Here is a 55,935-nt window from a genome sequence, read left to right as displayed (position 1 = left end):
GGTCCGGAACGGCTCTGCTCGACAGCTCCATGTGGTCTCCTCCCCGCGCGCGGCAGCCGACCCCATCAGCAGATCATGGCGGGGTGAACATCGGGCTGAACGCCCGGCGAAGGAAAGTTGACGCAAAGGAAGTGGCCCTATCGAGCGCTACCGCGCTCATTTGGTTACTCTAGTGCGAACGGTAGCCACAGCGGGTCCACCAACCTTCGAGGCCCGTTCCGGATCCGTCCCACAACCTGTGGCCGTGATGCGGACAGAGTGCCGGCGCCACCGCGTCAGAACTGCCCTAGCCCCTGCCTTCGGGCGGACACCGGGTCGGAGAACGACGCAGGCCGGGACGCCCAGGGTTACGCGACACAGAGGAGTGCGCGGTGACACCAGAGACCACAGAGCGCGAACGTCGGACGCCGGAACGCGGTGGCGAGCGGGCCGGACGGCCCGAGAAGCTCCGCAACATCGAGGTCTGGGCCCGCTCGGCCCCGATCCGTCTCGCGGGCTACGAGGAGGACCTCGCCGAGCCGCACATCCTGCCCGGCATCGACTGACCCGCGACGAACCCATCGGTCCGTGCCCCCTGCCGCCGGGGGCACGGACTTTCGTGCTGCCCGCCCGGCCCGCGAACGCCGTGCCCCGCCCGCGAGTTGGGGGTGCCGCAGGGATGCGATCCGGCCTTTTACGCCCTGTCGCCGGCGAGACCCCCGGGGCAGGATGACCGGATGTCCGAGACACCCGGTGACTCCACCGCCTTCCACGACCTGTCCGCCTTCCTCGCGACCCCGCGCGTCAACGGCCTCGCGCTCTCCCCCGACGGGCGGCGGCTCGTGGCAGCCGTGCAGAGCCTCAACGCCGAAGGCGACGCGTACGTATCCGGCCTCTGGGAGCTCGACCCCGCCGGCGCGCGCGAACCCCGCCGTCTGACCCGGTCCCGCAAGGGCGAGTCGGCGCCCGCGTTCGCCCCCGACGGCACCCTGTACTTCCTCTCCGGCCGGGCCGACAGCGACCCCGCCACGGCCGAGGAGACCGACGAGGGCTCGGCGGTGTGGGCGCTGCCGGAGAGCGGCGAGGCCGCACTGACGGCCCGTCACCCCGGTGGCATCGCGGGGTTCTGCCTCGCGAGGGACGCCGACACCCTCGCCTACACGGCGGGTCTGCTGCCCGGCGCGGCCGACGCCGCGGCGCACGCCAAGCTGCGCAAGGACCGGGCCGATGCCAAGGTCACCGCGATCCTGTACGAGTCGGGGCCCACCCGGTACTGGGACAGCGACCTCGGCCCGGACGAGCCGCACACCTTCGTGCGCCGCGCCCGGGAGGCGCACGGCTCGCCGGTCGACGCCGGCGGGCAGGGCAGCGTGAGCGAGGCCGAGACCGCGCTCTCGCCGGACGGCACCCGCGTCGCCCACACCCGCTTCCTCATCGGGCCGGTGCCGGACCGCAACCGCACCGTCGTCGTGATCGCCGACGCGGCCACCGGCGAACAGCTGCGCGTGATCGACCGGGACGGATTCCTCTACAGCGCCCCGCTGTTCACCTCCGACGGCACCGGCCTGATCTGCACCCGCCAGCTGATCGAGACCTACGAGACGCCGTACTCCTACACCCTCGTACGCGTCGACCTGGCGAGCGGGGCCGAGAGCGAGCTCGTGCCGGACTTCGAGAACTGGCCCATCGGCGTGGCGGTCTCGCCGCGTCCCGACGACGCGGCCGTCTGGTTCGCGGCCGACGAACTCGGCCACTCTCCCGTCTTCCGGCGCGACCCCGACGGCACGGTCACCCGGCTCACCGCCACCGGCACGTACACCTCGCTGCGCGTCGCGCCGGACGGGCGCACCCTGTACGCGCTGCGCAGCGGCGTCGACTCGCCGCCCACCCCGGTCCGGCTCGACGCGGCCGCGCCGGACCAGGAGCCCGTGGTGCTCAAGGCGCCAGGCGGGGCGGGCCGGCTGCCGGGGACGCTGACCGAGGTGCACACGGTGGCCGACGACGGATTCCCGCTGCGCTCCTGGCTGGTGCTGCCCGAGGGCGCGTCCGCCGAGCGGCCCGCGCCGCTGCTCGTCTTCCCGCACGGCGGACCCGAGACGTCCTGGAACGCCTGGACCTGGCGGTGGAACCCGTGGCCGTTCGCGGCCCGCGGTTACGCGGTCCTGCTGCCCGACCCCGCGCTCTCGGCCGGCTACGGGCCCCGGATGCACGAGCGCGGCTGGGGCCAGTGGGGCGGGCAGCCCTACCGGGACCTGATGGCGGCGACGGATGCCGTGGAGGCCCGCCCCGACATCGACGCGGCCCGCACCGGTCTCGCGGGCGCCTCGTACGGCGGCTACATGGCCAACCGCATCGCCACGCTGACCGACCGGTTCAAGGCGATCGTCTCGCACGCCTCGATCTGGGACCTGCGGTCGTTCCAGTCGGACTCGGACGCCTCCGACTACTTCCGGCGGATCTTCGGCGACCCGCTGACCCGGCCGGAGCGCTACGAGGCGAACTCGCCGGCCCTCACGGCCGACCGCATCCGCACGCCCATGCTGGTCGTCCACGGCGCCCGCGACTACCGGGTGCCGGTCGGGCAGGGCATGGCCCTCTTCCAGGACCTCCAGCGCTGCGAAGTCCCGGCGAAATTCCTGTACTTCCCCGACGAGAGCCACTGGGTCCTGGCCCCGAACCACGCCCGCCTCTGGTACGCGACCCTGCTCAACTTCCTCGACCACCACGTGCTGGGCGAGGAGTGGCAGCGGCCCGAACTGGTGTGAGGGCGCGCCGAGTTGGGCGTCAGGACACGTCCGGCACGAAGAGGCTGAGTTGGTACGACGTGGGGGACCGCAGCCGTCCGCACGCCATGTCCACGCGGATCATCGAGGGATCGGTCACCTCTCCCTCGGCGCACATGCGTCGCACCTGGGCGCGCAGCTCGGTCTCGTCCTGGGTCGAGAACACCGGCTTCCAGTGCCCGGCCTGAGGGGAGCGCGCCTGAGCGGCGCGCTCCCGCTGTCGTTTCCGCTTGCGTTGCCCCGGCACGCCCACAGGATGCCGGGGCGCCCCTCCCAGGACAAGGTGTGCGATCAGCGAGGTCGGTCACGATGGCGGGGGTCGCCCGTCTGCCCTCGTCCGTTTGCGCGCGGCGCGAGGCTGCGGCACACAATGAGGGGCAACTCGGGGCGTACAGCTGGGAGATCCACGTGCCCTCGACCCTGCGCAGAATCGCCGCTGCCGCCGCCGTACTGTCCGTCGGCGCCTTCGCCGCCGGATGCGGCGGCGGTGCCAGCGGCGCCGACAGCCGGCAGGACCTCAACCTCCAGCCGATCGCCGCCGCCGGACCCGACCCGTTCACCCAGTCCACGGCCGATTCGACGGCGACTCCCACCCCGGCGGCGCCGTCCGCCACCCGGAGCCCGGCGCCGGGCGTCCAGGTGACGCGCACCGTCTCGGGCGCAGCGCCCGGCCTGTACGGCGGCACCCAGTCGGTGGCCAGCTGCGACGTGGAGAAGCAGATCCGCTTCCTCGGCGGCGACCGGGCGAAGAACCGGGCCTTCGCGGACGCCGCCGGGATCGACCCCGCATCGGTCGCGCGCTTCCTGCGCGGTCTGACGCCCGTCGTGCTGCGCAACGACACCCGGGTGACCAACCACGGCTTCCGCGACGGCTCGGCCACCAGCTTCCAGTCGGTGCTCCAGGCCGGCACCGCCGTCCTGGTCGACGACCACGGCGCGCCGCGCGTGCGGTGCGCCTGCGGCAACCCGCTGAAGCCGCCCAACAGCCACCAGGGCGAGTGGAACGACAAGGGCAAGCCGTGGCCCGGCTACCACGCCGACCGGGTCGTCGTGGTGCGGCCCACCACGGTGGTCATCAACAACCTCATCATCGTCAACATCACCAACAACACCTGGATCGAGCGGAAGACCGGCGACGACGGCCGGCGGGACCGCGAGCGCCCGGACATCCAGATCGACCCGAACAAGCCGCCGGTCACCCTGCCGCCCACGCCTCCGGCGAGCCCCAGCACCTCGCCCCCCATCAGCTCGCCGCCGCCGAGCCCCGACTGCCCGACGCCGACGCCGACCGTGACGGTCACCGAGACGCCCTCGCCCGCCGCACCGGACTCCGCCCCGCCGGCCAGTCAGCCCGGCGCCGCGACCCCGAGCGGCTGCCCGACCGCCACCACGACGGTCACCGCCACGCCGAGTCCCTCGACGCCATCGCCGTCACCGAGCCCCTCGACGCCGTCGCCCCTGGTGCCCTCGACCCCGGAGTCGAGCCCGTCCGGCGACATGCCCTCGCTGCCGACGGACATCCCGACGGATCTGCCGAGCGGGGACTCCGGCATCGTCCCGCCGTCCCCGGAATCGGAGAACGTCTGAGGCACAGCCGTTCCGAGGTCACCGGCGGGCCGCCGGTGACCTCGGCGCACGACACGGGCTGTGACCCGGGGATGTGACGGAAAGACGGACCAAGAGGTGCATATAGGCTGCGTCCTTTGTGCCGTTGTCCTCGCCGTCGTCCTCCCTCAAGCAGCCAGGAGAGTCCTCCGTGACCGTCGCCATCGACCTGCCCGAGCCGTCCGCACCCCCCGCCGCCGAAGTCCACGCCGGCGTGACGGCCGACCCGGTCCACGACAGCGTCGTGCGCGACGCCCGCGAGTTCGGTGCCTACGCCCGCACCGGCGGCTGGGCGTTCGCCCTCAAGGTGGCGCGCAGCGTACGGCCCGGCGGGCAGGCGGCCGACGAGACGCCCAAGATCTCCGCGAAGGAGTTCAGCGAGCTGGCCGGCTGCTCGGCCGAGCGCGTCATGCGCTACTACAAGGCGTGGGACAAGGCCTCCGACGACGGGCTCGTCCCGCTCTTCGAGGCGCTCGCCCCCGGCGAGGACATCGAGCTGCCCGACGCGGACGTGTGGCTCACCTACTACTCCTCCCGGTCCAGCGCGACCTCCGAGCGCGGCACCGCCATCACCGCCGCCGCCGAGGCCGAGGGCATCCGGCCGACCAAGGCCCTTGAGGTCGCCGAGAACCCGACCGCCCTGCGCGCCGCGATCCTGGCCGACCCCGGCACCGCGCAGGCGGCCCGCTCCGCGCTCCTCGACCGGCTCAAGGACGACCCGGCGCTCCAGACCGAGCTGGCCCGCGACATCGCCCGCACCGACGAGCTGAAGAAGGCGGTGGCCTCCGAGACCAGGGCCGCCGACCGCATCGGCTACGTCCGCCAGATCGTGGAGAACGGCCAGATCAGGACGCCCGCGGGACAGACCGTCGAGGCGCCCGCCGAGCTGCGTGCCGAGGCCGAGCGCCACCTGTCCCTGCTCGACGAACTCGACGACTCGGAAGAGGCCGGCGAGTGGGCGACCGAGGCGTACGACACCGTCAAGGGCCTCGTCGTGCAGGCCGTGGAGGCCGACCCCGAGCTGCGCGTCCAGGAACGCCGCACGAAGTTCTACAGCAGCCTGCAGAAGGCGACCAAGGTGTTCGAGGAGCTCACGCTCGACGACGCCGACGACATCTACGAGGACGACATGGTCCAGCGCCTCGAAGCCCTCCAGAGCGCCATCGGCAGCTGCATCACCGCCCTGCGCAAGGCCTCCCCGGCCCACTGACCGCGCGGCCCCGCCCGCCCCCGCCCGCCCTCCGCCTCCCCGGCCCCTCCCTGATGCGCGCGCTCCTGGCTGCGCCTAGCGTGGCCCCATGGACGCGGGTGCAGGGGGCGGCGGGGCGGACGAACTGTGCCACTGCGGCGGGGCGGCCGGCGGCGAGGAGTGCCGTTTCCTTCACTCGTACGGCCGAGACCTGCGGATGGGCAGTTTCGACTGGGACCTCGGCGCCGGTCTGATGCACATGGACGAGCCCGCGCTCGACGTGTTCGACCTCAGGCCCGACGAATACGACAACCGGCCCGAGTCGCTGGCCGCCCGGGTGCCGCCCGCCGAGGCCCTCAGGCTGGACGCGCTGGTGTCGCAGGCGCTGAAGAACGGCAGCGTCAACTACGGCGTGTACTTCCGCATCCGCGTCCGGGACGGCGGGCTGCGCTGGACCCACACCCAGGGCTTCGTGCGGCGCGACGAGAACGGGCGCCCGCTGCGCATCATCGGCATCGTCCGCGACGCCACCCAGGAGCTCGCCGAGTCCACCGCCCGGATCGGTCTGGACGACGAACGGCGCCGCACGACCAGCGTCGTGGAGGCCACCACCGCCGCCCTCGCGCACGCCAGGACCGTCAAGGACGTCATCGACGTCATGCGGGACTCGCGGGGCCCCGAGTACCTGGGCGCCACCAGCCTGGTGATGGGCCTCCTGGAGGCGGGCCGCATCCATCTCATCGCCGAGGGCCCCGAGGGCAGCTTCGTGCCGGGCACCCGGTGGACCCGGGTGGACGAGCGGTACCCGATGAGCGAGGTCATCCGGACGCTCGCGCCGCGCTTCATCGAGTCGCCCCAGGACTTCGCGGAGTCCTACCCGGGCCTGTGGCCGAACATCAGCGGCCTCGGCATCACCTCCGCCGCCTATCTGCCGCTGATCGCCCAGGCCCGCCCGATCGGCGCGATCGGCCTGCTCTACAGCGACAAGCGGGGCTTCACCAGCGACGAGCGCAACCTCCTTGTGGCGCTGGGCAGTTCGATCGCCCAGTCCCTCCAGCGGGCCATGCTGTACGAGCAGGAGCACGACCTAGCCGAGGGGCTCCAGCAGGCCATGCTGCCGCGCCGCATCCCCGAGGTGCCCGGCGCCCGGCTCGCCGTCCGCTACCGCTCGGCGCGGTTCGGGCGGGACATCGGCGGCGACTGGTACGACGTGATCCCGCTGCCCGGCGGCCGGGTCGGCGTGGCCATCGGCGACGTACAGGGACACGACACGCACGCCGCCGCGGTGATGGGCCAGCTGCGCATCGTGCTGCGCGCGTACGCCGCCGAGGGGCACGCGCCGGCCACCGTCATCGCGCGGGCCTCGGTCTTCCTGCACGAGCTCGACACCGACCGGTTCGCGACCTGCACCTACGCGGAGGCCGACCTGAGCACCGGCGTGCTGCAGATCGTGCGGGCCGGCCACGTCGACCCGCTGGTCCGGCTCGCGGACGGCAGCTGCCGCAGGCTGCCGGTGGAAGGCGGTCTTCCGCTCGGTCTGTCGGCCGAGTTCGGGCGGCTCGAATATCCGGTGTCGACGGTTGAACTCGACCCGGGCCAGACCTTGTTGCTGTACACCGACGGGCTCGTCGAGCAGCCGGGCGCCGACCTCGACGACGGCATGCGGCTCCTGGCGTCCCTGGTCCGCTCGGGCCCCGAGGAGCTGGAGGCGCTGGCCGACCGTCTCTGTGACGTGGTCGACGAGCGGGGCGGCGACGACGACGTGGCGCTGCTGCTCCTGCGCCGCAGCGCCATGGAGGTGCCGGAGGGCGGCGGCAGGCTCCGCCAGCACGTGGCGCAGAACGACCCGGAGGCGCTGACCTCGGCCCGGCACATGATCCGCGCGGCGGTCCGGTCCTGGGGCGCCCGCGAGCGGTCCGACGAGATCGAGCTGGCCGCCGACGAGCTCATCACCAACGCCCTGATGCACACCGACGGCGGGGCGATCGTCACCATCCGGGCGCTGTCCGGCCCCGAACGCCGGCTGCGCGTCGAGGTGGAGGACCGCTCCAGCGCGCTGCCGCGCCGCCGCGAGGCCGGTGCGTCCGGCGTATCGGGGCGCGGGCTGATGCTGGTGGACCGGCTCGCGGATGTGTGGGGCGTGGAGTCGCGCGGCAGCGGCAAGTGCGTGTGGTGCGAGTTCACCGTGCCGGAACGCGGCGAGGGCTGAGGCCGGGCGGCCGGGGTGTCAGGGGCGGGCCGGGGCCGCGCGGACGGAGGCGCGAGGACCGGAACGGAACTGATCAATACTTGGCGGTAACTATCCGTAACGATTCATTACTTGACCGTAACCGTTCACGGGGGTTTGACTGCTCACTCTGAACGGGCGGCACCGTGGCCGCCCGACCGGCCTCCGACTGACACGAGGACCCCTTGAGCAGTGAGCTGCTGGCACCTCTTGATCTGGCGTTCTGGCACCTCGAATCGGCGGAGCACCCCATGCATCTGGGGGCACTCGCACACTTCGGCCCGCGCCCCGGCATGGGCGGCGGACAGGTCCTCGACCTCCTCGCGGAGCGGGCCGCGGCCATCCCGCGCCTGCGGATGCGCGTACGCGGCGTCTGGTTGCCCGTCGGCGGCGCGGCCTGGGTCGCCGACAAGGACTTCGACGTCCGCCGCCACGTCCGCCGGGTCCACCTGCCCGAGGGCGACTTCGGCACCGAAGCCGCCCGCGCGGCGGGGGAGTTGATGGAGCGCCCGCTCGCGCGCGGCCTGCCGCCCTGGCGGATGTACGTCCTGACCGGCGCCGAGGACGGGCCCTTCGCCGTCCTGGTGAAGCTGCACCACGCGCTCGCCGACGGCATGCGCGCGGTCGCCATCGGCGCCGGCATCCTCGACCAGCTCGCCACCCCGAGCGCCCGGCGCCGGCGCCCCGTGCCGCCCCGCTCCTGGCTGCCCGGCCCGCGCCAGGTCGCCGGCCTCGCCCGCGACCGGGTCGGCGAACTCACCCGGGCCGTGGGCATCGGCGCCTCCGTGATGCGGGCCAGCCGCCTCGAACTCGGCGCGGGCTCCGCACTGACCGCCGACTCCAGCGGCACCCGCCGCCTCGCCACCGCCGTGCTCGACCACGAGGACGTGCAGCGGGTACGCAGGGCCGAGGGCGGCACCGCCAACGACGTCCTGCTCGCCGTCGTCGCGGGCGGCCTGCGCCGCTGGCTCCTGGAACGCGGCTCGGGCATCCCCGGCGCCGAACCGCGCGCCCTGGTCCCCGTCTCCCGCCGCCGCCCCGGCGCCCCGCCCGGCGCCGGCAACAAGCTCTCCGCGTATCTGCTCGGCCTGCCCGTCGCCGAGCCCGACCCGCTGGCCCGGCTCGCCGCGGTCCGCGCCGCCATGGACCGCAACAAGGACGCCGGGCCCGGGCGCGGGGCCGGCGCGGTCGCCCTCCTCGCGGACCAACTGCCGCCGCTGGCGCACCGGTTCGGGGCGCCGCTCGCCGGGAACGCGGCCCGCATCCTCTTCGATCTGCTCGTCACCAGCGTGCCGCTGCCCCGCTCCGAGCTCTCGCTCGGCGGCTGCCCGCTGCGCGCGGTCTACCCGATGGCGCCGCTCGCCCGCGGCCAGTCCCTGGCGATCGCCCTGTCCCCGTACGGCGGCCGCGTCCACATCGGCCTGGTCGCCGACGGCAAGGCCGTCCCCGACCTCGACCTGCTCGCCGCATGCCTGCGGCGCGAGCTCGGGGAACTCCTCGGCGCGAGCACGGCTCGCTGAGCGCGCCCCGCCGGGGCACCCTGGACCCATGCCGGAACTGCCCGAAGTCGAGGCCCTGCGGGAATTCCTCTCCGACCACCTGGCCGGACAGGAGATCGAGGCCGCCGTGCCCGTCGCGATCAGCGTCCTGAAGACCTACGACCCGCCGTACACCGCCCTCGCCGGGCGCACCGTCACCGGTGTCGCCCGGCACGGCAAGTTCCTCGACCTCGACGCCGACGGCCTCCACCTGTGCGTCCACCTGGCCCGCGCGGGCTGGCTGCGCTGGTACGACACCCTGCCCACCACCCCGCCGAAGCCCGGCAAGGGCCCGCTCGCGCTGCGGGTCGCGCTGGCGGGCGGCGCGGGCTTCGACCTCACCGAGGCCGGCACCCGCAAGAGCCTCGCCGCCTACCTCGTCCACGACCCGTCCGAGGTCCCCGGCATCGCCCGGCTCGGCCCCGACCCGCTGGCCCCCGGCTTCGACCGCGACAACTTCGCGGCGCTGCTCAAGGGCGAGCGGCGCCAGCTCAAGGGCGCGCTGCGCGACCAGTCCCTCATCGCGGGCATCGGGAACGCCTACAGCGACGAGATCCTGCACGTCGCGCGCATGTCACCCTTCAAGGCCGTCGCCCACCTCACCGAGGACGAGACGACCACGCTGTACGAGGCGATGCGCACCACCCTGACGGAGGCGGTCGAGCGCTCGCACGGCCTCGCGGCGGGCCGCCTCAAGGCCGAAAAGAAGAGCGGGCTGCGCGTGCACGGCCGCACCGGGCAGCCCTGCCCGGTCTGCGGCGACACGGTCCGCGAGGTGTCCTTCGCGGACTCCTCCCTCCAGTACTGCGCCACCTGCCAGACCGGCGGCAAGATCCTCGCCGACCGCCGCCTGTCGAAGCTGCTCAAGTAACGCCGCCCGGGGGCGGGCGAAGCCCCGCTCACGCGGGCGACGCCGCCCGGCAGCGCGAAGCCGGGCCGCATCCGGGCCCCGCCTCACCGGGGCGTGATCGTCGCCAGCCGGGTGCCGTCCGCGACGCGTACCTCGAAGCGGGCGATGGCGTCCTGCGCGAGCGCCGCCGCCCCGCGCATCCGCACCGGCAGACCGCCCCGTTCCGCCCAGCTCGCCACCGTCTCCTTGCTGCCGTCCCGGCCCACCGCGACCAGGGTGCACGCGGCCGGCGCCGCGCCCGCGAGCCCGAGCTCCACGTCCGTGCCCCACTCCTTGGGCGCCGTCACCAGCGTCGCCGTCACTCCAGGCGCGTGCGAGGCCACCCTCCAGCCGGACGGCGCGGGTTCCAGGGCGATGCCGACCCCGCCGGCCACGAGGACCGCCGCCGCGGCCACCAGGGCGAGCCGGACCACGCGTCCGCGCAGGCGGCGCCGGGCCACCGCGCCCAGCATCCGGTGCAGCACCTCCGGCGACACCGGGCCGACGGGGACCGCGCCGTCCGCGACGTACGCGGCGAGCAGTGCCGTCACGCTGCCGAACTCGGCGAGCAGCGCGCCGCACCGGGCGCACCCGGCGAGGTGCTCCTCGAAGCGGAAGGCGTCGGCGGCACCGAGCACACCGAGGGCATAGGCCCCGGCGTCCTGGTGGATCTGCGGCGAACTCATGCCGTCAGGTACGCGGGAACCGCGCCGAACACTCAAGACACCCCGGCACGAGCCCGCCTAAACTCCGGCCCCATGCTGCGCGTACTGGCGGTCGACGACGAAGCCCCCGCCCTCGAAGAGCTCCTCTACCTGCTGCGCTCCGACCCCCGGATCCGCTCCGCCGAGGGCGCGACCGGCGCCACCGAGGCGCTGCGGCTCATCGGCGCGGCCCTCGAAGCCGCCGAGGACGGCGAACAGGGCGTCGACGTCGTCTTCCTCGACATCCACATGGCCGGGCTCACCGGGCTCGACATCGCCCGGCTCCTCGCCGGGTTCGCCCGCCCGCCCCTGATCGTCTTCGTCACCGCCCACGAGGGCTTCGCCGTCCAGGCCTTCGATCTGAAGGCGGTCGACTACGTCCTCAAACCGGTGCGCGGGGAACGCCTCGCCGAGGCGGTCCGCCGGGTCGCCGAACTCGTCGGCGACCGCACCGCCACGGTCCAGGAGCCCGACCAGATACCCGTCGAACTCGGCGGCGTCACGCGCTTCCTGGCCATCGCCGACATCGCGTACGCCGAGGCCCAGGGCGACTACGCGCGGCTGCACACCGCACGCGGCAGCCACCTCGTACGGATTCCGCTGTCCACCCTGGAGGAGCGCTGGCGCGGCCGGGGTTTCGTGCGGATCCACCGCAGCCACCTCGTCGCGCTCGACCGGATCGACGAACTCCGCCTGGAGGCGGGCAGCATGAGCGTGCGGGTCGGCGACGCCGAACTCCCCGTCAGCCGGCGCCACGCGCGCACGGTACGCGACCGCCTGCTGCGGCGCGCCCCCCGCTGACCTGCCCCTTCCCCGATGAGTGAGGGGCTGCGTACACTCCGCGCCATGTCCGCAGAGCAGGCGGCGCGACGCGAGAGGGTCACCGGGGAGCCGAGGAGGGTCCGCCCGCTGCCGCGCCACCGCGCCCAGTCCGAGATCGACGAGCAGACCGCGCTCGGCGGCGCCTACGTGCGCTCCCTGATGCGCGGTCAACTCCGGGCCGCGCTCACCGGGTTCGCGGTGCTCGCGCTCACGGTGGGGACGCTGCCGCTGGCCTTCCGCGCCCTGGACGACGACGCCGTCACGTGGTGCGTGCTCGGCTTCGCCGTCTACGGGCCGCTCGGCCTCATCGCCTGGTGGTACGTGCGCACCGCCGAACGCAACGAGGCCGACTTCGCCCGCCTGGTCGCCGACCGCCCGACGGACGGCCGCCCGACGCAGGGCCGTCGCGCCGAGTGAGCCAGACGTACGCCGTGGTGGCGGTGACCGCCGTCGTGCTCGCCACCGTCCTCGTCGGCGGCTTCGGCCTGCGCATCTCGCGCACCACCTCGGACTTCTACGTCGCCTCGCGCACGGTGGGCGCGGGGCTCAACGCGGCCGCCATCAGCGGCGAGTACCTCTCCGCCGCCTCCTTCCTCGGCATCGCGGGACTCGTCCTGGTGCAGGGTCCCGACATGCTCTGGTATCCGGTCGGCTACACCGCCGGCTATCTCCTGCTGCTCCTGTTCGTCGCGGCCCCGCTGCGCCGCTCGGGCGCGTACACGCTGCCCGACTTCGCCGAGGCCCGGCTCGAATCACCCGGTGTCCGCCGGCTGGTGAGCGTGTTCGTGGTGGGCGCCGGCTGGCTCTATCTGGTGCCCCAACTGCAGGGCGCGGGGCTGACGTTGAAGATCCTGACCGGGGCGCCGGACTGGCTCGGGCCGGTGCTCGTCGCGGCCGTCGTGGTCGTCGCGGTCGCGGCCGGAGGCATGCGCTCGATCACCTTCGTCCAGGCCTTCCAGTACTGGCTGAAGCTGACCGCGCTGCTCATCCCCGTGTTCTTCCTGGTCCTGGCCTGGCGCGGCGACGGCGCGCCGCGCCCCGTCTACGACGAGCAGGCCGCCCTGCGCCACCAGCAGACCGTCCGCATCGCCGACACCCTGACCCTGCGTCTGTCGGAACCCCTGCCCGTCCGCGCCACCGGCACCGTCGACGGCCGACCGCGCCACGGCGAGGCGCTGACCCTCCCGGCGGGCGAGCACCGCGTCGAGGCCGGCACCCGCCTGGCCCTGGCCGCCGCGACCCGCGTCCCCGGCACCGCCGCCCGCACCGAGCACCCGCTGTACGCCACCTACGGGCTGATCGTGGCGACCTTCCTCGGCACCATGGGCCTGCCCCATGTCGTGGTGCGCTTCTACACCAGTCCGGGCGGCCGAGAGGCCCGCCGTGCCACCGTCGTCGTGCTCGCCCTGATCGGCGCGTTCTATCTGCTGCCCCCCGTCTACGGGGCCCTCGGCCGCCTGTACGCCCCCGAGCTCGCCCTCACCGGCGACGCGGACGCGGCCGTGCTCCTGCTGCCCGAACGGCTCGTCGGCGGCTCCGGCGGCGATCTGCTGGGCGCGCTGGTCGCGGGCGGCGCGTTCGCGGCGTTCCTGTCGACGGCCTCCGGGCTCACCATGGCGGTCGCCGGAGTCCTCACGCAGGACGTGCTGCCCTCGCGCGGCGTACGCCACTTCCGCCTGGCGACACCGCTCGCCATCGTGGTGCCGCTGCTCGGCGCGCTGCTCGTCAGCGGGGTGCCGGTGGCCGACGCGGTCGGGATGGCGTTCGCGGTGTCCGCGTCCTCGTTCTGCCCGCTGCTCGTGCTCGGCATCTGGTGGCGGGGGCTGACCCCGCCGGGGGCCGCGGCCGGGCTCGTACTCGGGGGCGGTTCGGCGCTGCTCGCGGTCGCCGCCACCGTCCTCGGCCTCGCCCCGCCGGGCCTCGCGCACGCGCTGCTCGCCTGGCCCGCCGTCTGGTCGGTGCCGGTCGGCTTCCTCGCCATGATCGGGGTCTCGCTCGCCACCCCGGCGCGCATCCCGGCCGGCACCAACGCCGCCATGACCCGCTTCCATCTGCCCGAAGCCCTGGCCCGCCGGGGAGGAGCGCCGCGATGACCCTGGCCGCCCTGCTGTTCCTCGGTCCGCTCCTGGCCGCCGCCGGGTTCCTGCTCGGCCGGCGCGCCGCCGGCCGGGGACGCATCAGCGATGTCGGAACGCCCGTCGAGCACGCCACCTTCGAGACCCTGCACACCGCCTCGCTCGCGGCACCGCCACTGCGCGCGGGGCTCACCGCCGAGGCCGCCCGCAAGTCGGCCCGGGGCCTGCGTTCGCTGCTCGGCACCGACGCGCTCTGCCTCACCGACCGCGACTCCATCCTGACCTGGGACGGGGCGGGGGAGCAGCACCACAGCGCCCAAGTCATGGACCAGACGCGGGCGTTGCTCGACACCGGCCGGTACAAGGCGTTCGCGCTGTCCTGCGACGACCTGGACTGCCCGCTGCGCTGGGCGGTGGCCGTGCCGCTCACCGTCGACGACCGGGTGCTCGGCACCCTGATCGCCTACGCGCCCCGCGAGTCGGCGGTCCTGGCGCGGGCGGCCGGCGAGGTCGGGCGCTGGGTCTCCGTACAGCTCGAACTCGCCGAACTCGACCGCTCACGCACCCGGTTGATCGAGGCCGAGATCAAAGCCCTGCGCGCCCAGATCTCTCCGCACTTCATCTTCAACTCGCTCGCCGCGATCGCCTCGTTCGTCCGTACCGATCCGGAGCGCGCCCGCGAACTCCTGCTGGAATTCGCCGACTTCACCCGCTACTCCTTCCGCCGGCACGGCGACTTCACCACGCTCGCCGACGAACTCCACTCCATCGACCAGTACTTGGCACTGGTCCGGGCCCGCTTCGGCGACCGGCTCTCCGTCACGCTCCAGGTCGCACCCGAGGTCCTCCCGGTCGCCCTGCCGTTCCTGTGTCTCCAGCCGCTGGTCGAGAACGCCGTCAAGCACGGCATCGAGGGCGCGGTCGCGGCGGGGCGCATCACCATCAGCGCCCTGGACGCGGGCAACGAGGCCGAGGTCGTGATCGAGGACGACGGCGCGGGCATGGACCCGGAGCGGCTGCGCCGCATCCTGCGCGGCGAGGGCGGCACCTCGGGCGGCATCGGCCTGCTCAACGTCGACGAACGGCTGCGGCAGGTCTACGGCGACGCGTACGGCCTCGTCATCGAGACGGGTATCGGCGCGGGCATGAAGATCACGGCGCGGATACCCAAGTACCGCGCGGGAGTGCACAGTTGATACTTTGTCAGAAGAGGTGAATGGCCAAGTGGCCCAGCGGCAGGCCGAGTTCCCACGCGGGTGTCCACACCCGGGGCTCGTCCTCCTCCGCCCGCGGGTCGACCCCGCCCGGCACCACCGCGTCCAGGTCGGCCGCGAGCAGCTCGGTCTCCTCCAGCCACCGCCAGGCGGCCCGGGCCATCTCCACGTCGGGCCCCTGCTCCTGATCGCGCAGCAGCCGGTGCAGCCGCGCGCAGACCCAGCGCCGCCAGGGCCGCCCGGCCGCGGTGAGCGAGCTCCACTCGTCGAGCCGGGCCACCACCCGGGCCCCGCCGACCGCGCCGTCGGACAGGAAGATCGTCAGGGCGAGGGCATTGCGCCCGGCTCTGAACTCCAGTGTCGTCGGCGGCATCAGATCGCCGGTACGCAGCAGTTCGTCGGCGATGTACTCCGCGTACATCCATGCCATCGGCACCAGTAGTTCGCCACCACTGGTCCCGTTACTTCCCTCCGGACGCATCCTGTCTCGCCTCTTTCATCGACCGTCCCGGCGCTCCCGGGGAGCTCCAGGGAGCATTGAACCGGGGGCGCGTGCCCGCCGTGGCCAGAAGGGCAGGATCCGTCACAAGACACGAGGTGCTCATGCATGTGCGGCAGCTGTTGGGCGCCTACGTACTGGGCGCCCTCGAGCCGGGCGAGGACCGCGCCGTCGCCGCGCATCTGCGCCGGTGCGCGCCGTGCCGGGCCGCCTACCTGGAGGCCGCCGAGGCGTCCTCGCTGCTCGCCCTGCTCACCGAGGCGGACCTGAAACCCACCGAGGAGAACCCTTCGGGACCTGACGCAGAATAGCCGGGCAGTACCCGGGCCAGCGCGCGCAGGGCGTAGTACGAACGGGACTTGACGGTCCCGGGCGGCACACCGAGCACTTCGGCCGCTTCGTTCACGCTCAGGCCGCGGAAGTACAACTGCACCAGCACCGCCCGGTGTTCGGGTGTGAGCGACCTCACGGCCGAGCGGACGTCGAGGGCGGCGGCACAGCGCTCGGTGTGGTCGGCGCACTCCGCGGTCGCGAGCAGCACCTCGTCGGCGACCTCGGCGGGGCGGGCGAGCCGGCTGCGGCGCGCGTCGATGGCCAGGCGCCGGGCGACGGTGAACAGCCAGGGCCGCATGGAGGAGTACGGCGCCTCGAAGGCCTCCGGGTGCTGCCAGGCCCGCAGCAGCGTCTCCTGGAGCAGATCCTCGGCCCGCTGGCGGTCCCCGTAGGTGAGCCCGAGCAGGAAGTGCAGCAGGGCGGGCCCGTGCGCGCGCTGCAGTTCGGCCAGATCCCGCTCGGGCGTGTAGCGCCGTATGTCCGCGACCGCCGTCGTCACCGTGCACGCCCTCTCCCCGGAACCCCTGACCAGCGGTATCCGAGCGCATCCGGGCGGACGGGGACAGCCGTGGCACCGCGCCCTGCGGCGAGCGGTCGTACGGGACCGACGAGTGGTACGGCGAGCGGTCGGGGGCGGGGGAGCGGGCCCCGGCACGGGTGCGTCCGATCCAGCGATCTTGCATCGTATGAACGGCTTTTCGGCTTGACTGACCGGTTCTCGCGGGGTGGATTTCGGACACATGACCGCCTTCGAGCAACGGAGACCGACGCCGATGCACCAGCCGACCCAGCGCGCCCGACAGGGGGCGGCGGCCGTCGCGGCCCTCCTGCTCGCGGCCACAGCAGGATGCGGCGGCGGCCAGCGGCCCTCCGCGCAGCCGCCGCACCAGCAGGGCGCCCACCGCACCCCGGCCTCGGGATCCGCAGCCGCCCCGCACGCGTTCACGCTGGTCGCCACCGGCGACGTGCTCCCGCACGACTCGACCATCGCGCGCGCCAAGTCCGATGCGGAGGACGGGAGTTACGACTTCCGCCCGATGCTCGCGGGGGTCAAGCCGATCATCTCCCGGGCCGACCTGGCGATCTGTCACATGGAGACGGTGTACGGCGCCGACGAGGGCCCCTTCACCGGCTACCCGGCCTTCACTTCGCCGCCGCAGGTGGCCGCCGCGCTGAAGGACACGGGGTACGACTCCTGCTCGACTGCCTCCAACCACAGCCTGGACGACGGCGCCGACGGCATCGCGCGCACCCTGAAGGCCTTCGACAAGGCGGGTCTGAAACACACCGGGTCGGGCCGCACCGCCGAGGAGTCGGCGCGGCCCGCGCTGCTCTCGGCGGGCGGCGCGAAGGTGGCCCAGCTCGCGTACACCTACGACACCAACGGCTATCCGATGCCGGACGGGCAGCCGTGGGCGGTCCACCTCATCGACCAGAAGAAGATCGTCGCTGATGCTCGGGCCGCCCGGGCGGCGGGCGCCGACATCGTGGTCGTCAGCGTGCACTGGGGCACCGAGTGGCAGACCGACCCCGACGAGCAGCAGCTCACGCTGGGCAAGGCGCTCACCGCGTCCACGACCAACGGGCGCCCGGACATCGACCTCGTCCTCGGCACCCACGCGCACATCCCGCAGGCGTACGAGAAGGTCAACGGGACCTGGATCGTGTACGGCGAGGGCGACCAGATCGCGGGCGAGATGTTCAACGACACCGGGGCCCGCGACGACCGCGGCAACATGAGTTCCATCGCCCGCTTCACCTTCGCGCCGCCCGTCCGGCCCGGGGCGCGCTGGGAGGTCAGCAAGGCGGAGTTCATCCCGCAGTGGATCGACGTGGACCGCGGCCGTGTGATGAGCCTGCCCGAGGCGCTGGCGAAGTCACCCGGCCAGGACGACTACACCGCGGCGCAGGACCACATCCGCGAGGCGGTCCTGGGGCGCGGCGCCGCGAAGGACGGCCTGACGATGTCCAAGTAGGCCAGGTAGGCCAAGTAGGCGGGCCGAGCGGGCCGAGCCGGCCGAGGGGCCCGGCGCGGCTACGGCACCACGGTGACCGGCCAGCGGCCCGCCTTCACCAGGCGGACCGCGACCGAGCCGACGATGCGGTGGCCCGCCGATTCCGACGCGCCCACCACGACCGCGTCCGCCGTGAGCTCGTCGGCCGCGGTCACCAGTCCGGAGTAGGGATCGCCCCGGAAGGTGTGGAACTCCCAGCGCACGTCCCAGATGCCGCGCACCCGCTCGGCCGCCGCCCTGATCTCGGCGACCAGCCCCTCGGCGATCTCCCCGGTGGCGTCCGCCACCGGCGCGCCGAGCGCCGCGCCCGCCGGCAGCACGGGCTGCACGTACACGAGGGCGAGCAGCGCGTTCTGCCGCCGGGCCAGGCCGCTGGCGTACGCCGCGGCCCTCAGGGAGGAGTCCGAGCCGTCGACGCCGGCGACGATCACCTTCGGACCGTCGGTGCCGCGTTCGAAGCGCTGGGACTCGGAGTGGGGCTGGGGCTGCTGCTCTGTCACGCCCCGAGGCTAACGGGCCGGGTGGCGCCTCCGACAGGCGGCCCGGCCCCGGCCTCCCTAGAGTGCTGAACATGACTGTCAGCCAGTCGGCGCCGATGCCGTCCCGGACCGGCTTTCTGGGGCGGGTGCCCGAAGCGTTCGCGATGTTCTTCGGTGCGCTCGGCCTGTTCTGCGCCGTCATCGCGCTGATCCCGCCGCTGCGCAGACTGCTCCACCCGATCTCCTGGTTCTTCGACCGGGTCACGGTGCCGGTCAGCGCCAACCTCGCGTACGCCGTCTTCCTGCTGCTGCTCGCCGCCGCGATCGGCGCCCGCAAGAAGGTCGCCTGGTGGCTCGTCGTCATCTACCTGGGCCTGCTGTTCCTGCTCGACGTCCTGCTCCTGTCCGTCATGGAATGGGCGTGGATCCCCAACGGGCTGTTCTGCGGAGCCGCCCTGGTGGTGCTGATCCTGGCCCGCAAGCAGTTCTACGCGCAGACCCGCAGGGGCGCCTTCCGCCGGGCGGTGGGCGTGCTGTGCCTGGGGCTCGCGGCGGGCGTCCTCGTCGGCTGGGGCCTGATCGAGCTGTTCCCCAACACCCTGCCGCGCGGCCAGCGACTGCTGTGGGCCACCAACCGCGTCTTCGGCGGCCTCGTCTCCAGCGGCCGCTTCGACGGGAGCCCGCCCAGGCCCCTGTACTTCTTCCTCGGCCTGTTCGGCGCCATCGCCCTGCTGACCGCCGCCTCCACCCTCTTCCGCTCGCAGCGGATGGAGGCCGCCCTGCACGGCGACGAGGAGCCGCGCATCCGGGCGCTGCTCGGCGCGTACGGCCGCCAGGACTCGCTCGGCTACTTCGCGACCCGGCGCGACAAGGCCGTGGTCTTCTCGCCCAACGGCAAGGCCGCCGTCACCTACCGGGTCGAGGCCGGCGTGGCGCTGGCCAGCGGCGACCCGGTCGGCGACGCGGGGGCGTGGGGCCCGGCCATCGACGCCTGGCTCGACATCGCCCGCAAGTACGCCTGGGCCCCCGCCGTGATGGGCGCGTCCGAGGAGGGCGCGACCGCCTACGCCCGGCACGGGCTCGGCGCGATCCAGCTCGGCGACGAGGCCATCCTGAACGTGGCCAGGTTCGACCTCGACGGCCGCGACATGCGCGTCACCCGCCAGGCCGTCCGCCGCGTCGAGCGGACCGGTGCCACCACCCGCATCCGCCGCCACTCGGCGCTCTCCGACGAGGAGATGCGGGGGATCGTCGACCGTGCCGACGCCTGGCGCGACACCGAGACCGAACGCGGATTCTCCATGGCGCTCGACCGGCTCGGCGACCCCGCCGACGGCGACTGTCTGCTCGTCGAGGCCTTCGACGCCGACGGCAAACTGATCGCGCTGCTCTCCTTCGTGCCCTGGGGCCCGGACGGCATCTCGCTCGACCTGATGCGCCGCGACCGCAGCGCGCCCAACGGCGTGATGGAGTTCATGGTCGCCGAACTGTGCGCCGCCGTACCGAAGTTGGGGGTCCGGCGGATCTCGCTCAACTTCGCGGTGTTCCGCTCCGCCTTCGAGGAGGGCGCCCGCATCGGCGCCGGTCCCGTGCTGCGGCTGTGGCGCAAACTGCTGCTCTTCTTCTCCAAGTGGTGGCAGCTGGAGGCCCTCTACCGCTCCAACGTGAAGTACCAGCCGCAGTGGTTCCCGCGCTTCCTCTGCTACGGCGACGCGGGCTCGCTCGCCCGGGTCGGCCTGGCCTCCGGCATCGCCGAGGGCTTCGTCTCGGTGCCGAGCCTGCGCAAGCTCTGGGGCAAGGGCCACCACAAGGGCGTCACCACGCCGGTCACCACCGCGGGCCTGCCCTCCATCGAGGCGCTCGGCCTCACCGGACCCGGCGCCACAGAAGTGACGGAGCGTCAACTCCCGGACCAGGTACGGGTACGCCACCGCAAGCTCGACCGGCTGCGCGCGGACGGCACCGAGCCGTACCCGGTCGTCATCCCGGCGCGCACCCACACCCTGGCCCGGCTCCGGGCCGAGGGCGAGGGCATCGGCGCCACCGTCGCCGGACGCGTCATGGCCGTACGCGACTTCGGCGGCGTCGTCTTCGCCGTCCTGCGCGACTGGTCCGGCGACCTCCAGCTGGTCCTCACCCGCGAGGGCGCGGGCGAGGACATCCTCGGCCGGTTCACCCGCGACGTCGACCTCGGCGACCACGTCACCGCCACCGGCACGACCGGGCCCAGCGAGAAGGGCGAGTTCTCGCTCTTCGCCACCGGCTGGCAGATGACCGCCAAGTGCCTGCGCCCGCTGCCCGACAAGCGGCTCGGCCTGGCCGACCCCGAGGCCCGGGTGCGCCGCCGCTACCTCGACCTGGTGGCGAGCCCGGAGGCCCGCGAGGTGGTGCGGGCCCGCTCCACGGCCGTGCAGGCACTGCGCCAGGGGCTCTTGGAGCGCGGCTACCTGGAGGTCGAGACGCCGATGCTCCAGCAGATCCACGGCGGCGCCAACGCCCGCCCGTTCACCACCCACATCAACGCCTACGACCTCGACCTGTATCTGCGCATCGCGCCCGAGCTGTACCTCAAGCGGCTCTGCGTCGGCGGCGTCGAGAAGGTCTTCGAGATGGGCCGCACCTTCCGCAACGAGGGCGTCTCCTACAAGCACAACCCCGAGTTCACGATGCTGGAGGCCTACCAGGCGTACGCCGACTACGACGTGATGCTCGACCTCACCCGCGAGCTGATCCAGGGCGCGGCCACCGCCGCCTTCGGCTCCCCGATCGCCCGCAAGGCGGACCCGGACGGCACGGTCGTCGAGTACGACATCTCCGGGCCCTGGCCCGTCAAGACGCTGTACGGGGCGCTGTCCGAGGCGCTCGGCGAGGAGGTCGACGCCGACACCGACGAGCAGCGGCTGCGCCGGCTCTGCGACCGGGTCCACGTCCCGCACACCCCGGACAACACGCGCGGCGACGTGGTGCTCGAAATGTACGAGCGGCTCGTCGAGGAGAAGACGAAGCTGCCCACCTTCTACAAGGACTTCCCCACCGACGTCTCCCCGCTGACCCGCCAGCACCGCACCGACCCACGGCTCGCCGAACGCTGGGACCTGGTCGCCTTCGGCACCGAACTGGGCACCGCCTACTCGGAGTTGACCGACCCGATCGAGCAGCGCCGCAGGCTCACCGCGCAGTCGCTGCTCGCGGCGGGCGGCGACCCGGAGGCGATGGAGATCGACGAGGACTTCCTCGACGCGCTCGAATACGCGATGCCGCCCACCGGTGGCCTCGGCATCGGCGTGGACCGGCTCGTCATGTTCCTCACCGGCCTCACCATCCGCGAGACCCTGCCCTTCCCGCTGGTCCGCCGCACCTGAACCGGCCCGGCGCCGAGGGCGCCGGGTGACTCCATTCGTGCTGGTGTCGGCCCGCTGTTGACGTTTCGTCGGCCTCGTGACGGCCGGCACGCCCTAACCTGCCGCCATGACGAACAAAAGCCGTATGTCATGAAAAGGGATCAGATGCTCCCCAGTCGGCGGACGCTCCTTCGCATCACCGCCTGTCTCGGAGCCGCCGCCGCGGTCCGCGTGCTCACCGCTGAGGACACCGTCGCCCCGGCGACCGCACCCCGCGCGGCGCCGCCCGTCGCGGGCCCCCAGGCCGCCGCGCCCCCCGTGCGCGCCAGCGCGTACCGCCTGGAGCCCATGACCGCCTACACCCCGCCGCGCTACCACACCGCGCTGCCACCGGTGCGCACCAAGCCGTTCCTGAGCATGCCCCAGCTGGGGGAGCGTTCCATGGTGCTCACCTTCGACGACGGGCCCGACCCGCGCTACACGCCCGGCATCCTCAAGACGCTGCGCGAGCACGACGTGCGCGCGGTGTTCTTCCTCTGCGGCGAGATGGCCACCGACAACCGGGACCTGCTGCGCGAGATGCGGGACGACGGGCACGTGGTCGGCAACCACACCTGGACCCACCCGCAGCTCAACAAGACGGCCCCCGCCCTGATCCGCTCCGAGATCGGCCGCACCAGCGAGGTCATCGAGCAGACCCTCGGCGAAGCACCCCAGTGGTTCCGGGCGCCGTACGGGGCGTGGAACCGCAATGTCTTCGAGATCCAGGCCGAGATGGGCATGGAGCCGCTCGCCTGGACCGTCGACACCCTCGACTGGACCACGCCCGGCACCCCCAGCATCATCAGCCGGGTCCTGGAAGGGGCCGCGCCCGGCGTCGTGGTGCTCTCGCACGACGCGGGCGGCGACCGCTCGCAGAGCGTCGCGGCCCTGCGCACCTATCTGCCCGAACTCCTCGCACAGGGCTACGAGTTGAAGGTTCCGCCGCGCCGCAGATGAGCCCGGCGGGGAAGGCTACCTCGTCTCGATCAGGCGGGCGAACGCCACCACGTTCCCGTCGTACCCGCGGGCCCTGGAGAAGCCGCCGCCGCACGTGATCACCCGGAGCTCCGGGTGCCCGGTGTCGCCGTACACCCGGGCACCCGGGAAGGTGGCCTTGTCGAAGACCTCGACGCCGTACACCTCGAACACCGCGGTGTGGCCGTCGAACCGGTCCACCTCGATGTGGTTGCCCTTCTGGAGGGAGCCGAGCCCGTAGAAGACCGCCGGGCCCTTCGTGTTGTCGACGTGGCCGACCACGACCGACGTGCCGCGCATGCCCGGGGCCACGCCGTTCTGGTACCAGCCCGCCAGGTTCGGGTCCTGGGGAGGGGGAGCCTGGATCCAGCCCTGGGAATCGGTGCCGACGTCCATGACGGGTGCGTTCACGTTGATCGCCTCGATCCGCACGCGGGAGGCCGGGGCGAAGGGCAGCGGCTCGACCGGTGCGGCCGACGGGGCCGGTGAGGCGGCCCCCGCGCTGCTGGTCAGCGCCGCCGCCGCGGCGGGCTGCGGCGGTCCCATCGTCACGTCCGCGCCGTTGCGCATCAGCGCGATGCCGGTGAGCATCACCAGGGCCAGGGCCCCCCACGGGGAGTATCTGCGACGCTCCATGCCGTACTCGTCTCGCGCCATGTCTCCGTCTCCTTCGCCGTCCGCCCTCAGCGCCTTCGAGCAACGTAAGGGCGGGGCGTGCGCTCGGCGATCGGGAAGCGGCGAACGGGTGCTGTCCACCGGGCCTGACCCATCCGGGTAACGCGGCGGCAAAAATGATCTGACGGCCTGTGACCTGCGGGTCCGTCAGATTCCGGGGCCGAACGCGGGCCCGTGGTTCACCAGGGTGGATCAGTGCCGAAATGCGGCTTGTATGAGCGGCAGTGAGGGTTCGTCATGGGAGGCGTACTCGTCGATCATCCCGGAGCACGGCTTCGGGGCGTCCTCCCATGGAGGTTCAACGATGCGTGCTTCACGCGCTCTAACGGTGGCGCTGGCGGTCGGCGCCATGGTCGGGTTCGCCGCCCCGGCGGCCGTCGCCGGGGGCCCGCCGGGTGGCGGCGGCGGCCCGACCAATGTCGAAGTCGACCCCTACGCGGTCCACCGGGGCGCCACCTTGAGGATCACCGCCAGGGGCTGCCACAACGGCGGCAGGGTCAGTTCGAACGCCTTCGACGAGGTCCACCTGTCGTCGGGCGACGTCAACTACGCGACCGCGAGGATCCACGACTCCACGTCGCCGGGAAGTTACAGCCTGGCGGTCAAGTGCAACGACAACGACCGGGTGGCGACGCGCAGCTTCCGCGTCCTGGAGGGTCGCGGAGCCGACGGCGGGCTCGGTGGCGCGGCCGGCCCGACCAACACCGAGATGGCGGTCGGCGGCACCCTCGCCGGAACGGCCGCGATCGGCGGCGCGCTGTTCATCGCCCACCGCCGGCGCCAAGGCGTACGGGTCTGACCGGGACGAACCTCCCCGGAACGACCTGAACGGCCGGTCGCCCCCGAGTCCTGGCCAGGACTCGGGGGCGACGGGTGTGTGCGGGCGCGCCCGCCCGCGACCGGACAGACCCTAGTGGCGGCGGGTGGCGGAGCGCCGGCGGTACAGGGCGTAGGCCGTGCCCCCGGTCGCCAGGGCGATCAGCGTGGCGCCGGCCGCGAGTTCGACGGGGCTCAGGGAGCCGTCCACGCTGCCGCCGAGGCCGCCGCGGACGCCGAGCGGAGTGGTGGCGGTGGGCCGCACGGTGGGGCGGACGGTCGAGCTCGTGGTCGGCGAACCGCCGGAGATCGTCAGCTGGGTGGTGCCCCGCGCGCCGTCGCAGGAGAACGTCACGGTGTACGAGGCGCCGCGCTTGGCGTCCCAGTCGACCGTCGCGTTCCTCGAACTGTCCTTGGGCACGGTGACCGTGTCGAAGACTCCGGAGGACACCGTCGCGGCGCTGGAGCAGCCGGTGACGTTCAGCGTGACCTGACCGCCGGGCGCGCTCACCGAGGGGGTCACGCTGAAGGCGAACGGCGTGATGTTGCTTCCGCCCGTGCTGCCGTCGGCCGCGGTGGCGGCGGTCGGCGCGGCGAGGGAGAGGGCGGCAGCGCCGAGCAGGGTGGCGGATGCGATGCGTATCGCGCCCATGGTCAGTCCTCCGGTCCCCGAGGAGCAGCTGCGGAACCGATTCCACATTGGGGGTGATGCACCTCGATGCCCGAAACGCTAGGAGGCGGCCCGGTGTGTCGCGATCGCTGTCCGGCGAATGGGGCATCGGCTTCCCCCGCCCGGCCGAGCGAAGGCCCCGCCGGTCCGGCGGAGCCTCGGGGCGCGGCCCGCCGGGCCGGGGCAGTCAGCCGATGCCGGGGAACAGATCCATGAACGGTCCCGCGGTCGCCGAGATGCCCCGGCCGAAGGGGGCGTCGAAGTCCCAGATCAGGAAGAGCAGGAAGGCGATCAGGGCGCTGAAGAGACCGGCCAGCAGCAGCTCCCGCCAGCTGCGCCTGATCTGCATCGTGAAGATCAGCCCGACCGTGACGAGGGCGCCGATGATGAGGCCGAACCACACGACCCCGGGCATGGTGGCGCCCGCCCCCTGTCCACGGGCGGTCCGGGCGGCGTCCACCGCGCCCACCTGGTCGATCACCGGCTGGTAGGCCTGGGCCTCGAAGTCGTTCGCCGGGTGATAGTCCGTCACATCGCGGCGGATCCTCTCCAGCTTCTCGGTGCCCTCGTCGGTCAGGTCACCGTGCTTGGCCATGTGGCTCCACTCGGTGTGCACCACGTAACTGACGTACGCGTCGACGTCGGCCCGGGTCCGGTCGCGCACCTCCGCCGGGTACACCTGGACGCGCTGGCTGATCTCGTGCAGGGCCTGGGCCTCCTGCTGGACATCCGCCTGGGCGGCTCCTCGGCCCTCCCAGACGCCGGCGATGGCGAGGCCGAGGACGATGGCGTACACCACGCCGATCATCATCGTCATGTACTCGATGACGTCGGGGGTCTCGGACGTGTCGACGTCCGGGGTGATCCGGCGGCTGCTGAACAGGGTGATGGTGAGCACGACCGCGCATGCGGCGGCCATGGCGATGACCAGGACGAGCCAGTCGGACAACGGGACCTCTCAAGGAATTCGGGCTCAGCGCGAGCGGGAGCCGGAGCGGGAGCGCAACAGGGCCGCGCCGATGACGGCGGGGGCGGTGATGAGCAGCGTGAAGGTGACGGGGGAGAGCCGGGGCGCGGGCTTCTTGCGCGGCGGCATCTGGTAGTTGCGCAGGGTGATCCGGGGCAGGGCCTGCGGGCCGGGGCGCGGCGGCGGCGTGCTCGGGGCGGGCGGCACCACGGGCGCCACGGGCGGCGCGGGCGGACGCGGCGCCGGGGGCACCGCCGCGGGTGGCGCCGGATGCGGCGTCGGACGCGGTGCGGGGCGCGGTGGCGGGGTCGGCCGAGGGGCGGGCCGGGGCGGGGGCTTGGGCGCCGGCGGGGCGGGCGGCGTCGGGGTCGGCGGCGTCGGGGTGGGCGTGGGATGCGGGTGTGGATGCGGATGGGGGTGGGGGTGCGGCGGCCAGGGGCACCGGTGGCCCGTGCCGGCGACGGCCCAGGGCGAGCCGCTGCTGCCCTGCGTCACGGAGGCGTAGGCACAGGCGTCGGCCCGAGTGGCCGGGGCGGGTGCCGACAGAAGCACGGTGAAGGCCGTCGCGGCGAGCAGCCGTCCGGCGAGGTGTCGTCCTTGCACTAGGTGATCATCGGGCCGTGGAGCCCCCGCCATAGGGGGCGTAGAACCGATTCGCCTGAAGGGGGGACTTCCGGCGGATGTGCGTTCGCCACGTTGACCCGCTGTTCGGGACCGTTCGGAAAAATTTCCCCGTCCGCGTTGAACGCACGGTCACCCGCCGCCCGTACTTAGGGCCATCACCCGGCGCATCCGGCGCCTCAACAGCCTTACGGACAACGGGAGTTGACATGAGTACCTGGCGCAGCGCATCGCTCGCGGCAGCGGCGGCAGCAGTACTGGCACTGACCGCGACGGGCTGCGGCCAGGACAAGGGCGGCAGCGGCTACGCGGGCAGCGGCAACGGACAGCCGGTCGGCAACGCGAGCGCGGCCCAGCCCGGCGACAACGCCTACGGGTCGGGCGGCGGATACGGGCAGGCCGGCGGCGCAGAGTCGGCCGCGAAACAGGCCGGTCAGCTGACGGTCAGCGACAGCAAGGAACTCGGCAAGGTCGTCACCGACAGCGCCGGGTTCACTCTCTACCGCTTCGACAAGGACACCGCGAGTCCGCCGAAGACGAACTGCGAGGGCGACTGCGCGAAGGCGTGGCCCGCCGTGCCCGCCGACGGCGTCACCGCGGCCGCGGGCACCGACGCCTCGAAGCTCGGCTCGGTCACCCGCGCCGACGGCACCAAGCAGCTCACCATCGGCGGCTGGCCGATGTACCGCTACGCCAAGGACGTCAACCCCGGCGACACCAACGGGCAGAACCTGGGCGGCACTTGGCACGCCGCCGCGCCCGACGGCAAGAAGGCCTCGGCCGGGGCCCCGGCCGCCCCCGCCGCCGCGATGCCGGGCCTCTCCGTCCGCAAGGACGCCAAGCTCGGCGACGTCATCGTGGACGCCCGGGGCATGACCGTCTACCGCTTCAAGAAGGACTCGGCCTGGCCCATGAAGTCCGCCTGCACCGGCGCCTGTCTGCAGAAGTGGCCGGCCGTCGCGCCGGTCGGGAAGAACGACACCAAGGGCATCGCCCTCAAGGGCTTCGTCACCTTCAACCGGCCCGACGGGGTCAAGCAGCAATCGATCACCTGCTGGCCCGTCTACACGTTCTCCGGCGACACCAGGCCCGGCGACACCAACGGCCAGGGCGTGGGCGGCACGTGGTACGCCGTGTCCCCCGAGGGCAAGCTCGTCGGCGCACCCAAGTAGCCCGGGGCCCAACGCCGTCGGCCCGTCACCGCGACCCCCGCGCGGCGGCGGGCCGACGCACGTGTCCAGCCGGCGATACGATGGCGCGCGCTCCCGCGCCGACCCGTACGATCCTGTGCACTTGCCCTGGGCGTGTGACTAATAACGGACGAGCATTTTCCGTTTTTACTCGCTCTCTTGGCGGACGATCAGTAGCCTCAGGCGCAAACAATGGTCATGGTCATGGCCGTCCTGCGGCGACTTGTTGGAGACATTGATGGAGCGTCCCGCCTGGGCCCCTCAGGGCATCGACATCTCGGTGCCGAGCGTGTCCCGCATATACGACTACTACCTGGGCGGTTCGCACAATTTCGAGGTCGACCGGGAAGCGGCCCGCGAGGCCATGCGATTCATGCCGGGCCTTCCCAAGGTCATGCAGGCGAACCGGGCCTTCATGCGCCGGGCCGTGCGATTCGCGGTGGACGAGGGAATCACGCAGTTCCTGGACATCGGATCCGGAATCCCGACTTTCGGAAATGTCCACGAGGTCGCCCAAGCGGCGAACCCCGAGGCCCGGGTGCTGTACGTCGACCACGACCCGGTGGCCGTCGCGCACAGCCGCGCCGTTCTGGAGGGCAACGGCCGCGCCGGGATCGCCGCGGCCGACCTGCGCAAGCCGCACGACATCCTGAGCGCCGCCGAGAACTCCCAACTCCTCGACCTGTCCCGGCCGGTGGCCCTCCTCCTGGTCGCCGTTCTGCACTTCGTCGAGGACCAGGACGACCCGTACGCGGCCGTCGCGACCCTGCGCGACGCGCTCGCCCCCGGCAGCCTCCTGGTCCTCACCCACGCCTCCTACGAGGGCATCCCGCTCAGCGAGGAAGAGGCCGGCGGCACGGTGGGCGTCTACCGCAACATCAAGAACCCCCTCGTGATGCGCTCCGCCGAGGAGGTCACCGGGTTCTTCGAGGGGTTCGAGGTGCTGGAGCCGGGCCTGGTCTCGATGCCGCTGTGGCGGCCGGAGGGCGAGGCCGACCAGGAGGATCCTTACGCCTTCTCGGGCTTCGCCGGTGTGGGGCGCAAGGCGTGAGCAAGCCGCCCAAGCCGCAGGCTCCGGACCTCGCGCCGGACAGTCCCGAGGACCGGCTCAGACGGTTCGCGACGATCTGGAGCCGGGCGATCTTCCCGGTCACCGCGACCTCGCTGACCCGCCCCGAGTTCGAGCACCACCTCGTACCGCTGGCCCGCCGGCTCATCGACGCCCTGCACGGGCGGCACTTCGACCCCTCGCCCGCCCAGGAGGTCGGCGCCGCCCTGGTCGCCGTGCACTGCACCGACCCGGACGCGCTGAGCCGCACCCTCGGCGTGGTCGAGTCGTATCTCGTCCTGTACTGCGGCGCGGGCGAGGAGCTGCCCGCCGAGGAGGCGCGGGCCCGCTGCGCCCGGCTCCAGCACGCGCTCGCGGCCGGCTTCGCCGTGGCGCTGCGCGAACGCACCCGCTCCGAGCAGGAGGCCATCGCCCGCTCCGCGATGTCGGCGCGCAGCGCGGCCCTGGACGCCCTGCACGCCACCGAGACCCGGTTCCGCGCGGTCTTCGAGGGCGCCGCGATCGGCATCGGCATCGCCGACCTCGAAGGCCGGGTGCTGGAGGTCAACGAGACCCTCACCCGGATGTTCGGCGGCATAGAGGGCCAGCTGCGCAGCCGCAACGTCAGCGAGTGGGTGCACCCCGAGGACGCCCCTCAGGTCTGGCGGCTCTACGACGAACTCGTCCGGGGCGAACGCGACCACTACCGGGTCGAGAAGCCCTACTACCGCGGTGACGGCACCGTCCTGTGGACCAATCTCACCGTCTCGCTGCTCCGTGACGCCGAGGGCGTTCCGCAGTACCAGCTGGCGCTGATGGAGGACACCACCGAGCGCCGGCTGCTCAATTTGCGGCTGCGCTACGAGGCCACGCACGACGCCCTCACCGGACTGCCCAACCGCACCCTGTTCTTCGAGCGCCTGGAGAAGGCACTCGCGCCGGGCGCCGGCAAACGGTTCGGCCTCTGCTACCTGGACCTCGACGGCTTCAAGGCGGTCAACGACAGCCTCGGCCACTCGGCCGGCGACCGGCTCCTGGTGGAGGTCGCCGACCGGCTGCAGAGCTGCGCGACCGGGCCCGGCGAGATGGTGGCCCGGCTCGGCGGCGACGAGTTCGTGGCGCTCACCACCGGACCGGACACCGAGTTCGAGGCGGACGAGCTGGCCTCCCGCATCCTGAACACCCTCGCCACCCCGATCCGCATCGAGGGCCGAGAGCTGACCGTGCGCGGCTCGATCGGCGTCGTCGAGGGCCCGGCGGGCGAGCGCACCGCGGCCGAGGTGCTGCGCAGCGCGGACATCACCATGTACCGGGCCAAGTCGGCGGGCGGCAACCGCTTCCAGTTCGCGGACGCCGAGGCCGACGCCCGCGCGATCACCCGGCACGGGCTCACCAACGCGCTGCCGGCGGCCCTGGAGCGCGGCGAGTTCTTCATCGAGTACCAGCCGCTCGTGCACCTCGGCGACGGCAGCGTGCACGGCGCCGAGGCCCTGGTCCGCTGGTCGCACCCGCAGCACGGGGTGCTGGGGCCCGACCGGTTCATCCCGCTCGCCGAGCACACCGGGCTGATCGTGCCGCTCGGCCGCTGGGTGATGCAGGAGTCCGTACGGCAGGCTCGCGCCTGGCAGCTGGCCCACCCCGGTGCCACCGACGGCGGACCGCTGCGCATCAACGTCAATCTGTCGCCGACCCAGCTCTACCACCCGGGCCTGGTCGCCGACACCGTCGAGATGCTGGAGCGCACCGGGCTCACCCCGGGCGCGCTGTGCCTGGAAGTCACCGAGTCCGCGCTCATCGGCGCCGACGACGACCTCCTCAAGCCGCTGCGCCAGCTCGCCGAGATGGGCGTCGACATAGCCCTGGACGACTTCGGCACGGGCTACTCCAACCTCGCCAACCTGCGCCGGCTCCCGGTGAGCGTGCTGAAGCTGGACCGGTCCTTCACGCAGTCCATGCAGCAACTGCCCGCCGATCCCGTGGACATCAAGATCGTCGAGGGGATCGTGTCGCTCGCGCACAGCCTGTCGCTCGCGGTCACCGTGGAGGGCGTCGAGACGGGTGCCCAGGCCGAGCAGCTGAAGGAACTGGGCTGCGACACGGCCCAGGGCTGGTACTACGCGCGGCCCGGCGCCCCGGACCGGATCCACTCGCTGGCCCTCGTGGACGCGGTGTAGCCGGAGCCGCCGCCGTTGGACACGAGCGGGCCCCGCCCGAGCGCCTTCCCCAGGCGTCCGGGCGGGGCCCCGCCCGTGCGTGGTGCGCCCCGCGCACACGGAGCCCGGCTGACGGGGGAGCCGGATACGCGGGCGCGGCCCGGGCGGGCAGTAGCCCACGCGGCCCCGTTCTGTCAGTCCGTAAGGTTCCGGATTCTCCGTTCGCGACGCGCGTCGCTACCTTCCGAAGCGCTCGGCACCCGACGGTTGGACCAACCGTCACCGCGCTTCCCAGGAGGTCACGTTGACCGCGCGCCACCCCACCCGCGTCCGCGGACCGCTCGGCCGCGCCGGGTCACCGCACACTCCGTCCGCCGCGCGACGCGCTCGCGGGGCGCCCCGTCGCGCCGTCATGGCGGTGTTCGCGTCCCTGCTGCTCGCGGCGGGGATCCTGGCCGGCGCCTCGCCCGCCTCCGCCGCGCCCAGCGACCTGTGCGCCCAGGTCGGCTACACCGCCGGCTTCCGCGGCGACAGCCTGGTGACCGCCGTCGCGGTCGCGCTGGCCGAGTCCAGCTGCAACCCGTCGGCGACCAACGTCCAGAACAACACCCCGCCCTCCACGGACCGGGGTCTGTGGCAGATCAACAGCTACTGGCACCGCGAGGTCGACGACAACTGCGCCTTCGACCCCCAGTGCAACGCGAACGCGGCCTACGTCATCTCCTCCGGCGGCACCAACTGGGGGCCCTGGTCCACCTACAACCAGGGCGCGCACCTGCGGCACATGGGCGAGGCACAGGACGCGGTGGACCGGCTCGGCCACCACGAGCCGGGCCCCGCCCCGCTGGTGTTCCCGTCGGAGTCGGGGCGGGTGGTCTCGTCCCGTTCGTCGGACGGACGGCTCGAGATCTTCGCGGCGGGCGCCGACGGCATCCACCACGCGTGGCAGGTGGGGGTGAACGGGGCCTGGTCCGAGTGGGAGCCCCTGGGCGGCCCGGCGGGCGCCGAGCTGGCGATCGGCCCCAACGCGGACGGCCGGCTCGAACTCTTCGCGATCAACGGCACCGTGTTCCAGCACCGCTACCAGCTGGCGCCCTCGGGCGGCTGGTCCGGCTGGGAGGATTTCGGCGGGGGCGGCAAGGACATAGCGGTCGGGGCGAACGGCGACGGGCGCATGGAGGTCTTCGCCTCCGGCCCGACCGGGATCTTCCACAAGTACCAGACCGCGGCGAACAGCGGCTGGTCGCAGTGGGAGTCCGCGGGTGGCGGCCCCGGCAACAGCCAGATCGAGATGGAGAAGGCGAGCGACGGGCGGCTCGAGGTCTTCGCCATCAACGGCGACGTGTTCCAGCACCAGTACCAGACGGCCGTGAACGGCGGCTGGTCCGCGTGGGAGGACTTCGGCGGCGGCGGCCACGATCTGACGGTGGATCACAACCAGGACGGGCGGCTCGAAGTCTTCGCCTCGGGACCCAAGGGCGTCTTCCACAGGTACCAGACGAATCCGGCCAGTTGGTCCGGCTGGGAGCCCACCGGAGGCCCCGCCGACTCCCAGCTCACCAGCGAGCGCTCGCCCGACGGCCGGGTGGAGGTGTTCGCGACCAACGCCGGCGTGGCCCAGCACCTGTGGCAGACCGGGGTGAACGCCCCGTACGGTCAGTGGGAGACCTTCGGCACCGGCGGTTCCGAGGTCGTCGCCGCGACCAATGCCGACGGCCGCATCGAGGTCTTCGGTACGAGTGGGGACGGCGTCCACCACCGGTGGCAGACGGGCTTCTCGACCTGGTCCGAGTGGGCCTGGCTCAACAGCACCTCCGGGCCGCCCGTGAACTGACCCCGCACCCGGGACCGGTCAGCCGCCCGAGCGCCGGCCGGTCCCGATGCTGAGCAGGACCCGCTGCAACTCCCGTGCGGCGCGCGGCGGGTCCACGTCGCTGCGGTGGGCCAGGGCGATGGTGCGGCGCAGACCGGGGCGGGCCAGCGGGGTCACCCGCAGGTCCTTGGCCCGCGCCGCCACCATGCTCGGCACCACCGCCACCCCGAGCCCGGCCCGCACGAAGCCGAGCACCGCGTCCATCTCGCCGCCCTCCACCGTGAACGCGGGCTCGAAGCCCTCGGCGCGGCAGGCGGCCACCGTCAGCTCCCGCAGGTCGTAGCCGTGCCGGAACATCACGAGCGGCGCCTCGCGCAGATCGGCGACGCGCACCGACGAGCCCGAGCCGGGCGCCGGCTCGGCCGCCGAGGAGACCACCACCAGGTCCTCCTGGAGCAGCTCGATCGTGGTGAGGGCGGGCGAGGCGGCCGGCAGCGGCAGCACGATGAGCGCCAAGTCCAGTGCCCCGCGCGCCAGTTCGCGCACCAGATCGTGCGAGCCGCCCTCCTCGATGAGGAGCTGGATGCCGGGGTGGCGGTCGTGGAAGGCGCGCAGCACATCCGGAAGCAGCCCCGTGCACAGACTCGGCGTCGCGCCGAGCCGCACCCGCCCGCGCCGGAGCTGGGCCAGCTCCTGCACCTCGATGCGGGCGGTGTCCGCGTCGGCCAGGATGCGCCGGGCCAGCGGCAGCAGCGCCTCGCCCGCGTCGGTGAGCGCGATGTTGCCCCGGGCGCGGCTGAACAGTTCGGCGCCCAGCTCGTTCTCCAGCGCCTTGATCTGCTGGGAGAGCGAGGGCTGCGAGACGTGCACGCGCTCGGCGGCCCGGGTGAAGTGCCGGGTCTCGGCGACCGCCACGAAGTAGAGGAGCTGCTGGAACTGCATGACCCTACGATAGGTCATACCTATGGAGATGAGCCGAACCATGTCTTGGACCTCTTGGGTCGTTAGCCTCTAGCGTCCATGACATGGCTCTGGCAACGCGCACCGACAAGCGGACGGACAAACGCCCGTCCCTGCCGCGCACACTCTGGGACTCGACCGTCGGCAAGAAGACGGTCATGGCCGTGAGCGGTCTGATCATGCTGTCCTACCTGGTCGTGCACATGATGGGCAACCTGAAGATCTTCTTCGGAGCCGGCCAGTTCGACTCGTACGCGCACTGGCTGCGCACCATCGGCGAGCCCTTCCTGCACTACGAGTGGGCGCTGTGGCTCATCCGCGTGGTCCTCGTGGCCGCCGTGGTGGGCCACGCCGTCTCCGCGTACCAGCTCAGCCGCCGCGACATCAGGGCGCGGCCCCAGGGATACGTCCACAAGCGGGCCCGTGCCAGCTATGCGACCCGCACCATGCGCTGGGGCGGCATCGTCCTCGCGCTGTTCATCGTCTGGCACATCCTGGACCTGACGACCGGCACCGTGCACTCCGGCTTCCGGCCGGGCCACCCCTACCAGAACGTCGTGGACACCTTCTCCACCTGGTACGGGAACACGATCTACATCGTGGCGATGGCCGCGCTCGCCCTGCACGTCCAGCACGGCTTCTGGAGCGCCGCCCAGACGCTCGGCGTCGGCAACGCCACCCGGGACCGGGTCCTGAAGACCCTCGCCAACGTCCTCGCCGTGCTGCTCTTCGCCGGATTCGTCTCCGTACCCGTCGCCGTCATGACCGGAGTGGTGAGCTGACATGACCTCGTACACCGACTACACGCTGGGAGAGCCGGTCGTCGACGGCCGTGCTCCTCGGGGGCCGATCGCCGAACGCTGGGACACCCGCCGCTTCGAGGCCAAGCTGGTCAACCCGGCCAACCGCCGCAAGCACACCGTCATCGTGGTCGGCACGGGCCTGGCGGGCGGCTCGGCCGGGGCCACGCTCGCCGAACAGGGCTACCACGTCGTCCAGTTCTGCTTCCAGGACTCCCCGCGCCGCGCCCACTCCATCGCCGCCCAGGGCGGCATCAACGCGGCGAAGAACTACCGCAACGACGGCGACTCCATCCACCGGCTGTTCTACGACACCGTCAAGGGCGGCGACTTCCGCGCCCGGGAGTCCAACGTCCACCGCCTCGCGCAGATCTCCGTCGAGATCATCGACCAGTGCGTGGCCCAGGGCGTGCCCTTCGCCCGCGAGTACGGCGGACTGCTCGACACCCGCTCCTTCGGCGGCGTCCAGGTCTCGCGCACCTTCTACGCCAGGGGCCAGACCGGACAGCAGCTCCTGCTCGGCGCCTACCAGGCGCTCTCGCGCCAAATCGCCGCGGGGAACGTCGAGTTGCACGCCCGCACCGAGATGCTCGACCTGATCGTGGCGGACGGCAAGGCCCGCGGCATCGTGGCCCGCGACCTCGTCACCGGAAAGATCGACACGTACTTCGCGGACGCCGTGGTCCTGGCGAGCGGGGGCTACGGGAACGTCTTCTACCTGTCCACCAACGCCATGAACTCCAACGCGACCGCGATCTGGCGGGCCCACCGGCGGGGCGCGCACTTCGCCAACCCCTGCTTCACGCAGATCCACCCGACCTGCATCCCGCGCACCGGCGAGCACCAGTCCAAGCTCACCCTGATGAGCGAGTCGCTGCGCAACGACGGCCGCATCTGGGTGCCCAAGGCCAAGGGCGACACCCGCCCGGCGGCCGAGATCCCCGAGGACGAGCGCGACTACTACCTGGAGCGCGTCTACCCCGCCTTCGGCAACCTCGTGCCGCGCGACATCGCCTCGCGCGCCGCCAAGAACGTCTGCGACGAGGGGCGCGGGGTCGGCCCCGGCGGCCAGGGCGTCTACCTCGACTTCGCCGACGCGATCGGACGGCTGGGCCGGGCGGCCGTCGAGGCCAAGTACGGCAACCTCTTCGACATGTACGCGCGGATCACCGCCGAGGACCCGTACGCGACGCCGATGCGGATCTATCCCGCCGTGCACTACACGATGGGCGGACTCTGGGTCGACTACGACCTCCAGACCACCGTGCCGGGCCTGTTCGCGATCGGCGAGGCCAACTTCTCCGACCACGGCGCCAACCGCCTCGGGGCCTCCGCACTGATGCAGGGCCTCGCCGACGGCTACTTCGTACTGCCCGCCACCATCAACGACTACCTCGCGCGCAACCCGCACCAGGAGCGGGTCACCGCCGCACACCCGGAGGTCGCCGAGGCGGTCGCCGAGACCGAGGACCGGCTCAACCTGCTCCTGGCCGTGGACGGCGACCGCACCCCCGACTCCTTCCACCGCGAGCTCGGCGAACTCATGTGGGAGTACTGCGGCATGGCCCGGACCGAGTCGGGCCTGCGCAAGGCGCTCGACCGGATCCCGCAGATCCGCGAGGAGTTCTGGCGCCGGATCAAGGTGCCGGGCAGCGGCGAGGAGTTCAACCAATCCCTGGAGAAGGCCAACCGCGTCGTCGACTACCTGGAGCTCGCCGAGCTCATGTGCCTCGACGCGCTGCACCGGGCCGAGTCCTGCGGCGGCCACTTCCGGGAGGAGTCCCAGACCCCCGAGGGTGAGGCCGAACGCCGTGACGAGGAGTTCTCGTACGCGGCCGCCTGGCAGTTCACCGGCACCGGCACCGCGCCCGTCCTGCACAAGGAAGACCTCGTCTTCGAGTACGTCCACCCCACTCAGCGGAGCTACGCATGAAGCTCACCCTGCGCGTCTGGCGCCAGAAGAACGCCAACTCGCCCGGCGCCATGGCCACTTACGACGTCGACGGCATCTCGACGGACATGTCCTTCCTCGAAATGCTGGACACCCTCAACGAGGAGCTCATCCTCAAGGGCGAAGAGCCGGTCGCCTTCGACCACGACTGCCGCGAGGGGATCTGCGGGGCCTGCTCGCTCGTCATCAACGGCGATGCCCACGGCCCCGAGCGCACCACCACGTGCCAGCTTCACATGCGGTCGTTCAGCGACGGTGACACCATCGACGTCGAGCCGTGGCGCGCCTCGGCGTTCCCGGTGGTCAAGGATCTGGTGGTGGACCGCTCGTCCTTCGACCGGATCATCCAGGCCGGCGGCTACGTCAGCGTGCCGACCGGCGCGGCCCCCGAGGCGCACGCCACCCCTGTGCCCAAGCCCGACGCCGACTTCGCCTTCGAGCACGCCGAGTGCATCGGCTGCGGCGCCTGCGTGGCGGCCTGCCCCAACGGCTCGGCGATGCTGTTCACCTCGGCGAAGGTCAACCATCTGAACGTGCTGCCGCAGGGCGCGCCCGAGCGCGAGACCCGGGTCCTCGACATGGTCGGGCAGATGGACGACGAGGGCTTCGGCGGCTGCACCCTCACGGGGGAGTGCGCGACGGCCTGCCCCAAGGGCATCCCGCTGCCGTCGATCGCGGCCATGAACAAGGAGTGGCTGCGGGCGACGAGGAAGGCGCGGAAGGTGGGCCGCTGACGCGGAAGGACGCGCCCCCGGATGTCCTCCGGGGACGCGCCCATGCTCTCAACTCACCTGTCTGAGCGTCGCGTTGGCTAGGCGACCGACAGGTCGTCGCCGTACACCGCGCCCTGGCCGTACCAGCCGTGCAGGTAGACGGTGACGGTGCCAGAGGCGCCGGTCGTGAACGGCACGGACAGCTTGGACCAGCCGGTCGAGCTGGTCCATGCGCTGGCGGTGGCGCCGCCCCGGACTCCGAGGTAGGCGTAGCTGCCCTGCACCCAACCGCTCAGCGTGTACTTGGTGTTGGGGGCCAGGGTGAGGGTCTGCGCGCACTCCCCGGTGGCGGCGGAGGTGGGCGCGGTCTTCAGGGCGTGCGAGCCGCCGTGAACCGGGCTCGCCACCACGGCGGCACCGCTGTCACAGGTCCACGGCGTGAGCGAGCCGCTCTCGAAGCCGCCGTTCACGAGCGCGCCGGTGTTGCCGCCGGGGCCCGAGACGGTGAGCGTGAACGTCGTCGAGTGGGTGAGCGTGCCGGCCGTGCCCGTGACGGTGATCGGGTACGTTCCGGGCGCGGCCGAGGCGGCCGCGGCGACCGTCAGCTGGGCCGAGGCGCCGGCGGTGACGGAGCCCGGGCTGAGCGTCGCGGTCACCCCTGCGGGGGCGCCGGTGGCGGTGAGCGCGAGGGACTTGGCGGTGCCGGAGGTCACGGCCGTACTCACGGTGGCGGTGGTGGAGCCGCCGGGCGCGACGGAGGCCGAGCCGGGGGCGACGGCCACCGAGAAGTCGTCCTGGACCGGCCCGCCGCCCCCGGTGAAGGGCTCGAAGGTGTGGCTGAAGTACCACGGGTCCTGTGCGATGCCGGAGCAGGTGTCCGACCCGCCGGTGCCCGGGCAGCCGCCGTTGTCACGCTGGAGGGCCCAGAAGGAGAGGGTGTTGATGCCCTTGGCGGTGGCCCAGTTGTAGACGGCGGTCGCATCCGCCGTGGTGAACGTCTCGGCCGGCCCGTAGTCGTCGATGCCCGGCATCTCGGTCACGCCGACCATGCCCCACAGCTGGGTGGACGACTTGCCCGGGTAGAGCGAGGCCAGCTGGTTGTACAGGCCGGTGGCGGCGGTCTGGGTGTCGTTCGCCATGTTGTGCGTGGCGCCGTCGTAGTAGTCGAAGGTCATGATGTTCACGACGTCGACCTTCGCGCCGTACTTGACCGCGCTGTTGAGCACCGCGAGCCCGCTGTCCGCGAGACCGCCCGTGGTGGTGGGCAGGGTGTAGGAGATCTGCACGGAACGCCCGTTGGCGGCCGCCCAGTCCTGCACCTTCTTGATCGCCTGGTTGCGGCGGTCTATGCCGGCCTTGTTGGTGAGGGAGTTGTCCTCGATGTCCATGTCGAGCCGCGACAGGTCGTAGGTGGTGATGACCTTCTCGTACGCGGCCGCGATCGAGTCCACGTTGGTGCAGCTGTCGGCGATCTCGGTGCCGCCGTTGTCGGCCGCGTACCCGCCGAAGGACGGTATGACGTCGCCGCCGCGCGAGCGGATGGTGGAGATGTCCGCGCCGAACACGGAGGACGAGATCGGCTGGCTGGTCGAGCCGTTCCAGTAGGGGGTGCAGGACCCCTTGGCCTCGGTCTGGACGAACGCCATCGTCAGGTACTTGGCACCCGACTTCTGCGCCAGATCGGCAGGGCTGTCGGAGGAGTACGCCTCGAAGTACGGCGCGAAGACATGGGCGGGCAGCGGGGTCGCGGCGTGCGCGGCGCCCCCGGCCCCGACGACGAGGCCGGCGGACGCGGCGACGGTACTGAGCGTGGCGAACAGGGCGCGGACGGATCTCGGACGTCTCATCGGGGCTCTCCGACGGGGGTGAGAGAAGGGTGCGGACGCCCCATGATTGGTCTGGACCAACGACCGGTCAAGGGTCTAGGCCAATTCATTCCGCGCGCTTTGCCATGCCACCCAACTGACCTGCGGGGCAAGGGAGTCGGCGTGCGCGTGCCAGGGTGCCCCGCTCCGATGACACCCGCTTCAGCAGAGCGGCGCTCCGTCCCGGCTACCGGGGATCGCCGGCCAGTGCCCTCGCCAGGTACGGCGCCGTGCGGCTCGCGCGCGATGCGGCGACTTCGGACGGGGGGCCCGCTGCCACGACGCGGCCGCCCTCGTCGCCGCCGCCCGGGCCGAGGTCGAGTACCCAGTCCGCGCCCGCGACCACGCTCATGTCGTGCTCGACGACGACCACCGAGTGGCCCGCGTCGACCAGGCCGTGCAGCTGGCGCAGCAGGATCTCCACATCGGCCGGGTGCAGTCCCGTCGTCGGCTCGTCCAGGACGTACAGGGTGTGTTCGCGGCGCAGTCGCTGCAACTCCGTTGCCAGCTTGATGCGTTGGGCCTCGCCGCCCGACAGCTCGGTGGCGGGCTGGCCCAGACGCAGGTAGCCGAGGCCGACGTCGAGCAGGGCGCCCAGGCTGCGGGCGGCCGAGGGGGTGTCCGCGAAGGCCTCGGCCGCCGCCTCCACCGTGAGGTCGAGCACCTCGGCGATGTTGCGGCCCCGGTGGGTCACTTCTAGCGTCTCGGCGTTGTAGCGGGCGCCGTGGCAGTCCGGACAGGGCGCGTAGGTGCTCGGCAGGAAGAGCAGCTCGACCGAGACGAACCCCTCGCCCTGGCAGGTCTCGCACCGGCCGCCCGTCACGTTGAAGGAGAACCGGCCGGCCTTGTAGCCCCGCGCCTTCGCCTCGGCGGTCTCCGTGAACAGCTTGCGCACGACGTCGAAGAGGCCGGTATAGGTGGCCAGATTGGAGCGCGGGGTCCGCCCGATCGGTTTCTGATCCACCCTCACCAGGCGTCCCACACCCGGGAGTTGTTCGTCGATCGCGTCCACGAGGGTGGACTTGCCGGAGCCGGAGACGCCGGTCACCGCAGTGAACACGCCGAGCGGGAACACCGCGTCCACGCCGCGCAGGTTGTGCCGGGTCACCCCCGTCAGCTCCAGGCGGCCGGAGGGTTCGCGGACCGTGCGGCGTGGCGCGGGGGAGCGGTCGAACAGGAAGCGCCGGGTCGCCGACTCCTCGACGCCGGCGAGCCCGTCGGGCGGGCCGCTGTGGAGCACCCGGCCGCCGTGCTCGCCGGCCAGCGGGCCCACGTCCACCAGCCAGTCCGCGTGCCGCATCACATCCAGATGGTGCTCGACCACGAACACCGAGTTGCCGGCCGCCTTGAGCCGGTCCAGGACCGTGAGCAGCGCCTCGGTGTCGGCCGGGTGCAGCCCCGCCGACGGCTCGTCCAGGACGTACACCACGCCGAAGAGCCCGGAACGCAGCTGGGTGGCGAGGCGCAGGCGCTGCAACTCGCCCGCCGAGAGGGTCGGCGCGGTCCGGTCCAGGCTCAGATAGCCGAGGCCCAGTTCGACGACCGGGCCGATGCGGGAGAGCAGATCGCCGGTGAGGACGTCCGCGGTCGCACCGCCGCCCGCCCCGGCGAGCAGGGCGGCGAGGGCGGTGAGCGGAAGGGAGACGAGCTCGGCGATGGTACGGCCCGCGAACGTCACGGCGAGCGCCTCGGGACGCAGTCGGCGGCCCCCGCAGACCGGGCAGTCGGCTGCGGTGAGGAACCGCTCGGCCTTCGCCCGCAGCGGCTGGCTCTTGCTCTCCGCGAACGTCTTCAGCACATAGCGCCGGGCGCTGAAGTACGTTCCCTGGTAAGGGCGTTGGATCCGCCCCGCGTCCCGCACCGGGTGCACGGTCACCACCGGCTGCTCGTCGGTGAACAGGATCCAGTCCCGGTCCTTCTGGTCGAGTTCGCGCCAGGGCCGGTCCACGTCGTACCCGAGCGCGTCGAGCACATCGCGCAGGTTCTTGCCCTGCCAGGCGCCCGGCCACGCGGCGATCGCGCCCTCGCGGATCGACAGGGCCGGGTCGGGCACCAGCAGCTCTTCGTTGGTGCGGTGGACACGGCCGAGCCCCTGGCACTCGGGGCAGGCGCCGACGGCCGTGTTGGGCGAGAAGGCGTCCGAGTCCATGCGCTCGGCGCCCGCCGGATAGTCCCCGGCCCGCGAGAACAGCATCCGCAGCGAGTTGGAGAGCGTGGTCACCGTGCCGACCGACGAGCGTGAGGAGGGCGCCGAGCGGCGCTGTTCGAGCGAGACGGCCGGCGGCAGCCCAGAGATCTCCCCGACCGCCGGTGCCCCCACCTGGTGGATCAGCCGGCGCGCGTACGGCGCCACCGACTCGAAGTAGCGGCGCTGCGCCTCCGCGTAGATCGTGCCGAACGCGAGCGAGGACTTCCCCGACCCGGACACGCCGGTGAACACGGCGAGACAGTCACGCGGAACGTCGACGTCCACCCCGCGCAGATTGTGCTCACGGGCACCGCGGACACGGACGTACGGATCAGAGGGGCTTTGCATACCGGAATCCTACGGCCGGGTGCCCGTCCCGCGATCTTCAGGCCGTTCGCGCCCTTCAGGCCGTACGCGACCTTCAGGCCGGGCGGGTGTCGCCCAGGTCCGCGAGGCGGGCCAGCCGGCGGTAGGAGCCGAGCAGCGCCTCGCGGTCGTACGTGCTCGTGGTGACGAGGTACTCATCGGCGCCGCTGTGTCCGATGACCTTCTCCAGGGCGTCGGCCACCTCCTCCCCGGTCCCGTACACCTGGCCGCGCAGCGCCTCCTCGAACAGGGACCGCTCCCGGTCGGTCATCGTCTGCGACTGGACGGCCTCGGCCGGGGACAGGGGCGGGAACTCGCCGCGCGTGCGCGAGTACGCCGTCGACCAGGCCTCCGGGAGCAGGATCCGGCGCGCCTCCTCGGTCGTGTCCGCGACGGCGACCGTGCCGGACACGACGACGTACGGGCGCTCGGACTGCGCGGAGGGGCGGAAGGAGGCGCGGTAGTCGTCGATGGCCCGCAGCATGGCGTCCTCGCCCCGCACGTTCGCGATGACGAGGGGAAGCCCCGCCTCGGCGGCGACCCGGGCGCCCTTGCCCGTGGCCAGGACGAAGGCGGGCACGGCCAGGCCCTCGGCCGGCCGGGCGTGGACCTGGGGGTGGGCCCGCTGGGTCGCGTCGAAGTAGCCGAGCAGTTCGGCCAGCTGGGCGCCGAAGTCGTCGGCGTCCTCCTTGCCGCGGCCGAGCGCCTTGCGTATCCCGTCCGTGAAGCCCACGGAACGGCCGAGCCCCATGTCGATCCGGCCCGGGAAGAGCGCTTCCAGAACCCCGAACTGCTCGGCCACGACGAGGGGTTGGTGGTTGGGCAGCATCACCCCTCCGGTCCCCACCCGGATCGTGGAGGTGGCCGAGGCGACGGCCGCGGCCAGGACGGCGGGCGCGGATCCGGCGACGCCGGGCACCGAATGGTGCTCGGAGACCCAGAAGCGGTGATAGCCGAGACGCTCGGCCTCGCGGGCCAGCGCCACGGTGTCCCGCAGCGCCTGCGGTCCGTCGTGCCCGGCACGGATGCGGGAGCGGTCGAGTACGGAGAAGCGGGTCGTCGCGATCACTGAGCTCACCTCCCGTTCAACGCCTGCGCCGCGCCAGGATTCCCGAGCGGCTCACGGCCTGCTCCCGCGCACCCGCGCTGCCCCACGCACGCTGCCCCACGCACCGCGTCTCGCGCACACCCGCACCGCCCCGCGCGAGCCGTCCCGCGCACCCCCACACGGCCCCGCGAGCCACGACCCCGCCCAGCCGGGACGACCCGCCGCAGCAGCGCGCCAGACCGGGCCCGCCAGACCGGGCCCGCCACACCGGCCCGGCGCCCGCGCTCTAGCCTGGGCGCGTGATCGACAAAACCCGGCCGTTCGCCGTATTCGACCTGGACGGCACCCTCGCCGACAGCTCGCACCGCCAGCGCTTCCTCGACCGCAAGCCGCGCGACTGGGACGCGTTCTTCGCCGCAGCCCCCGCCGACCCTCCGCTGGCAGAGGGCGTGGCGCTGTGCGCGGCGGCCGCCGAGGAGTGCGAGGTCGTCTACCTCACCGGGCGGCCCGAGCGCTGTCGCCGGGACACCGTGGCGTGGCTCGCCGAGCAGGGCCTGCCGGCCGGCACCGTACACATGCGGCGCAACGACGATCGGCGGCCCGCCCGCGTCACCAAGCTGGAGATCCTGCGCCGGCTGGCCCGCGGCCGCGAGATCCGGATGCTGGTCGACGACGACGAGCTGGTGTGCGACGCCGCCGAGCGGGCCGGATTCCGGGTCGTACGGGCACGCTGGACCGAGGCGGGTGCCGCGCTGAAGGACGCGCAGGAGCGCGAGGGCCGCACCTGAGGGACCCGAGGCGCGCACCCGCATCTGAGGAACGCACCGCAGGGCCGCACCTGAGGGGCCAGGCGCGTACCCGTACCCGAGGTGCGGAGCCGGACCCGAGGGCGGAGCCCGGGGCTCAGACCTCCGCGTCGTCGTCCAGACGGAAGCCCACCTTGAGCCCGACCTGGTAGTGCTCGACGACGCCGTTCTCGATGTGGCCGCGGACTTGCGTCACCTCGAACCAGTCCAGGTTGCGCAGGGTCTGCGCCGCACGGGCCACCCCGTTGCGGATGGCCTGGTCGACGCCCTCGTGGGAGGTGCCGACGATCTCGCTGACGCGGTACGTGTGGTTGGACATGGAGGTGCTCTCCTCTCGTCGCGTTACTCCACCGTGCCCCACCCCGCCGCAGTCCGCGAGACAGCGGCAGGCGCCCCGGCGGCAGCCGTCCGCCGATGGCCGGAAAAGTTCGGCACCCGCCGGGGCTTGACCGCCTCATTGGTCCATACCAAACTCACGAGCCACACCCGAACAAGCCATATCGTGCTTGCCCCCCATGTCGGGTCATGACTGCTTGCCCACACGCAGAAGGTGACCTTTCGTGAGGATCCATCGCGCTCTCGCCTGTTCCCTGGCGCTCGTTTCGGTCTGCGCCGCCGGCGGTTGCGGCGCGCTGCCCGGCTTCGGCGGTGACACCACCAAGGTGACCGTCTGGCTCATGCGCAACAGCGCGTCCGACGACTTCGTGCAGCGCTTCGAGCGCGACTTCGAGAAGCAGCACGAGAACGTGGAACTCGATGTCCGGATCCAGGAGTGGACCGGCATCGGCGAAAAGATCGACGCCGCCCTGAAGGGCGGCAACGCGCCGGACGTCATCGAGGTCGGCAACACCCAGGTCCCGCAGTACGCGGCCAGCGGCGGCCTGCTCGACATGACCCTGGAGTCGATCCGCGACTGGGGCAGCGACGCCTGGCTGCCCGGCCTCGCCCAGCCCGGCAACGTGGACGGCATGCAGTACGGCATCCCGTGGTACGCCGCCAACCGCGTCGTGATCTACAACAAGGACCTCTTCGCGTCCGCCGGGATCACCAAGCCGCCCAGGGACCGCGCGGAGTGGCTCGCCGACACGGCGAAGCTCAACTCCGGCGGAAACCAAGGGATTTACCTCGCGGGCCAGGACTGGTACACGTTGGCCGGATTCGTCTGGGACGAGGGCGGACAGCTCGCCCAGGAGGACACCGGCGACTGGAAGGGCGCCCTGGACAGCCCGGCCGCGCTGCGCGGCATGGAGTTCTACAAGCAGCTCCAGGCGCTCGGCAAGGGCCCCAGGAACGCCGACGAGGAGACCCCGCCGCAGGCCGGCGTCTTCGCCAAGGGCAAGGTCGCCCAGATGATCGCGGTGCCGGGCGCCGCCAAGGCCATCCAGAAGGCCAACCCGGCCCTCGCCGACAGACTCGGCTTCTTCCCGATCCCGGGGCCCACCGACGCCAAGCCGGGCGCGGTCTTCACCGGCGGTTCGGACCTGATCATCCCGCGCAAGACCGCGCACCGGGCCGAGGCCGTTCAGGTCGTCGCGGCGCTGACCGGCGAGAAGTGGCAGACCGACCTGGCCACGACGATGAACTACGTACCCAACAAGTCGAGCCTCGCCCCCGCCGTCGGCGGACAGGCGGGCACCGCCACCATGGCCAAGGGCGCGGCCCAGGGCCGGGCCACCCCCAACTCGCCGCAGTGGCCCGCCGTCGAGGCGGACAACCCCATCAAGCCGTACATGACGGCCGTCCTGAACGGGGCCGATCCGAAGAAGGCCGCGAAGTCCGCGTCCGACCGGATCACGACCCTGCTGTTCCCCTGAGCGTGTCCGCATCCGTCCCCCGGGATCCGTCGCCCTGAGCCCGCCCGGTCCGTTTCCGTGCGCGGGTTTCAGGTCCCGGGGCGGCCTTGGGGCGAGCCGGGATCGGGTCGGTGGAGGGCGGATGTCAGGATGGGGTCCATGCAGAACGTTTACTTCGACATCACCATTGACGGCGAGAACGCCGGCCGCATCGTCTTCCGGCTCTTCGACGACGTCGTCCCGGAGACGGCCCGCAACTTCCGCGAGCTGTCCACCGGCCAGAACGGCTACGGCTACGCCGGCTCCTCCTTCCACCGCGTCATCCCCGAGTTCATGCTCCAGGGCGGTGACTTCACGCACGGCAACGGCACGGGCGGCAAGAGCATCTTCGGCGCCACCTTCGCCGACGAGAACTTCTCGCTCAAGCACGACCGGCCGTTCCTGCTCTCGATGGCCAACCGCGGCCCCGGCACCAACGGCTCCCAGTTCTTCGTGACGACCGTCGTCACTCCCTGGCTGGACGGCAAGCACGTCGTCTTCGGCGAGGTCGTCGAGGGCGAGGACCTCGTGAAGAAGATCGAGGCGCTCGGCACCCGCAGCGGCGCCCCGCGCGCCACCGTCGTCATCAGCGAGAGCGGCGTCGTCGCCTGACGTCCCCGCCCGTGCGCGAACGGCGCCGTCCGACCGGATCCATTCCGGCCGGGCGGCGCCGTTTCGTGTGACCGGGTGGGGGCATTCGGTGGTGCGGCCGCGTTCGGTTGATCACTATGGGGATGTTGACGAACGCCGGTCAGGGGCACTCGGGCAGTGGACGGCCCAGTTCTCGTCCCCGTTCTCAGGTCCCAGGGAAAGGACGCACACCGTGGCACGACCGAGGATTCTCGTCGTAGGCGCCGGCTTCGCCGGAGTCGAATGCGTACGGCGCCTGGAACGCCGCCTCCAGCCGGGAGAAGCGGAGATCTCCCTGGTCACCCCGTTCTCCTACCAGCTGTACCTGCCCCTGCTGCCCCAGGTCGCCTCCGGGGTGCTCACACCGCAGTCGGTGGCCGTCTCCCTGCGGCGCAGCGCCAAGCACCGCACCCGGATCATCCCGGGCGGCGCCATCGGTGTGGACCCCAAGGCGAAGATCTGCGTCATTCGCAAGATCACCGGTGAGACACTCGATCAGCCGTACGACTACATCGTTCTGGCCCCGGGCAGCGTGACCCGCACCTTCGACATCCCGGGCCTCGTCGAACACGCCCGTGGCATGAAGACCCTGGCGGAGGCCGCGTACATCCGCGACCACGTCATTTCCCAGCTCGACCTGGCCGACGCGAGCGACGACGAGGACGAGCGGGCCTCCCGGCTGCGCTTCGTCGTGGTCGGCGGCGGCTACGCGGGCACCGAGACGGCCGCCTGCCTCCAGCGGATCACCACGAACGCGATCAAGCGGTACCCCCGTCTCGACCCGCGCCAGATCAAGTGGCACCTCATCGACATCGCGCCCAAGCTCATGCCCGAACTGGGCGACAAGCTCGGCAAGGCCGCCCTGCAGATCCTGCAGAAGCGCGGCATCGAGGTCTCGCTCGGCGTCTCGATCGCCGAGGCGGGGGCGGACAAGGTCACCTTCACCGACGGCCGCGTGCTGCCCTGCCGCACCCTCATCTGGACGGCGGGCGTCGCCGCCAGCCCGCTGGTGGGCACCCTCGACGCGGAGACCGAGCGCGGCCGGCTCCTGGTCACCCCCGAGATGACCGTGCCCGGCATGGACGGCGTGTTCGCGCTCGGCGACTGCGCCGCCGTGCCCGACCTCGCCAAGGGCGAGGGCGCCTTCTGCCCGCCCACCGCGCAGCACGCGATGCGCCAGGGCCCCAAGCTCGCCGACAACATCGTGGCCTCGCTGCGCAACCAGCCGCTTGCGCCCTACGTCCACAAGGACCTCGGCCTCGTCGTGGACCTCGGCGGCCGCGACGCCGTCTCCAAGCCGCTCGGCATCGAACTGCGCGGCCTGCCCGCCCAGGCGGTGGCCCGTGGCTACCACTGGTCGGCGCTTCGCACCAACGTCGCCAAGACCAGGGTCCTGACCAACTGGATGCTGAACGCGGTCGCGGGCGACGACTTCGTCCGCACCGGCTTCCAGGCGCAGAAGGCCGCCACCCTGAAGGACTTCGAGTACACCGACGCCTATCTGACCCCGGAGCAGGTCCGCGCGCACACGGCCTCATTGACCGTACGAGGCTGACGCCCGCCGCCTCACCGACCCTATGGGGCCGACGCGCGCGGCTCCCCGGACCTCGGCCCCTGGCGCCCCTCGCGCGCGAGGCGGCGGCCGGAGGCGGTGTACCACTGGAGCCCGATGACGGCCGCGAGGGCGATCTCCACCAGGTCGCCCCCGTAGTACATGAGCTCGGCGGCGGCCGAGAGGTCGCCCGCCGTGAAGGCGGTGCCGGGCGGCGGAGCCGCGTACAGGGTCCTGGCGAGGACGGCGTGCGCGGCGCCCGCGCCGACCAGCGCCGCCGACCTGAGGACCGTGCCGTGGCGGCGCGGCAGCGGGTCCAGCGAGCAGACGACGGCCGTGAACAGCAGGCCCGCCGCGAGCACGTGCACATGGACCAGGACCCCGAGCCAGGCCCGTTCGTGTGCGGCCGCGAACAGCGGGCCGCGGTACAGCAGCCAGAGCCCGCCCGCGTCGAGCAGCGCGGCCACCGGCGGGTTCGCGAGCGCCCCGAGCGGACGCGAGCGCAGCACGGCGAGGAGCGGGCGCCGCCCGCCCGGCGGCAGGGCGCGCAGCGCGAGCGTGACCGGACGGCCGAGGACGAGCAGCAGCGGGGCCGCCATGCCCGTGGCCAGGTGCTGGCCCATGTGGACCGTGAAGGCGCCACCGGGCGGCGTGACGAGGGCCGCCGCGACAAGCACCGCCGCCCCCGCCGAGAAGCTCAGGTCCCGCAGCGGCGGCCAGCGGTCCCCGCGACGCCGCAGCCGGGAGGCGGCCAGCAGATAGCCGGCCGCACCGCACACCGCCACCGCGGTCGCGAGCGCCGCGAGCCCGTCCGGCAGGCCGCCGGAGTCCTGATGGTGCATCAAGTAGCCTCCACAGAGCGGGTGTTGCTGTCACGCCCTGCCGCGCGGAGCAGGAGGACTCCGATGGCGATGAACACCACGGCCAGGACGTTCCACGTCAGGTCGTACGGCACGAGATCGACGTGGTACCTGATCTGGTGCAGCCCCATCAGCTTGTGCTGGACGGTGCCGTCGTACAGCTGGAACGCCCCGGTGCCGGTCAGGATGCCCCCGGCGAGGGCGCGTCCCGCGAGGCCCGACCGGTGGCGCAGGTCGGCGACCAGGCACAGGCCGATGACCACGGCGAACCAGCCGAACGAGTGGAAGAGGCCGTCGGAGACGAGGCCGACACCCGGAGTCGAGCGGTCGTAGAAGTGGTGCCAGTGCAACAGCTGGTGGAACACCGTCTCGTCGACGAAGGCGGCGATGCCGACCCCGATGAGCACGCCCGACCAGGCCGAACGGGCCCGCAGCGGACGGCCCCGCGATGGTTGCGGAGGGGGCTGGGAAGCGGAGGGAATCGGCATCGAAGGCACATCCTCGGTGGGAGTCTGCGGAAGATCGCCGGACGCGGAGCCGCACACCCCGACCGCTGCCCGCACCCGGCACGGGCAAGCGTTCGAATCAGGCCTTCCTGCCCCCTCGGCGGAATCCGGCCTCACTGCCGTACGCCGGTGTCCCTCGGTGCGGAAGCCGGGCGGCGCGGGGAAGATGGGGAATGCCATCGGCGTTTGCACAGGGGCCGGCCGAAGTGCGGCCGGCTCGCAGGTTCACGGACGAAGGGACTCCACCATGCCTCTCGACGGCGAGTACGAGCCGACCCCCACCCAGTGGGTGCGCGAACAGGTCGAACTCATCGAGCGATCCGGCGGAGCCAAGGGAATGTCGATGAACGGCATGCGGGTGGTCCTGCTGACGACGCGCGGCGCCAAGAGCGGCAAGCTGCGCAAGTCCCCGGTGATGCGGGTCGAGCACGGAGGCCAGTACGCGGTGGTCGCCTCGCTGGGCGGTGCGCCCAAGAACCCGCTCTGGTACCACAACATCGTCGCCGATCCCCGTGTCGAGCTCCAGGACGGCACCGAGCGACAGGACATGACGGCCCGTCAGGTGACGGGCGAGGAGAAGGCCGAGTGGTGGGAGCGGGCCGTCGCGGCTTTCCCCAACTACGCGGACTACCAGAAGAAGACGGACCGTGACATCCCCGTCTTCGTCCTGGAGGCCGTGCCCGGCGGCCACTGAGCCCGTCCGGGCGCGGGCCCTGCGGCCGTTCCTGCCGCAGGGCCCGCGCCCTCGCTTCAGCCGGCCGTCGCCAACGACAGCGCGAACCGTCCGGCGGCATCCGTCCACCAGTGCCCGAGCGCGAATCCGGCGGCGCTCAACTCGGCCCGTACGCCTTCCTCGCGGAACTTGGCCGAGATCTCGGTGCGCAGTTCCTCACCCGCCGTGAACGGGACCACCAGGTCGAGTTCGGGTATCTTCACCACCACGTCGCGGCGGGCCCGCAGCCGCATCTCGATCCACTCCTCCTCGCGGTTCCACAGCGCCACGTGGTCGAAGTCGTCGGGGTCGAAGTCCGCGTCCAGCTCCCGGTCGATGACGCTGAGCACGTTCTTGTTGAAGGCGGCGGTCACCCCGGTGGGGTCGTCGTAGGCGCGGACCAGGACGGACTCCTCCTTCACGAGGTCGGTCCCGATCAGCAGCGAATCCCCGGGGTCCATCAACTTCCTCACCGAGGTGAGGAATTCGGCACGTTCGGCGGGGAGCAGATTGCCGATGGTGCCGCCGAGGAACGCCACGAGCCGCGGCCCCGGGGCCTCGGGCAGTTCGAGGACCCGGGTGAAGTCCGCGATCAGGGCGTGCACCCGCAGGTCGGGACGCTCGGCCAGCAGCCCTTCGGCCGCCCCGGCCAGCGCGCTCTCGCTCACGTCGACCGGGATGTACGTCAGCGGCCCCGGCAGCGCGTCCAGGAGCAGCCGGGTCTTCTCCGAGGAGCCGGAGCCCAGCTCGACCAGCGTGCGCGCCCCGGTCGCGGCGGCGATGCCGGCGGCGCGGTCGGTGAGGATCTCCCGCTCGGCGCGGGTCGGGTAGTAGTCGGGAAGCCGGGTGATCTCCTCGAACAGCTCGCTGCCGCGCGCGTCGTAGAACCACTTCGGCGGAAGGGACTTGGGGGCCTGGGTCAGCCCGTGCAGCACATCGGCGCGCAGTGCGGCCCCGGTGGCGTCCTCGGGCAGGGTGCGGGTCAGCTGGAACGGGCGCACTACTGGGGCTCCTTGAGGGGGGTGAGCAGGACATCGGTGCGATTGGCGCTGAGCAGGGTGCGGTCGGGCACCTCGCGCCAGTACGGATCGTCGTCGTAGGGCTCGGAGGCGACGACGGTGGAGCGGCCGGGCGCGTGCAGGTACCAGAGGGTGTCGCCCCAGGCGGTCGCCGTGATCGTCTCGCCGTCGGTGAGCAGCAGGTTGAGACGCGAGCCGGGCGCCGCGGCGGCCAGTTCGACGACCGTGTCGGCCATCGCCTGGTCCGCCCCGTCACCGCTGTTCAGACGGTGCAGGACCAGCGCCCAGACGAGCGCCGAGTCGCAACGGGCCTCAAGGCGGAGCAGGGCCTCGGCGGGCAGCGCGGCGGCGAGCGTCGCCACACTGCCGGGCCAGCCCCGCAGAGCGCCGTTGTGGCTGAACAGCCGTCGCCCGGAGGCGAACGGCGCGGCCGCCGCCTCGCCGTCCGCGCCCGCCTCGGTGGCGTCCCGGACCGCCGCGAGCAGCGCCCCGGTGCGCACCACCCGGGCCAGGTCCGCGAAGTTCGGGTCGGCCCAGATCGGCCCGGCCCGCCGGTAGCGGGCCGGGGAGGGATCGCCGTCCGCGTACCAGCCGACGCCGAAACCGTCGGCGTTGACCGTGCCGTAGCGCTGGCGGCGCGGCGCCCAGGACTGCCGGTACAGGCCGTGCGGCGGCCGCACGAGCAGCGCGTCGAGCGCCAAGGGCGGCCCGGTGTAAGCGATGTGACGGCACATCAGGCCGCGTCCCTGGCGGTGCGGAAGCCCGCGAAGATCTGGCGGCGCACCGGCAGGTCCCAGTTGCGGAAGGTGCCACGGCAGGCCACCTCGTCCACGGAGAAGGCACCGCCGCGAAGCACCTTGTGCCCGGGTCCGAAGAAGACCTCCGAGTACTCGCGGTAGGGGAAGGCCGCGAACCCCGGGTAGGGCAGGAAGTCGCTCGACGTCCACTCCCAGACGTCACCCATCAACTGCCTTACACCCAAAGGTGATTGGCCCTCCGGGTAGGCGCCGGCCGGGGCGGGGCGCAGATGGTGCTGGCCGAGGTTGGCGTGCGCCGGGGTCGGGTCGGCGTCGCCCCAGGGATAGCGGCGCGAGCGGCCCGAGACCGGGTCGTGGCGGGCCGCCTTCTCCCACTCCGCCTCGGTCGGAAGGCGCCGCCCGGCCCAGCGGGCGTAGGCGTCGGCCTCGTACCAGCTGACGTGGAGGACCGGCTCGTCGTGCGGCACGGGCTCGGTCACCCCGAAGCGGCGGCGAAGCCACTGGCCGCCTTCCCGCCGCCAGAACAGCGGTGCGCTCAGGCCGTTCTCGCGGACCATCGCCCAGCCCGCCGGGTCCCACCAGCGCTCCTCGCCGTAGCCACCGTCCTCGATGAAGCGCTGGTAGGCGCCGCACGTCACCGGAGTCGTGTCGAGGTGGAAGGCGGACACCACGCGATGGTGGGCGGGGCGCTCGTTGTCGAGCGCCCACGGCTCGGTGGAGGTGCCCATCGTGAACGGGCCGCCGGGGACGAGGACTTCGGCGGGCAGGCCCTCGGTGGTGCCGGGCGGCGGCTCCGGCGCGGTGAGTGCGGCCGGGCCCGACCTGAGCTGATGGGTGATCAGCATGGTCTCGTCGTGCTGCTGCTCGTGCTGGGCGATCATGCCGAAGGCGAACGCGGCGTCGGTCAGCGGACCGCCGCGCAGCGGGGTGCGCTCCAGGACGTCCAAGGCCCGGCCCCGCACATCGGCGGCGTACCGGCGCGCCTCACCGGGAGCGAGCAGCGGCAGGGTGGGGCGGGCGGCGCGGGGATGCTCGAAGGCGTCATAGAGGGAGTCGATCTCGGGCCGGATCGCGTCCTGGCCCGCGACGGCACGCAGCAGCCACTGCTCCTCCTGGTTGCCGATGTGCGCGAGGTCCCAGACGAGCGGGGACATCAACGGCGAGTGCTGCGCGGTCAGTTCGCGGTCGTCGACGCTGGAGGTGAGCACGCCGGTGCGGGCGCGCGCAGCGGTGAGTGCTGTCAGGGCGCGGGCCCTGAGCAGCTCCGGGTCGGTCATGTGTGGAGGCCCTTCGACGGGACGGGCGATGGTGTGTCGTCGGCCGGACATCGGCCCCGTACGACATAGCGGTCGGTGAAGTCGGCCACCCGGTCCTGGACGTCCCGGGAGGCGCCGATCCGGGGGAGCGCGTCGAGCGCCGCCGCGAAGCAGGCCGAGGCCGCCTCACGCAGCTCGGGGTCGGCGAGCCCGTCGTGAGCCGCCGCGCGCCAGAGCGGGTTGCGCGGCGCCGCGTGTGAACCAGCGCGCTCCGCAAGCGGTTTGACGGTCCGGTAGGCGATCTCGGCAGCCTCGGGGTCGTCGAACAGGGCGGTGGTCACGGCGAGCGGTACGGTCCATCCGTCGTCGCCGGGCTGGGCGTCGATCATGCGCAGTTCCAGATGGCCGCGCGGCCGCACCGGCGGGAACAGGGTGGTCAGGTGGTAGTCCAGGTCGGTGCGGGTGGGCGGCCGCGGCGCCTTGGTGCGCAGCCACTGCCGGAAGGTGAGGCCCGGCGGCGCCGACCAGGGCCCGTGCTCGGTCCGTACGCACATGACCGGGGCGTCCAGGACGTGCGCCGCCCAGGACGTGCGCGGCGGGGCGTCGAGCGGCGGGGCGAGCGCGCACACCGGGTCGATGTCGCTCCAGTTGGCCTGCCGGACCGAGCGCCAGCCGGTCGAACGCCCTTGTTGGAACGGTGAGTTGGCGAACGCGGCGACCAGAACGGCCCCCAGGAGATGGGCCATCAGCCAGCGCCGCCCGAAGCCGAGCGGGCCGGGCTCCTCGTACCCGGCGTCGAGACACACCTGCACGGACGCCGAGGAGCACATCATGGCCCGGCCCGCCGGTCCCGTACGGTCGAAGCGGGCCTCCATGGCGTCGTACCGGGCCTCGCGGAGCATGCGGCGCGGAGGATGCCAGGGTTCCTGACCGAGACCGACGAGGGCGAGGCCGCGCTCCTTGAGCGCGCCGCGGACCGCCATCAGGTCGGCGGAAACGGTGGAGATGCACTCCATGAGCGATGCGGCGGGCAGCGAGCTGAGCTCAAGCTGGCCGCCGGGTTCGACGGTGAGCGGTGTGCGCACCGGCAGAGCGCGCAAGGCCGCGTAGGCGGACCGGAGACGGTCGTGCGGCACGGGGAGCCGGGGGTGGTGCAGATCGTGGACGAGCCATTCCAGCTCCACGCCGACGGTGCGTGGCGGACCCGTCTTGAAGCAGATACATCGCAGGAGGTCCTCGGCCTCTGCTTCGGTCAACTCACGTGCGGTCATGGGAGGATGCCCGCCTTTCCGGGGCTCGGATACACATGGCGTCACACCTAAGCCTTCGCCGCCGCCGCGCACAAGAGCGCCTCCCCGGGCGGTTATTCGATTGCGACAATCTTTCGCACACGTTCACGATGCCGTTCATGAGTGTACGATTGCGCGGGATTGCCCGCCACACGGTGGAGATCACCGACATCGGCCGTTACGTGACCGGGGACGGCCGTACGGTCTCGATCGCCGAGCCGGTGGCGGCCGCTCTCGCCGGGACCACCCTGCACGGCCCGGACCCCGTTCCGGTCACCCCCGACCGCGACCGCGCGACCCGTATCCAGGTCACCCCGGAGAGCAGCCTGGACGCGGTCCGGCGGATGGTGCACGCGGACCGGACGGCCAGGGTCGCGGTCCTCACCTTCGCCTCCGCGCGCAACCCCGGGGGCGGTTTCCTCAACGGAGCCCAGGCCCAGGAGGAAGCCCTGTGCCGCTCCTCGGCCCTGTACGCCACGCTGCTGCGCGTCCCGGACTTCTACGCGCACCACCGCGCGGACCGGGACGTGTTCTACACCGACCGCGTCATCCACTCGCCCGGCGTCCCGGTGTTCCGCGACGACCGCGGCCGGTTCCTGGAAGCGCCCTGTCAGGTGGGCTTCCTGACCTCGCCGGCGCCGAACGCGGGAGTGATCAGGTCCCGTACGCCCGAAGCGGCACCCCGCATCGGGCCCGCCCTCGACGCGCGGGCCGAACGGGTGCTGGAGACGGCGGCCCTGCACGGCTACCGGCGTCTGGTGCTCGGCGCGTGGGGCTGCGGAGTGTTCCGGAACGACCCGGCGCGGGTGGCCGAGGCCTTTCACACCCACCTGGCGGGGGAGGGCAGGTTCGCGGCCCATTTCGACGAGGTCGTCTTCGCGGTCCTCGACCGCAGCCGCGAACGGGCCACGTTGCGTGCGTTCGAACGCGCCTGGACATAGCGGTGCGCGCCGCGCCCGTGCCTCCGGGCCGATGCCTCAACCCGGAGCGATGGCTGCGGGCGGGGGCATCGGTCCGTAACGAGGCCGTCTAGCGCCAGCCGTACCGCTCCCGCAGCCGCTCCGCGACCAGGGCGAAGCGGGGCAGGTCCAGGGCGCAGGCCTCGCGGCGCATGCCCTGCTCGTGCAGCCGCAGCACCCGGTCGAGGTCGACCCAGGACTCACGGCCCTCCCGGTCCCACGGGCCGACGCCGATCGGCACCCATTCGCGGTCGTGGTCGTGCCGCTTGCTGGACAGCTGTACGGCGAGCAGTGTGCCGGCCGCCTCGCGGGCCACCACGAGCACCGGCCGGTCCTTGCCCCGTCCGTCGTTCTCCTCGAACGGCACCCAGGTCCACACGATCTCGCCGGGATCGGGATCGCCGTCACGGTCCGGGGCGTAGTCCATGCGCACGGCCGCCACGTCGTGGGGATCGGCCTGGGTGGTGGCGGTCGGGCCGCTCTGGCCGGGCAGCGCCGGGCGGTCGGTCTGATCGTCGAGATATGCGGTCATCCGGACACCGTAGGGCCTGTACGGCCCAATGCGCGGAGCGGGTGGGCCGGTCGGGCCGCAGGCTCGGACGCATGCCCCTTCGCTCCGGCGCGCGAACGCGCCTCGCCGCCCTGTGCGCCACCGCCGCGACCCTGACCGCCCTCCTCCACGCCCCGGCACGCGCCGCCGAACCACTCCCGCCGCCCCCGCCGCGTACCGTCTCCGGCTGGCTCCCGTACTGGGACCAGGAGGGCGCCTACGCCGATGTGCTGCGGCACGCCGCCCAGCTGCACACCGTCAGCCCGTTCTGGTACCAGGCGAAGGCGGCCGACCGGATCGACGGCCACCCGGGCGCGGGCGAGGCGCGCATCATCGACGGCCTGCACCAGGCGGGCATCAAGGTCGTGCCGACGGTCATGGAGACCCTGAAGGCGGGTGAGCTCGCGGACATCCTCACGGACCCGGCCACCCGGACCACCCACGTCGAGACGCTGCTGGCCGTGGTGCGCGGCCGGGCGTACGACGGGATCGACATCGACTACGAGTCGATCGCCCCCACCGGCGACGCCGATCACCTCGCGGTGCGCGCCGCCTACGCGGCCTTCGCGGCGGAACTGTGCGGGCGGCTGCACGCGCTGGCCAAGCAGTGTGTGCTCACGGTGTCCCCGCAGACCGCGAACACCGGACGGATC

At 72.6% G+C, this 55,935-nt stretch carries 52 protein-coding genes (2 of these 52 only partly in view); 30 read left to right on the top strand and 22 right to left on the bottom strand.

All coding sequences use genetic code 11. From position 1 onward, the window contains the following. A protein-coding gene (locus tag ACFYZA_RS28600) for an inositol oxygenase family protein (protein WP_388493480.1) crosses the window boundary here: on the bottom strand, positions 1-31 show its 5' end (the start). The gene continues 563 nt to the left of window position 1, outside the view; 31 of the gene's 594 nt are visible here — the first part of the coding sequence; its start codon is at positions 29-31; the stop codon falls past the left edge of the window. Positions 32-371: 340 nt separating this feature from the next. Here ACFYZA_RS28600 and ACFYZA_RS28595 point away from each other — a divergent pair, with 340 nt between their 5' ends. Then, complete coding sequence (locus tag ACFYZA_RS28595; protein WP_167152006.1) at positions 372-545, top strand: hypothetical protein; 174 nt, start codon at positions 372-374, stop codon at positions 543-545. Positions 546-716: 171 nt separating this feature from the next. Then, positions 717-2,744, top strand: coding sequence for a prolyl oligopeptidase family serine peptidase (locus tag ACFYZA_RS28590; protein WP_388493478.1), 2,028 nt, complete (start codon positions 717-719; stop codon positions 2,742-2,744). A gap of 19 nt (positions 2,745-2,763) precedes the next feature. Here ACFYZA_RS28590 and ACFYZA_RS28585 read toward each other — a convergent pair whose 3' ends face one another. Next, on the bottom strand, positions 2,764-3,009 hold the full coding sequence (locus ACFYZA_RS28585; RefSeq protein WP_382586281.1) for a hypothetical protein: 246 nt from the start codon (positions 3,007-3,009) through the stop codon (positions 2,764-2,766). Positions 3,010-3,170: 161 nt separating this feature from the next. Here ACFYZA_RS28585 and ACFYZA_RS28580 point away from each other — a divergent pair, with 161 nt between their 5' ends. The 5 genes from ACFYZA_RS28580 (at position 3,171) to ACFYZA_RS28560 (ending at position 10,192) form a co-directional block, all read left to right on the top strand. Next, entirely contained in the window at positions 3,171-4,349 is a 1,179-nt protein-coding gene (locus tag ACFYZA_RS28580; protein WP_388493476.1) for a DUF6777 domain-containing protein, read from the top strand. 169 nt (positions 4,350-4,518) lie between these two features. Continuing rightward, positions 4,519-5,577 (top strand): hypothetical protein, encoded by a 1,059-nt coding sequence (locus tag ACFYZA_RS28575; protein ID WP_388493475.1) that lies wholly within the window; start codon positions 4,519-4,521, stop codon positions 5,575-5,577. Positions 5,578-5,773: 196 nt separating this feature from the next. Then, positions 5,774-7,765: a SpoIIE family protein phosphatase gene (locus tag ACFYZA_RS28570; protein WP_388493535.1), complete on the top strand. Its 1,992-nt coding sequence runs from the start codon at positions 5,774-5,776 to the stop codon at positions 7,763-7,765. 203 nt (positions 7,766-7,968) lie between these two features. After that, on the top strand, positions 7,969-9,303 hold the full coding sequence (locus ACFYZA_RS28565) for a wax ester/triacylglycerol synthase family O-acyltransferase (RefSeq protein ID WP_388493473.1): 1,335 nt from the start codon (positions 7,969-7,971) through the stop codon (positions 9,301-9,303). Positions 9,304-9,331: 28 nt separating this feature from the next. Continuing rightward, on the top strand, positions 9,332-10,192 hold the full coding sequence (locus ACFYZA_RS28560) for an Fpg/Nei family DNA glycosylase (RefSeq protein ID WP_388493471.1): 861 nt from the start codon (positions 9,332-9,334) through the stop codon (positions 10,190-10,192). An 83-nt stretch (positions 10,193-10,275) separates the two neighbouring features. On the opposite strand, the gene ACFYZA_RS28555 is transcribed toward ACFYZA_RS28560, so the two are convergent. Further along, a complete protein-coding gene (locus ACFYZA_RS28555) occupies positions 10,276-10,896 on the bottom strand; it encodes an anti-sigma factor family protein (protein WP_388493469.1) in 621 nt (206 codons plus the stop codon). A 72-nt stretch (positions 10,897-10,968) separates the two neighbouring features. On the opposite strand from ACFYZA_RS28555, the gene ACFYZA_RS28550 reads away from it, so the two are divergent. Genes ACFYZA_RS28550 through ACFYZA_RS28535 form a run of 4 tightly spaced genes read left to right on the top strand, consistent with a single transcriptional unit; the run spans position 10,969 to position 15,007 of the window. Beyond that, positions 10,969-11,715, top strand: a complete 747-nt coding sequence (locus tag ACFYZA_RS28550) for a LytR/AlgR family response regulator transcription factor (protein WP_382586299.1) — start codon at positions 10,969-10,971, stop codon at positions 11,713-11,715. A 45-nt stretch (positions 11,716-11,760) separates the two neighbouring features. Beyond that, the gene (locus ACFYZA_RS28545; protein ID WP_382586301.1) at positions 11,761-12,153 is read left to right on the top strand and encodes a hypothetical protein; all 393 of its coding nucleotides are present in this window, start codon (positions 11,761-11,763) and stop codon (positions 12,151-12,153) included. Beyond that, positions 12,150-13,829: a cation acetate symporter gene (locus ACFYZA_RS28540; RefSeq protein WP_388493466.1), complete on the top strand. Its 1,680-nt coding sequence runs from the start codon at positions 12,150-12,152 to the stop codon at positions 13,827-13,829. Before ACFYZA_RS28545 ends, ACFYZA_RS28540 begins: the two co-directional genes overlap by 4 nt. Continuing rightward, complete coding sequence (locus tag ACFYZA_RS28535; protein WP_388493465.1) at positions 13,826-15,007, top strand: sensor histidine kinase; 1,182 nt, start codon at positions 13,826-13,828, stop codon at positions 15,005-15,007. The genes ACFYZA_RS28540 and ACFYZA_RS28535 overlap by 4 nt, the downstream gene beginning before the upstream one ends. Before the next feature lie 7 nt (positions 15,008-15,014). Here the strand turns inward: ACFYZA_RS28535 and ACFYZA_RS28530 are convergent, their stop codons facing one another. Then, the gene (locus tag ACFYZA_RS28530) at positions 15,015-15,506 is read right to left on the bottom strand and encodes a hypothetical protein (protein WP_388493464.1); all 492 of its coding nucleotides are present in this window, start codon (positions 15,504-15,506) and stop codon (positions 15,015-15,017) included. Here ACFYZA_RS28530 and ACFYZA_RS28525 point away from each other — a divergent pair. Continuing rightward, positions 15,449-15,835 (top strand): zf-HC2 domain-containing protein, encoded by a 387-nt coding sequence (locus tag ACFYZA_RS28525; RefSeq protein ID WP_388493462.1) that lies wholly within the window; start codon positions 15,449-15,451, stop codon positions 15,833-15,835. The two genes, ACFYZA_RS28530 and ACFYZA_RS28525, sit on opposite strands and share 58 nt — an antisense overlap. Here ACFYZA_RS28525 and ACFYZA_RS28520 read toward each other — a convergent pair. Continuing rightward, positions 15,736-16,356 (bottom strand): sigma-70 family RNA polymerase sigma factor, encoded by a 621-nt coding sequence (locus ACFYZA_RS28520; RefSeq protein WP_382586316.1) that lies wholly within the window; start codon positions 16,354-16,356, stop codon positions 15,736-15,738. The genes ACFYZA_RS28525 and ACFYZA_RS28520 overlap by 100 nt on opposite strands. Before the next feature lie 274 nt (positions 16,357-16,630). Between ACFYZA_RS28520 and ACFYZA_RS28515 the strand changes: the two genes are divergently transcribed. Further along, positions 16,631-17,833 carry a CapA family protein gene (locus ACFYZA_RS28515; RefSeq protein WP_388493461.1) on the top strand — a complete coding sequence of 401 codons (1,203 nt, stop codon included), beginning with the start codon at positions 16,631-16,633 and terminating at the stop codon, positions 17,831-17,833. A 59-nt stretch (positions 17,834-17,892) separates the two neighbouring features. Here the strand turns inward: ACFYZA_RS28515 and ACFYZA_RS28510 are convergent, their stop codons facing one another. Then, positions 17,893-18,372, bottom strand: a complete 480-nt coding sequence (locus ACFYZA_RS28510) for a universal stress protein (protein ID WP_382586322.1) — start codon at positions 18,370-18,372, stop codon at positions 17,893-17,895. Positions 18,373-18,443: 71 nt separating this feature from the next. Here ACFYZA_RS28510 and lysX point away from each other — a divergent pair, with 71 nt between their 5' ends. Together lysX and ACFYZA_RS28500 are read left to right on the top strand one after the other, a co-directional pair. Further along, positions 18,444-21,713, top strand: a complete 3,270-nt coding sequence (lysX, locus tag ACFYZA_RS28505) for a bifunctional lysylphosphatidylglycerol synthetase/lysine--tRNA ligase LysX (RefSeq protein WP_388493460.1) — start codon at positions 18,444-18,446, stop codon at positions 21,711-21,713. A gap of 129 nt (positions 21,714-21,842) precedes the next feature. After that, positions 21,843-22,691 (top strand): polysaccharide deacetylase family protein, encoded by an 849-nt coding sequence (locus tag ACFYZA_RS28500; protein WP_388493459.1) that lies wholly within the window; start codon positions 21,843-21,845, stop codon positions 22,689-22,691. Positions 22,692-22,706: 15 nt separating this feature from the next. Here the strand turns inward: ACFYZA_RS28500 and ACFYZA_RS28495 are convergent, their stop codons facing one another. Next, positions 22,707-23,366, bottom strand: a complete 660-nt coding sequence (locus ACFYZA_RS28495; protein WP_382586330.1) for a class F sortase — start codon at positions 23,364-23,366, stop codon at positions 22,707-22,709. Positions 23,367-23,712: 346 nt separating this feature from the next. Between ACFYZA_RS28495 and ACFYZA_RS28490 the strand changes: the two genes are divergently transcribed. Further along, positions 23,713-24,183: a hypothetical protein gene (locus ACFYZA_RS28490; protein ID WP_388493457.1), complete on the top strand. Its 471-nt coding sequence runs from the start codon at positions 23,713-23,715 to the stop codon at positions 24,181-24,183. 111 nt (positions 24,184-24,294) lie between these two features. Here ACFYZA_RS28490 and ACFYZA_RS28485 read toward each other — a convergent pair whose 3' ends face one another. The 3 genes from ACFYZA_RS28485 to ACFYZA_RS28475 form a co-directional block, all read right to left on the bottom strand. Beyond that, positions 24,295-24,852 (bottom strand): hypothetical protein, encoded by a 558-nt coding sequence (locus ACFYZA_RS28485; protein WP_382586336.1) that lies wholly within the window; start codon positions 24,850-24,852, stop codon positions 24,295-24,297. Between the two features lie 205 nt (positions 24,853-25,057). Next, positions 25,058-25,819: a DUF4239 domain-containing protein gene (locus ACFYZA_RS28480; RefSeq protein ID WP_382586339.1), complete on the bottom strand. Its 762-nt coding sequence runs from the start codon at positions 25,817-25,819 to the stop codon at positions 25,058-25,060. Between the two features lie 24 nt (positions 25,820-25,843). Then, positions 25,844-26,440 (bottom strand): hypothetical protein, encoded by a 597-nt coding sequence (locus ACFYZA_RS28475; protein WP_388493455.1) that lies wholly within the window; start codon positions 26,438-26,440, stop codon positions 25,844-25,846. A gap of 227 nt (positions 26,441-26,667) precedes the next feature. On the opposite strand from ACFYZA_RS28475, the gene ACFYZA_RS28470 reads away from it, so the two are divergent. From ACFYZA_RS28470 to ACFYZA_RS28455, 4 genes are all read left to right on the top strand, one after another. Beyond that, positions 26,668-27,630: an SCO0930 family lipoprotein gene (locus ACFYZA_RS28470; protein WP_388493453.1), complete on the top strand. Its 963-nt coding sequence runs from the start codon at positions 26,668-26,670 to the stop codon at positions 27,628-27,630. 256 nt (positions 27,631-27,886) lie between these two features. Further along, positions 27,887-28,699 (top strand): SAM-dependent methyltransferase, encoded by an 813-nt coding sequence (locus ACFYZA_RS28465; protein WP_382586348.1) that lies wholly within the window; start codon positions 27,887-27,889, stop codon positions 28,697-28,699. Beyond that, on the top strand, positions 28,696-30,870 hold the full coding sequence (locus ACFYZA_RS28460) for a putative bifunctional diguanylate cyclase/phosphodiesterase (RefSeq protein ID WP_382586351.1): 2,175 nt from the start codon (positions 28,696-28,698) through the stop codon (positions 30,868-30,870). The genes ACFYZA_RS28465 and ACFYZA_RS28460 overlap by 4 nt, the downstream gene beginning before the upstream one ends. Positions 30,871-31,261: 391 nt before the next feature. Beyond that, on the top strand, positions 31,262-32,683 hold the full coding sequence (locus tag ACFYZA_RS28455) for a transglycosylase SLT domain-containing protein (protein ID WP_388493534.1): 1,422 nt from the start codon (positions 31,262-31,264) through the stop codon (positions 32,681-32,683). An 18-nt stretch (positions 32,684-32,701) separates the two neighbouring features. Here ACFYZA_RS28455 and ACFYZA_RS28450 read toward each other — a convergent pair whose 3' ends face one another. Then, entirely contained in the window at positions 32,702-33,604 is a 903-nt protein-coding gene (locus ACFYZA_RS28450) for a LysR family transcriptional regulator (protein ID WP_388493451.1), read from the bottom strand. Positions 33,605-33,687: 83 nt separating this feature from the next. Between ACFYZA_RS28450 and ACFYZA_RS28445 the strand changes: the two genes are divergently transcribed. Genes ACFYZA_RS28445 through ACFYZA_RS28435 form a run of 3 tightly spaced genes read left to right on the top strand, consistent with a single transcriptional unit; the run spans position 33,688 to position 37,107 of the window. Continuing rightward, the gene (locus ACFYZA_RS28445; protein WP_382586360.1) at positions 33,688-34,404 is read left to right on the top strand and encodes a succinate dehydrogenase; all 717 of its coding nucleotides are present in this window, start codon (positions 33,688-33,690) and stop codon (positions 34,402-34,404) included. Position 34,405: 1 nt separating this feature from the next. After that, positions 34,406-36,355 (top strand): fumarate reductase/succinate dehydrogenase flavoprotein subunit, encoded by a 1,950-nt coding sequence (locus ACFYZA_RS28440; protein WP_388493450.1) that lies wholly within the window; start codon positions 34,406-34,408, stop codon positions 36,353-36,355. Beyond that, on the top strand, positions 36,352-37,107 hold the full coding sequence (locus ACFYZA_RS28435; protein WP_382586366.1) for a succinate dehydrogenase/fumarate reductase iron-sulfur subunit: 756 nt from the start codon (positions 36,352-36,354) through the stop codon (positions 37,105-37,107). The genes ACFYZA_RS28440 and ACFYZA_RS28435 overlap by 4 nt, the downstream gene beginning before the upstream one ends. A gap of 77 nt (positions 37,108-37,184) precedes the next feature. Here the strand turns inward: ACFYZA_RS28435 and ACFYZA_RS28430 are convergent, their stop codons facing one another. The 3 genes from ACFYZA_RS28430 to ACFYZA_RS28420 form a co-directional block, all read right to left on the bottom strand. Beyond that, the gene (locus tag ACFYZA_RS28430; RefSeq protein WP_382586368.1) at positions 37,185-38,933 is read right to left on the bottom strand and encodes a glycosyl hydrolase family 18 protein; all 1,749 of its coding nucleotides are present in this window, start codon (positions 38,931-38,933) and stop codon (positions 37,185-37,187) included. A gap of 205 nt (positions 38,934-39,138) precedes the next feature. Then, positions 39,139-41,487 carry an ATP-binding cassette domain-containing protein gene (locus ACFYZA_RS28425; RefSeq protein ID WP_388493447.1) on the bottom strand — a complete coding sequence of 783 codons (2,349 nt, stop codon included), beginning with the start codon at positions 41,485-41,487 and terminating at the stop codon, positions 39,139-39,141. A 73-nt stretch (positions 41,488-41,560) separates the two neighbouring features. Beyond that, positions 41,561-42,583: an LLM class flavin-dependent oxidoreductase gene (locus ACFYZA_RS28420; RefSeq protein WP_388493446.1), complete on the bottom strand. Its 1,023-nt coding sequence runs from the start codon at positions 42,581-42,583 to the stop codon at positions 41,561-41,563. Positions 42,584-42,852: 269 nt separating this feature from the next. Here ACFYZA_RS28420 and ACFYZA_RS28415 point away from each other — a divergent pair, with 269 nt between their 5' ends. After that, positions 42,853-43,341 (top strand): hypothetical protein, encoded by a 489-nt coding sequence (locus tag ACFYZA_RS28415; protein ID WP_363026665.1) that lies wholly within the window; start codon positions 42,853-42,855, stop codon positions 43,339-43,341. Positions 43,342-43,456: 115 nt separating this feature from the next. Here ACFYZA_RS28415 and ACFYZA_RS28410 read toward each other — a convergent pair whose 3' ends face one another. Then, the gene (locus ACFYZA_RS28410; RefSeq protein ID WP_161252389.1) at positions 43,457-43,678 is read right to left on the bottom strand and encodes a dodecin; all 222 of its coding nucleotides are present in this window, start codon (positions 43,676-43,678) and stop codon (positions 43,457-43,459) included. Positions 43,679-43,919: 241 nt separating this feature from the next. Here ACFYZA_RS28410 and ACFYZA_RS28405 point away from each other — a divergent pair, with 241 nt between their 5' ends. The 3 genes from ACFYZA_RS28405 (at position 43,920) to ACFYZA_RS28395 (ending at position 47,376) form a co-directional block, all read left to right on the top strand. Beyond that, positions 43,920-45,173: an extracellular solute-binding protein gene (locus tag ACFYZA_RS28405; RefSeq protein WP_388493443.1), complete on the top strand. Its 1,254-nt coding sequence runs from the start codon at positions 43,920-43,922 to the stop codon at positions 45,171-45,173. Between the two features lie 138 nt (positions 45,174-45,311). Then, positions 45,312-45,803, top strand: coding sequence for a peptidylprolyl isomerase (locus ACFYZA_RS28400; protein ID WP_382586382.1), 492 nt, complete (start codon positions 45,312-45,314; stop codon positions 45,801-45,803). A gap of 211 nt (positions 45,804-46,014) precedes the next feature. Beyond that, the gene (locus tag ACFYZA_RS28395) at positions 46,015-47,376 is read left to right on the top strand and encodes an NAD(P)/FAD-dependent oxidoreductase (RefSeq protein WP_382586385.1); all 1,362 of its coding nucleotides are present in this window, start codon (positions 46,015-46,017) and stop codon (positions 47,374-47,376) included. 20 nt (positions 47,377-47,396) lie between these two features. Here ACFYZA_RS28395 and ACFYZA_RS28390 read toward each other — a convergent pair whose 3' ends face one another. Together ACFYZA_RS28390 and ACFYZA_RS28385 are read right to left on the bottom strand one after the other, a co-directional pair. After that, positions 47,397-48,215 carry a cytochrome c oxidase assembly protein gene (locus ACFYZA_RS28390; RefSeq protein ID WP_388493442.1) on the bottom strand — a complete coding sequence of 273 codons (819 nt, stop codon included), beginning with the start codon at positions 48,213-48,215 and terminating at the stop codon, positions 47,397-47,399. Further along, positions 48,215-48,721, bottom strand: coding sequence for a DUF2243 domain-containing protein (locus ACFYZA_RS28385; protein ID WP_388493441.1), 507 nt, complete (start codon positions 48,719-48,721; stop codon positions 48,215-48,217). The genes ACFYZA_RS28390 and ACFYZA_RS28385 overlap by 1 nt, the downstream gene beginning before the upstream one ends. Before the next feature lie 265 nt (positions 48,722-48,986). Between ACFYZA_RS28385 and ACFYZA_RS28380 the strand changes: the two genes are divergently transcribed. Further along, positions 48,987-49,433 carry a nitroreductase family deazaflavin-dependent oxidoreductase gene (locus tag ACFYZA_RS28380; protein WP_382586393.1) on the top strand — a complete coding sequence of 149 codons (447 nt, stop codon included), beginning with the start codon at positions 48,987-48,989 and terminating at the stop codon, positions 49,431-49,433. A gap of 56 nt (positions 49,434-49,489) precedes the next feature. Here the strand turns inward: ACFYZA_RS28380 and egtD are convergent, their stop codons facing one another. From egtD to egtA, 4 genes are read right to left on the bottom strand one after another with little or no spacing between them, the layout of a single operon-like run. After that, the gene (gene egtD, locus ACFYZA_RS28375) at positions 49,490-50,452 is read right to left on the bottom strand and encodes an L-histidine N(alpha)-methyltransferase (protein WP_382586396.1); all 963 of its coding nucleotides are present in this window, start codon (positions 50,450-50,452) and stop codon (positions 49,490-49,492) included. Further along, positions 50,452-51,204: an ergothioneine biosynthesis protein EgtC gene (egtC, locus tag ACFYZA_RS28370; RefSeq protein ID WP_382586399.1), complete on the bottom strand. Its 753-nt coding sequence runs from the start codon at positions 51,202-51,204 to the stop codon at positions 50,452-50,454. Before egtC ends, egtD begins: the two co-directional genes overlap by 1 nt. Then, complete coding sequence (egtB, locus tag ACFYZA_RS28365; protein WP_388493438.1) at positions 51,204-52,505, bottom strand: ergothioneine biosynthesis protein EgtB; 1,302 nt, start codon at positions 52,503-52,505, stop codon at positions 51,204-51,206. The genes egtC and egtB overlap by 1 nt, the downstream gene beginning before the upstream one ends. Then, entirely contained in the window at positions 52,502-53,755 is a 1,254-nt protein-coding gene (gene egtA, locus ACFYZA_RS28360) for an ergothioneine biosynthesis glutamate--cysteine ligase EgtA (protein WP_388493437.1), read from the bottom strand. Before egtA ends, egtB begins: the two co-directional genes overlap by 4 nt. Before the next feature lie 137 nt (positions 53,756-53,892). Here egtA and ACFYZA_RS28355 point away from each other — a divergent pair, with 137 nt between their 5' ends. After that, positions 53,893-54,714: a TIGR02452 family protein gene (locus ACFYZA_RS28355; protein ID WP_388493435.1), complete on the top strand. Its 822-nt coding sequence runs from the start codon at positions 53,893-53,895 to the stop codon at positions 54,712-54,714. Between the two features lie 88 nt (positions 54,715-54,802). Here the strand turns inward: ACFYZA_RS28355 and ACFYZA_RS28350 are convergent, their stop codons facing one another. After that, positions 54,803-55,264 carry a type II toxin-antitoxin system PemK/MazF family toxin gene (locus ACFYZA_RS28350; protein ID WP_382586410.1) on the bottom strand — a complete coding sequence of 154 codons (462 nt, stop codon included), beginning with the start codon at positions 55,262-55,264 and terminating at the stop codon, positions 54,803-54,805. Positions 55,265-55,335: 71 nt separating this feature from the next. Between ACFYZA_RS28350 and ACFYZA_RS28345 the strand changes: the two genes are divergently transcribed. Beyond that, positions 55,336-55,935: the 5' portion of a glycosyl hydrolase family 18 protein gene (locus tag ACFYZA_RS28345; protein WP_388493433.1), read on the top strand. Its footprint extends 459 nt past the window's final position; 600 of the gene's 1,059 nt are visible here — the first part of the coding sequence; its start codon is at positions 55,336-55,338; its stop codon lies beyond the right edge, outside the window.

The organism is Streptomyces sp. NPDC001828 (assembly GCF_042892175.1).
Classification (GTDB): Bacteria; Actinomycetota; Actinomycetes; order Streptomycetales; family Streptomycetaceae; genus Streptomyces.
The sequence above is the reverse complement of the archived record's forward strand: the minus strand, read 5'-3'. Positions and strand labels throughout refer to the sequence as shown.

Excerpts from the sequence above, each read along its gene's own strand:
- ACFYZA_RS28590 (WP_388493478.1), top strand. The coding sequence starts at position 717 with ATGTCCGAGACACCCGGTGACTCCACCGCCTTCCACGACCTGTCCGCC.
- ACFYZA_RS28570 (WP_388493535.1), top strand. The coding sequence starts at position 5,774 with ATGGGCAGTTTCGACTGGGACCTCGGCGCCGGTCTGATGCACATGGAC.
- ACFYZA_RS28560 (WP_388493471.1), top strand. The coding sequence starts at position 9,332 with ATGCCGGAACTGCCCGAAGTCGAGGCCCTGCGGGAATTCCTCTCCGAC.
- ACFYZA_RS28555 (WP_388493469.1), bottom strand. The coding sequence starts at position 10,896 with ATGAGTTCGCCGCAGATCCACCAGGACGCCGGGGCCTATGCCCTCGGT.
- ACFYZA_RS28550 (WP_382586299.1), top strand. The coding sequence starts at position 10,969 with ATGCTGCGCGTACTGGCGGTCGACGACGAAGCCCCCGCCCTCGAAGAG.
- ACFYZA_RS28545 (WP_382586301.1), top strand. The coding sequence starts at position 11,761 with ATGTCCGCAGAGCAGGCGGCGCGACGCGAGAGGGTCACCGGGGAGCCG.
- ACFYZA_RS28535 (WP_388493465.1), top strand. The coding sequence starts at position 13,826 with ATGACCCTGGCCGCCCTGCTGTTCCTCGGTCCGCTCCTGGCCGCCGCC.
- ACFYZA_RS28525 (WP_388493462.1), top strand. The coding sequence starts at position 15,449 with ATGCCATCGGCACCAGTAGTTCGCCACCACTGGTCCCGTTACTTCCCT.
- ACFYZA_RS28530 (WP_388493464.1), bottom strand. The coding sequence starts at position 15,506 with ATGCGTCCGGAGGGAAGTAACGGGACCAGTGGTGGCGAACTACTGGTG.
- ACFYZA_RS28515 (WP_388493461.1), top strand. The coding sequence starts at position 16,631 with ATGCACCAGCCGACCCAGCGCGCCCGACAGGGGGCGGCGGCCGTCGCG.
- lysX (WP_388493460.1), top strand. The coding sequence starts at position 18,444 with ATGACTGTCAGCCAGTCGGCGCCGATGCCGTCCCGGACCGGCTTTCTG.
- ACFYZA_RS28500 (WP_388493459.1), top strand. The coding sequence starts at position 21,843 with ATGAAAAGGGATCAGATGCTCCCCAGTCGGCGGACGCTCCTTCGCATC.
- ACFYZA_RS28495 (WP_382586330.1), bottom strand. The coding sequence starts at position 23,366 with ATGGCGCGAGACGAGTACGGCATGGAGCGTCGCAGATACTCCCCGTGG.
- ACFYZA_RS28485 (WP_382586336.1), bottom strand. The coding sequence starts at position 24,852 with ATGGGCGCGATACGCATCGCATCCGCCACCCTGCTCGGCGCTGCCGCC.
- ACFYZA_RS28470 (WP_388493453.1), top strand. The coding sequence starts at position 26,668 with ATGAGTACCTGGCGCAGCGCATCGCTCGCGGCAGCGGCGGCAGCAGTA.
- ACFYZA_RS28465 (WP_382586348.1), top strand. The coding sequence starts at position 27,887 with ATGGAGCGTCCCGCCTGGGCCCCTCAGGGCATCGACATCTCGGTGCCG.
- ACFYZA_RS28455 (WP_388493534.1), top strand. The coding sequence starts at position 31,262 with ATGGCGGTGTTCGCGTCCCTGCTGCTCGCGGCGGGGATCCTGGCCGGC.
- ACFYZA_RS28450 (WP_388493451.1), bottom strand. The coding sequence starts at position 33,604 with ATGCAGTTCCAGCAGCTCCTCTACTTCGTGGCGGTCGCCGAGACCCGG.
- ACFYZA_RS28445 (WP_382586360.1), top strand. The coding sequence starts at position 33,688 with ATGGCTCTGGCAACGCGCACCGACAAGCGGACGGACAAACGCCCGTCC.
- ACFYZA_RS28440 (WP_388493450.1), top strand. The coding sequence starts at position 34,406 with ATGACCTCGTACACCGACTACACGCTGGGAGAGCCGGTCGTCGACGGC.
- ACFYZA_RS28435 (WP_382586366.1), top strand. The coding sequence starts at position 36,352 with ATGAAGCTCACCCTGCGCGTCTGGCGCCAGAAGAACGCCAACTCGCCC.
- ACFYZA_RS28430 (WP_382586368.1), bottom strand. The coding sequence starts at position 38,933 with ATGAGACGTCCGAGATCCGTCCGCGCCCTGTTCGCCACGCTCAGTACC.
- ACFYZA_RS28425 (WP_388493447.1), bottom strand. The coding sequence starts at position 41,487 with ATGCAAAGCCCCTCTGATCCGTACGTCCGTGTCCGCGGTGCCCGTGAG.
- ACFYZA_RS28410 (WP_161252389.1), bottom strand. The coding sequence starts at position 43,678 with ATGTCCAACCACACGTACCGCGTCAGCGAGATCGTCGGCACCTCCCAC.
- ACFYZA_RS28400 (WP_382586382.1), top strand. The coding sequence starts at position 45,312 with ATGCAGAACGTTTACTTCGACATCACCATTGACGGCGAGAACGCCGGC.
- ACFYZA_RS28390 (WP_388493442.1), bottom strand. The coding sequence starts at position 48,215 with ATGCACCATCAGGACTCCGGCGGCCTGCCGGACGGGCTCGCGGCGCTC.
- ACFYZA_RS28385 (WP_388493441.1), bottom strand. The coding sequence starts at position 48,721 with ATGCCGATTCCCTCCGCTTCCCAGCCCCCTCCGCAACCATCGCGGGGC.
- ACFYZA_RS28380 (WP_382586393.1), top strand. The coding sequence starts at position 48,987 with ATGCCTCTCGACGGCGAGTACGAGCCGACCCCCACCCAGTGGGTGCGC.
- egtC (WP_382586399.1), bottom strand. The coding sequence starts at position 51,204 with ATGTGCCGTCACATCGCTTACACCGGGCCGCCCTTGGCGCTCGACGCG.
- egtB (WP_388493438.1), bottom strand. The coding sequence starts at position 52,505 with ATGACCGACCCGGAGCTGCTCAGGGCCCGCGCCCTGACAGCACTCACC.
- egtA (WP_388493437.1), bottom strand. The coding sequence starts at position 53,755 with ATGACCGCACGTGAGTTGACCGAAGCAGAGGCCGAGGACCTCCTGCGA.
- ACFYZA_RS28355 (WP_388493435.1), top strand. The coding sequence starts at position 53,893 with ATGAGTGTACGATTGCGCGGGATTGCCCGCCACACGGTGGAGATCACC.
- ACFYZA_RS28350 (WP_382586410.1), bottom strand. The coding sequence starts at position 55,264 with ATGACCGCATATCTCGACGATCAGACCGACCGCCCGGCGCTGCCCGGC.